We start from the raw sequence: 57,087 nt of genomic DNA, 5'->3' as shown, positions 1-57,087 counted from the left end.
GCGCTTCTGAGGGAGGTGAGGCAGCTCTTTTCCTCGGAGCTCTTTAGGGTTTATCTTTCGGAGGACATAGTGGGTGTGGAGCTTGGGGGAGCGTTAAAGAATGTGATTGCCATAGCATGCGGTATATCTGACGGGCTTGGCTTTGGAGACAACGCAAGGGCTGGTCTTATCACCCGGGGGCTTGTGGAGATGGTTAGGTTGGGCACCGCCTTGGGTGGAAAGGCACAAACCTTTTACGGACTTTCTGGCTTGGGAGACTTGGTTTTGACTTCCACCTCCTCCAAGTCAAGAAACAGAACCTTTGGCTTTTTGCTGGGACAAGGGCTAAGCCTTGAACAGGCACAGGAAAAAATAGGGCAGGTGGTGGAGGGCAAAGAAACGGTAAAGGCGGTAAAGGAGCTTTCAGAAAAGCTCGGCTTATACGCACCTATCTCTTGGGCGGTTTATCGTGTGGTGGTGGAGGGGGAAGAACCTCTGAAGGTAGCCCGGGAGCTTCTTTTGAGACCTCCTCAGAGGGACTTTGAGGGTCTATGAGTTCTCCCGGGTAGAAGTACTCATTACACTTGGGGCACAGGAAAATGCCACCACCACAGCACTCAATAACCTCTAAAAGCCTTCCGCATTTGGGGCAAGTTTCCATCTTTTAAAATTTATTCTGCCATGAAGAAAAGAATTGTTAGCGATATAAACCTCAGGGAAGACCGGCTACCGCCTGGGCAGAGGTGGATCTCCGCACCCATAGTCTACGACATAGTGGATGATATTCCCAACTGGGATATGGGCTCATACAGGTTCAAGGTTTGGGGTGAGGTGGAGGAGCCTTTGGAGTTAACCTACGAGGAGCTTCTTTCTTTGCCCTCGGTGGAGCTGGTGGCGGACTTTCACTGCGTTACACGGTGGAGTGTTAAGGAGATCCTATGGGAAGGCGTTCAGACCCTTGAAATTCTCAAAAGGGCAAAGCCAAAGGACAGTGCGCGCTTTGTCTTGGTGCACTGTTTGGAGGGCTACACCACCAACCTACCCTTGGAATATCTCTATGAAGAGGACACCATCTTAGCTTACAAGATGATGGGGCAAGTGATTCCCAAAAGGCATGGCTATCCTCTAAGGCTCGTGGTTCCCAAGCTCTACGCTTGGAAGAGTGCCAAGTATGTGTGGGGGCTTGAGATATTAAAGGAGGATGTCCCGGGCTTTTGGGAACAGAGGTGCTACCACATGAGAGGGGACCCGTGGAAGGAGGAAAGGTACTGGTAAGGCTGAACAAATACCTCTCTATGTGCGGTGTTGCTTCAAGGCGAAAGGCGGACCAACTGATCCTTGAAGGTAGGGTAAAGGTCAATGGACTGGTGGTAAAGGAACTCGGCTGGAAAATTGACCCAGAAAAGGACACGGTAGAGGTAGACGGAAAAGTAGTAAAACCGCCAAGGTTCATGTACATTGCCCTCTACAAGCCCTGCTGTTATCTTACCGCCCTCGGAAAGTCCAAAGATGGGAAGAGAACCATAGAGGAGCTACTAAAGGACGTGCCCGTGAGGGTCTATCCCGCCGGGAGGCTTGATTACAACGCAGAGGGACTTTTGATCCTAACAAACGACGGAGAGCTGGCAAACCGTATAATGCATCCCAGGTATAAACTGCCAAAGACCTATCAGGTTTTGGTAAAGGGAAAGGTTAGCCAAAAAACTTTGGAGGAGATGAAAAAGGGAGCGGTCTTGGAGGATGGGTTCGCTAAGCCTGTAAGCGTTAGGCTGATAAGGTATGAAGGAAAAAACAGTCTATTGGAAATTGTCTTTACGGAGGGAAGAAAGCACATAGTTAAGAGGTTTACCGCCCACTTTGGACACAAGGTTTTAAGGCTCAAGCGCACCGCCATAGGTCCCATAAAACTGGGAAAGCTAAGCCCGGGTAAGTGGAGGGAGCTCTCCAAAGAGGAAGTCCATATGCTAAAGAAGGCTGTTAAAATGGTTAAATAGTCATGGAAGAGTTTCTAAAAATCCTCTTCTTTGCGGTTGCCTTTATAGTATTGCTAAGGCTCGGACTAAAGCTCTATGTTTTGAACAAGGCTAAGGCTATGAAAGGTGCAGAGGTAGAGCTAATAAAGGACGGAGTTCTTTACTTTTACTCCCAAAGATGTGGTGCCTGCAAGGCTATGGAGCCTCAGGTGGAAAAGCTAAGCCAAGCGTTGGAGGTAAAAAAGATTGATGTTTTCTCGGAGGAAGGACAAAAGATCGCCAAAAGCTTGGGTGTGATGGCTACGCCCACCACTGTGGTGGTAAAGGACGGAAAGGTTCAAAAGACCTTTGTGGGTGTTGTTAGTGCAGACAGAATTTTGGAGGAGTTCAAGCCCTAACCACCCTGCTTACCTTTTCCACCCCTTCCAACTCCCTTAGGGCTTGGAGAACCCTCTTTAAGTGTTCTGCGTTGCTGAGCTCTAACGTAAATTCCATCACCGCCTCTCCGGTCTTTAGGCTTTTGGTGATGGCTTGGAGTATGTTGGCGTTGTGTTTTGCAAAGGTGCTGGCAACTTCACCTAAAATACCCACCCGGTCCTTTGCCCATACGCGCACAATGGCAGGATATTTACCCTGGGCATTCTCCCAATTCACATGGACAACCCTTTCGGGAAAGTGTTTTAGAAAATGCTCCAAGTTGGGACAGCCCTTCAGGTGAATGATCAATCCCTTACCCTTGGCAACCACGCCCAGAACCTCATCTCCCGGCAGTGGGTTGCAACACTTTGCCAGCTGATAGGCGACGTTTTCTATGTCCTCCATCCTTACCCGCACCTGAGGGCTCTGGTCCTTCTCTTTGACCTCCGGTTTTTTTACACCAAAAAGCTGATAAATCCTTTCCTTCGTTAGCTTTTTGCTTCCCACCAAAAGATAAACATCCTCATCCCTTTCAATACCCTCTTGCTTTTTTATCTTTTCCAAAAGCTCCTGCCTGTCTATGTTCAGCTTTTTTGCCAAGTTCTCTAAAAGCTCTCTACCCTCCTGAATTTGCCTTTCCCTTTCTAACTCCTTTAGATAAGCCTTTATCCTGCTCTTTGCCTTGGAGGTAACCACGAACTTTAGCCACTCTGGGTTTGGCTTTTTGTTAGGGTTTGTGATGATCTCCACCTGGTCTCCGTTTTGAAGCTTGTAATCCAGAGGGACGATCCTACCGTTTACCTTGGCACCCGCACAGTGGTTGCCTATGTCCGTGTGAATGTGATAGGCAAAATCCACCGGTGTGGCACCCTTTGGAAGGACCAAAAGGTCTCCCTTTGGAGTAAAGACAAAGACCTCCTCCGAGAACAGTTCAAGCTTTATGTTTTCAAGGATCTCTTGGGCGTTTTTGCTACCCTTTAGGCTCTCCACCAGTTCCTTTAGCCAACCGTAAATGCTGTTGTCCTTTATATTAACGGATTCCTTGTAAGCCCAATGCGCCGCAATGCCCTTTTCTGCCCTCTCGTGCATCTCCCAAGTTCTTATTTGAACCTCCACCACCCTTCCCTTGGGACCGATTACCGCAGTATGCAAAGACTGATAGAGGTTTGGCTTTGGTAGGGATATGTAATCATCAAACTTTCCCGGCACTGGCGTAAAAGTGTTGTGAATTATCCCAAGCACCAAATAGCACTCCTCCACCGTATTGACTATGACCCTAACTCCCAGAATATCGTGCACATCCTCCAAGCTTATGCCCTTTCTTATGGTTTTTTGCCATATGCCAAAAAGATGCTTGGGTCTGTAGGTGATCTCCGCCTGAATGTTAGCCCTTTTTAGGGCTTCCTTTAGCTTGGGTATGAAGTGCCTTTTGAGGTATTCCTCCAGCTTGGCACGCCTCTCTCTAACAAACTCCTTTACCCTCTCATACTCCTTTGGGTAAAGGTGCATAAAGCAAAGGTCCTCAAGCTCCGTCTTTATTTGCCAAACTCCCAGCCTGTTTGCCAACGGAACGTATATCTCTAAGGTCTCCTTGGCTATTCTTATTCTCTTCTCTTTTGGAAGATGCTCAAGGGTGCGCATATTATGAAGCCTATCCGCCAGCTTTACCAACAGAACCCTTATATCCTTGGCAGTAGCCAAAAATAGCTTTCTGTAGTTCTCCGCCTTTTCTGAACTAACATCCTTTATTTTGTATTTGCTTATCTTGGTAACACCCTCCACTATGTTTGCCACCGTCTCACCAAAGCGTTCTTTTAACTCCTCGTATGTGGTGTTTGTATCCTCCAAAACATCGTGGAGCAATGCGGAGATGATAGCTTCCTTTTTTAGTCCCATACTTGCGACTATTATGGCAGTTTCTATAGGATGCACCGCATAGGGCTCTCCCGACGCCCTCTTTTGCCCAGCATGTCTTTCTTCCAAAAACTCTATCGCCCTCAAAACATCCTCTCGGTCTCTCTCCTCCACTAAAGAGAGTAGCTTTTCTACCTTTTTTGATAAAACTGTCTGCATAGTTAAAAATTTAAGCCTTTTTCTTTTAACTTCTAAATTTTCAACTCCAAGCGGGACATTAGGAACCAACCACTTTTAGCAAGGTTTTGTATAAAAACCTGACACAGTCTAAAAAATGAATGTGGTATAATATGACTAATCAAACAAAATATTAAAAAGAGGTGAGGCCTTGAAAAAACACACACCTATGCAGAAGTCTATACCGCTTTTCTATGATATCAAGCCACCGTCAAGTACCGTAGCTAAGCGACTTTTAAGAGAAATTTTATCAGAAGATTTACAACCTTTGACAAGTGAGGAAATTAAGCAGCTTAAGGAACAATACAAAACACGAATACGGGTATATCTAACTCAAGAAGACCAAGACCTGATAGACTTTCTTAGTAGTGCTCCATTGAGTGTTCAATACGCTGTGTTTAAGAAATTTAATGAGAAACTACCTACAGGATGCCCTGCGGGAGACGAAGCCAAGAGACCATTTATCTACAGTATAGCCACTTACATCAAAAAGGAACATCTTGAGAGATTTGGAAGACATTTTCAAGAGATAGGAAGAAAGGTAGTTCAAGAAGTGCTTAAAATGAAAGAAGATGACATACTAAATGTGCCTACGGAGAAAATAGAAGAGGTGCTTGAGGATGCTGTGTTGAGACGCATATATTTGGATAGAGAAACGCACGAGCGGTGGATTGCTTTTTCCAAAAGGTTCAAAAAGTGGCTCCACTTCTGGATAAATGAAAAGCTGGCTACAATTAAAGTTCCAGCTACAGAAAGAGAGAAGCCAATTTCTGGATTCTGGATAAATAAAAAGCTAGCTACAATTGAAGTTTCAGCTACAAAAAGAGAAAAGCCAAGTTCTGGAAGAGAAAGTGTGCTTGCGTTTTATTTATATGGACCTATATATGAACTTTATAAACAAGGCTTTCTAAATTCAAAAGTTGTGCTTGATTGCTTGACTGAAGTATATCAAGACAAAGACAAAATAAAACCAATGCGTCAAGTAGAGTATAAAAAGATTAAGAAAAAGCTGGGAACTGCGGGCAAGGTGCTTGTAAATTTCAAACATCACCCAGAACTTCGGGACTGGTATGTAGATACACCACTTCCAAAACGCAGGGGCATATGGGTTGCGGTGCATCAAAAAATTCTTAACAAGTTAGCTAATTTGTTAGCTAATTTGTAATACTAGTAATATATTCCATCTTAAAATCTTAAAAAAGGTGTAGCTTTGGAGAGGCTATATTTTAACCGTTAGACTCCACACGATGCATTAAGAAATCCATCAAAAACAAAGCCCAAGCTTCCCTCAGAAACCTTTCAACTCCACACGGTGCATTAGGAACAGATGGGAGAACTTCAGAGTCGCAAAGATAAGAGTGCCAGTTGCTATCCCACACAGTGGGCTTGGAATGAAGATGAGGAAATGAGACCACAGAATGCTTTTATAAAACCGTCTCCATCCCACCCAGTGGGCTTAAAACATCTCCCAAAAAGCCTGAAAGTCAAAACTTTCTCCCTCTCAAAATTGAAACAGCCCACCGAGAGGGCACACTAATCCATATTCAGTTGCCAAGTTGAACAAGGGTCCCAGTGGGACCCTCAAACTACCTTGCTTATATTATACCAAACCTTACGGTAGTCTTTCCAAGTGAAAGCTTTCGTTGGTGTATATGCAGATCTTTGCTGCGATGGAGAGGGATTCTTTGACGATCTCCTCTGCAGATAGGTTGGTGTGTTTGTAAAGAGCCAAGGCGCAAGCCCTTGCGTAGTCTCCACCGGAGCCTATTGCCATGATGGGCTCGTCTGGTTCCATTACATCCCCCGTGCCAGAAATTACCAAGAGGTGTTCCAAGTTTGCACACAAAAGCATGGCGTCAAGTCTTCTTAAAGCCCTGTCTGTTCTCCACTCCTTTGCCAACTCCACCGAAGCCCTCAAGAGGTTTCCTCTGAACTCCTCCAGCTTTCCCTCCAGCCTTTCCATTAGGGCAAGACCATCTGCAGCGGAACCCGCAAAGCCCACCAACACACTGCCGTTGTAGATCTTTCTGACCTTTTTTGCTCCGTGCTTTAGCACAGAGGGGCCAAGGGTGACCTGTCCGTCTCCACCCATAACTACCACACCATCCCTTTTTACTGCAATTATGGTGGTCATTCTATGTCCTCTCCTCTTAGTATTCTTTGGGTGTAATTGACGCAGGCAAGGACCATGAACATGAGGGCGTGGTTGTTGGTGTCTGGTAGTTCTTCCTTTACCCAAATGGTGCCGTCCTCTTTTTCCACAAGCTTTATGTATTTAAAGGCAATCTCTGCCAAGCTTTTGTTGGAGACCTTCTCCAATACTTTTCTCTTTATTTCCTCTGGTACTTCTCTCTCTACGGGCATCTCAGGAAATCCTTCAAAATTTTTGTGTGGTCAAAGACTATTTTATCAAAGGGTAGGTCCTCTATGGGAAAAACTACAGCTTTCTTTGCGTCATCGCCACCCCTTGGCTCTCCGTAGGCATCCAAAACAAAGACCACAGACACCACATGAAAGCGTGGGTCCCTGTTGGGTTCCGAATACACACCCAAAAGTTTAACAATCTGTGCATCAAGTCCTGTCTCTTCTTTGACTTCCCGCAGTACTGCCTTTTCCACCGTCTCTCCCACCTCCACAAAGCCCCCCGGCAGGGCATAGCCCAAGGGTTCATACCTTCTCTCTACAAGCACAATGCCCTTAAACCTTTCTCCCTCCCAAAGTCTGACCACACCATCCACCGCCAAGTACGGAGTTTTTGGCTCAAACATCTTAAAGCCTCACATGAACACCTTTGTTTTTAAGATATGCCTTTAGCTCTGGGATGCTTACCTCTTTGAAGTGAAAGAGGGACGCTGCGAGGGCTGCGTCCACGTTTGTTTGTGTGAAGACTTCGTAAAAGTGTTCCATTGTGCCCGCACCCCCGGAGGCTATCACAGGGATGCTCACCGCCGATGCTACAGCCCTGCATAACTCTATATCGTAGCCCTTTTTTGTGCCATCTGCGTCCATTGAAGTGAGCAGGATTTCCCCCGCTCCCAAGCCCTCCACCCTCTTTGCCCACTCTACCGCGTCAAGCCCCGTTGGTGTCCTCCCACCGTGAATATAAACCTCCCATCCCCTTTCGGACCTTTTGGCGTCTATGGCTACCACTATGCACTGGGAACCAAACCTTTTGGCAGACTCGTAAATCAACTGTGGGTTTTTTACCGCTGCGGTGTTTATGGAAACCTTGTCCGCACCGGCAGACAAAAGCCTCCTTATGTCCTCCAAGGAGGATACACCACCACCCACCGTGAAAGGTATAAAGATCGTTTCCGCTACCCTTTGCACCACCTCTATCATGATCTTTCTTTCTTCTGCGGAGGCGGTTATGTCCAAAAAGACAAGCTCATCGGCGGATTGCTCTTCGTAGTTCTTTGCCACCTCCACCGGGTCCCCCGCATCCCTTAGGTTCTGGAACTTTACACCTTTTACTACCCTTCCTTTGTCCACATCCAAGCACGGAATTATTCTCTTGGCAAGCATCAGCGTACCCTTCCTATCTGTTGGTAGATTTCTTTAAGAGGCAGGCGGTAGTATATGGGTCTTCCGTGAGGGCAGGTGTGAGGGTTCTGTAGTTCCACCCACTCTTTAAGCATAGCCCTAACTTGGGCGGGCGATAGCTTGTCTCCTGCCTTTATGGCACCTCTGCATGCTTTATCGGAGGTCTGTCCCTTTTCGTAGTTTATGCGTTCCGCAAGCAGATGCTGGTCTATGAAGTAAAGGCTCTCCATCCAATTCACTATAAGTATTGTATCCTCCAAGATGCCCACAAGCTCCGGCTCAGCTTTGTATGGATGTCCCTCTTGGTTCAAGGATGGGATGTGTGTTTTATGTCCTTTAAACAGTTCTCTGAAAAGCTCTTTGATGTTGCCCTCCTTTTGAAGTTTCACCTCAAGCTTTTTGGGATGGATGTTGGCATCCACCACAAAGGGTGGAACTTCCAAAAGGCAAACCGCTATGCGCCTTCCTACAGTTCTTTTTATGTACTCCGTTAAGCTTTTGTTTTGGACAGGTCTTGAATTTACGAAAAGCTTTACCTCTCCTTTCTTTTGGGAGAGGGAAACAAAGACCCTCAGGTGTAAGCCATCCCTTTCAATCTCCCTCTCTTCAAACTTGGTTTTGTATATCTCTTCCAACCGATCCCTTGCGCTCTGGGTGGAAGGTAGGTTCAAAAGTTCCCTTCCTTCCGCTATGAGCTTGAAGGATACCTCCGGTCTTGCCATTGCGTAGTCTCTTACAAGCCTCAGAATCTTTGCCCTCTCTGTATCTTCCTTCTTCAGAAGGTTCCTTCTTACTGGCAGGTTGTAAAAAAGGTCAAAGACCTCCACCCTTGTGCCTACCGCCATACCCTTTTCCCTTATATGCACCACCTTTCCCTCTTCCAACCTCATTTCGTAGCCCCTGTCCTCTTGGTAAAAACGGGAGCTTATGACCATCCTGCTAACTTGGGCTATGGCGTGGAGGGCTTCTCCCCTAAAGCCGTAGGTGTTCAACGAAAGCAGGTCCTCAAACCTCTCTATCTTGCTGGTGTGAAAGGGCAGGATTACTTTAGGGAGGTCCTCCGGGTGTATGCCCACGCCGTCATCTTTGACGGAAATGTAGTGCTTTCCACCCTTGATTACTTCTATCTCTATCCTTTTTGCCTTTGCGTCAAGGGAGTTTTCTATTAGCTCCTTTACACAGTCCGCAGGGCTCTCTATAACTTCACCTGCGGATATTTTGAACCTTACCTCCTCCGGAAGTTCTTTGACAAACATTTACCATTGGGAGGTGATCTTTGCCTTCTTGTTGAGGTATTTGTCCACCGCCAACGCTGCTTTTACACCATCCGCCGCCGCAATAACCGCCTGCTTTATGTTGTTGCAGAGCACATCCCCCGCTGCAAAAACACCAGGCACAGAGGTCATCATCTCCTCATTTACCACTATACAGTTTCCGTCTGTCATCTCCACTTGGTTCATAAGGAAATCCACCGAAGGCTTGTTCCCTCCTAGGAATATAAACACACCATCCACAGGTAGGATCTTTTTCTCTTTGGTTTCTATGTTTTGGACCTCCAAGCCCTCCACAAAGGAGGAACCCAAAATCTGTATAACCCTGTGGTGGGTGAGGATTTCCACGTTGGGATGGGACTTTATCTCCTCTATCATCTCTGGTGGTGCCTTTATGCGAGAGGATGGAACCACCAAGTATATCTTGCTGGCAAACCTGCTTATAAACTCCGTCTCCTCTAAGGCGTAATCGTCCTCCCCTACCACCGCCACGGGCTTTCCTTTAAAGAATGCCGCATCGCAAACGCCACAGTAAGACACTCCCCTTCCTAAGAATTCCTCCTCTCCCTTGTATTTGTTGGTTCTTTCCATGGCACCGGAGGCTACTATAACCGCCCTGCCCTTGAACTCCCTTCCGTCTATGGTATAGACCTTCTTTATATCTCCCAACAGGTCTGTGGCAATAACTTTACCCCTTACAAATTTGGCACCAAAGGCTTTTGCATGTTCCCGCATAAGTTTTAAAAGCTCATAGCCAGAGATGGGACCCCTTATGCCAGGGTAGTTTTCTATCTGCTGGGTTACTCCCAAGGCACCGTCCGCCTCTGCCCTGTAGAGCACCAAGGTGGATAGTCCTGCCCTTGCGGTGTATATGGCAGCGGAAGAGCCGGCAGGACCGGCTCCGATGATGATCACATCGTATATTTCATCACTGCCAAAGTTTAAAGTCAGTTCCATTTCAGTCCTCCAATGCTATTAAATATAATCACTCCTGCAGGGCGGAATAGAGTTCCCCTTTGCATAGACAGATATTTTACTGTCTATGCACACCTAACTTAATGTTAGGCCCTGCCGAGGGTTTAGGATATTCTCAAGGAACTCCCTGTAATAGGGATTACCTTTGAGAATATCCAGGGGAGCACTCTTGCACCCCTTTAATCTCTCAAGGTGCCTTTGTATCAGCACCTTAAGGACTTGCTTTTTCGGCAGGTGTGGATGAAACTCCCTGAGAGAACTTCTCTCAAGGAGATTTTTAGCACTATTTACTTGTGCGTTCATTTTATTACCACAGCACTTACACTCAAACTCTTGCGTGCTTTTCCTGTTTTCTCTATCCACATACCCACAGCTACTACACTCCTGACTTGAATAGGCAGGATTGACTTCTACTATCTCTATGCCATAAAGCTGATGCAGCCGTTCCAACTTCTCCTTCACATAACGCTTGCCAAAGTTTTGAATAAGCCTGTTCATCCTCTTGGATAGTTCAGGACTTCTAAAGTCAAGTCTTTCTACAACGAGTTTCATTGGCTTGTAAAGGTTTATAAGCCTGTTTAACACTCTGTTTATTTCGTTTTTGAGAAACTCCCTTAACCTTCTCACATACTCCCTATACCTGTTATCTCTGCTTGGCAGTCCTCCGTTTCTTTGAACCTGTGCCATGCGTTTAGTAATCTTTTCGTCCATCTTCTTTAGAAAGTCAAAAAACTGCCTGCCCAGTAAATCACCGTTGTTTGTAGCTATCAATGGATTTAGCCCTAAATCTATAGCTATAGTGTCTGTGGCAGGAACATAGTTTCTCTTTTTGAGTTCTTTCACCACTCTAACCCAAATCCGCAATAAGTCTCCATCTTCTATAAGGTGGAGAGAAATTGCAGAAAGATTGACAGGTATTTGGCTTCGGGATAGAATAACAACTAAATATGCAATAGCAAAAAATAATCAAAAAAGCCTATAAATACCGCATTTATCCCACAAAAGAACAGCAGGAATACTTCACCAAGACCTTTGGGTGTTGTAGGTTTGTTTGAAACAAGATGTTGGCAGAAAAGCTGTCTGCCTACGAAAAGGGAGAACCTATACCAAGAATTACGCCCGCCAAGTATAAAGAAGAGTTTCCCTTTCTTAGAGAAGTAGATAGCCTTGCCCTCGCTAATGTGCAGTTGCAACTTGAAAAAGCCTTCAGAGACTACTTCAAAAAACAAAAGCACTTTAGATTGCCTAAGTTCAAAAGAAAAAAGGATAAGCAGTCTTACACTACAAACAATGTGAATGGTTCCATAAAAGTGGATTTTGAAAAAGGGTTGTTGTATTTGCCAAAGATAAAGGATGGGATAAAGATTGAACTACACAGAACCTTTGAGGGTCAGATAAAATCTGCCACCGTGAGAAAGACAAAAGACGGTAAGTATTATGTTTCCATCTTGGTGGAGACAGAAGAACCAAGAAACAAGGTTATAGAACCTAAAAGCAAAGCTTGTGGAATAGATTTAGGTCTGGAACACTTTGCCACTATTACCAATGATTTTGGGACTTATAAGATAGAACATCCCAAACACCTGAGGCGGGCGGAGAAAAGACTAAAGAAACTTCAAAAAGATTTATCAAGGAAGCAGAAAGGGTCAAAGAACTATGAAAAGGTAAGGCAAAGACTTGCTAAATTACACGCTTACATATCCAACGCAAGGAATTACTTTTTGCATAAACTGTCCAAAGCCATCATAGACGAAAACCAAGTCGTGGTGGTGGAGGACATAAATGTGAAAGGACTAATGCAGTCAAACCTTGCCAAGTCCATCTCAGACAGGAGCTGGTCAAAGTTTTTGACCTATCTCAGGTATAAGGCAGAGTGGTATGGAAGAACTTTTATTCAAGTAGATAAGTTCTTTCCATCTTCCAAGCTATGCCATTGCTGTGGCTATAAAAAAGAGGACTGGCTTTGCATGAAAGAATTTGGACTTGTCCTGTATGTGGGGCAGTCCACGACAGGGATGTAAATGCATCTATAAACCTTTACTTCGTAGGGCTGGAGCGGCCCGAAGTTAAGCCTGTGGAGAGGGAATTTCCCTCGTTGAAGCAGGAAGCCTCAATGTGGGGCAGCTCACGGTTGAAAGCTTTAGCCAATAATCAAAAGCTTTAGCTTTGCCTTCTTTCCTTGGTTCAAGTTCAGCCACCTTCCCATCTAAGTGAAGGGCAATGCCTTCAAACCTTGGTCTTCTGTTTTTGCCAAGCAAGTGCTTAAAAATCTTCTTAGCCAAGTGCTTAGAGGCTGTTCTAAAAATCCCTCATCGGGACGTCCCCCCAGCCTCTAAGGGAACTAACCCGTTAGAACGCCTCACCCTATCCCACACCCCTTCCACCAACACGGGCTTCAGAGGAGAAAGGTCCCTTGGTAAGACCTTTCCAAGGATAGGGAAGAGGAGGGCTACCTTCAGAACTACCCAAGCACTTTGAAGGGTAGTTTTTGCTACCCTTCCCTGCTCGGGATTCCTTCCATTGGCTCCCTCACAGGAACTTGGCTCACTCTGAAGGCTTTGTATGAGATTGATTAATAGCTTTCTTGCATTCTCTACACTCCTTAGTTCGCTTTTTAGTGCGTTTTTCTTGTATTCGTTGCTTTCCTTCTCTGTAAGTTCTCTAAGTTCCTCTTCCCTTTTTTCATACCTCTTTAGGGCAAACTCTAAATATGCTTTGTCTTTTAGCAGCCTTTCGTAATTCTCAGGCATGTCCTCTTTAAAGCCCAGTGCCCTTCTTCCTATCACATAAGCACCCGCTACGTCTTTGTCTATGTGCAACTGTGGTGCATACTTTAGCATGCCTATGATTGATGTATAGGCTGGATGGACTTCTATTACTTCTACTCCCTTTAACATTGCTACCCTTTTTAGCTTTTGCAAAAACTTTTTGGCGTTCCACTGATGAAGTCTTTTTCTTAACTCAGCTTTCCCATCTCCACGCATTCCTTTTTTGAGTTTCTTTAGGTTTTCTATTGCTATTGCTTTACCTTTCTGAATGGCTAAATCTACTATCCGATGGGCTAATATCCACTCCTGATGGTCTTTGCTGTTTTGAGAAAGTCCTAAAAGGTGGTGTAAGCTGATTGTTTGATAGCTTAGTAGTTCTCCAGTTTTTGACACTTCCGCTATGGCTAAGTGTATGGGTGATGCGTTTATGTCTATGGCTATTACTCCGTTCTCTTTTGTGTGTTTCACTTTAGGCATTGGGATTTCAAAGGATACACTCCCATAAATCTCTCCATCTCTTAGCTTTAACTCCACTGTATAGGCAAAGTAGTTTTTTGTTTGCCAACTTTCTAAAAGCATAGCCATAAAGGTGAGCCACTTGTCTTTGCTATTGCTTGGTTCCCTTAACACTTTGGCATAGATGAACTCCCTGTTTCCTATGGTAATCCTGAGGTGCAGCTGTCCTTCTTTGTCCTCAAATCTCAGTAGCCTGTTCCCTTTATCTTCTTTTGATTTTGACCCAATGCTTATAAGTGTTCCTTGTCTTAGTTCTCTCCACCGCTTTTTAAGTCTTTCTCTCAATTTCCCTGTAAGGTGATTTTTGCAAAGTTTTTCAAAAAGTCTTTTGCTTCCAAAGACTACTGGTTTGTCTGTGGGATATTGTTTAGCTTTGTATATGGCTGAATCAATATATTTTGTTGGCAACTCAGGAAATAGCTGTCTTAGTCTGTGGTATATTTGGGCGTGTGGGTTTTTTGTTTTCTCTTTTTCCAACTCTTTTAGCATGTTGTATGCCACTCTAATGGCTGAAGATTGCTTACGCATTAGCTTTATGAGCTTTTCTTTGTCTTCTCTTTTCAGTTCAAGCTTGAATTGTAAGCTAACAAACATCAGAGTTAGATTTTAGCCTTAAAACTCTTGTGTGTCAATGGGTTTGGATTTTTAGAACAGCCTCAGGTGCCCCTGCCGAGGGTCTAAGGTGTGAGGGGCGGGGGAACCTCAGACCCTCAAACTTCCTTACGAGTTTTACCTGCATATATTTTCTACCTTAAAGTCTACAAGCTTGTTATCTCTTGTTATGATAATCTCACCATTGCAAGGAAGTTGTGGATTGGGAATTCTACAATCAATTCTGTATCCACTGTAAAGGCTTGTCATTCTTCCGTAGGATCTGCAGTTGGTATATAGCTGCATGGCGGTTCTTGGGTCTATCCTATCCACAGTTATGACCTTGTAATCATTTGAACGACCTATAGACTGAACATCGTTTTGGCAAACTTTGAAGTTATCTACCGTAGTGTATCCTGGACCTCTTGTGATTAGGGCTACGAGATCACAACCACCATCTGGATACATATAGATGGTCTCATACTGCATCTGTCCCATTACCTGCATAGAGGGCATTTTAGAACTTGCAGTCATCTTTATCATAGAGATAAGTGCATCATTTTGGGCTGGTGTGGGTTGGCTTACTCTTGTTTGTGCCTGAGCCATTAGCCCCTCGTTTAAACCCAGCTTAACATAATGAACATAGGGAATTATGAATGATTGAATATCGGATGCACTTCTTTCTGCGGTGGTGCGAACCATAAACTTCTCAGGACCATCGCAATAATATGTGGTTTTGGTTATCTCCCTAAGCCAGTAGTCTACCACGAATACATTAGGTGGCGGGTCTGTGGTTAGCACCTTTGCCATAAAGTCCTTAAAGTCCTGCCCATCTGCAGTTCTAAAAGTTCCTCCCTTTTGATAGCAATAGCTTGCAAGCATTCTTAAAACATCAGAGTTTAGAGGATGGCAGTTGTTGTTCACAGTGTCCTTTATCTTGTAAGAACCATCAGGCAGAGTTTGGAGTTTTACACGATTTGATTGTAAAAACTCTATAAGGTTGGTGCTTGCCTTAATCTTATCCGCCCATTCCAATTCAAAAGAAGTTATTCTCGGCTCAGGCTTATGCCTTGCAACCTGAATAAAACAAGACTCCAACCATTGATTTTGGGATGGATATCGGTAGCCTATAAACCTGCCTCTCTGAATAAAGAAAACTTCTTTCCCATCCTTTTCACAAAGGGTAGCGGGTGCATTGCTACTGGCAACATCTCCCAAAATTGCTGCTGTGAATGCTCCCTTTAGAAGACCCCCAAGTCCAGTCCCAGCTTCTGCAGGCTTTTTTTCCTCTATTACATATCCGCCTCCAAAACCTTCTACTTGCTTGTATTTCACAAGGTATGCCTTTCCACCAAAAGCAGAACAGTATTCAATGGCTTTTTCCGCATCAACACCAAAAATCCCACCGATAATTATCGTCTCTGTCTCTGAAGGGCTTAAGAATAAAAACTGTTTTTTACCAGAAAACAGCAGTTCCCTAAACGATGTTTGCTTTTGAATGTTTTCTTGTCCAGAACTTGAAAGGGCTAAGGCTAAGCTAAGCACGGCTAATAGGGACTTCTTCATCTCCGACCTCCTTTGTTTTTGGTTTTAAAAAGGTCCCCCATGGGGACCTCACTTTATACCTCCCATTCACCGGAAGGCACTAAAGACGCACCCTCCACCTCTCTGTTATACAGATAGGTGTGGGCACGCAAAAGAGTGTGGTCCTCAAGGACCACCTCAATAAGCTCCCTCCTGAAGAGGAAAGGAGCTCCTTCCACCCAGTCAAGCTCCCTAAGGAGCCCTTCTGGGATTTCATAGACCTCTCCACGCACTACCCCATCTCCGGGAACCATCCCGGGGTAGGCGCCGAGGTCATAAAGGGCAAAGCCTTTTGCCAAGGCATGCCCTAAGAAAGGACAGCCCTTTAAGAGACTGTGCCTTGATCCACCCCTTTTGAGGGTGCCATAGACGAAGAGGTAAGCCATTAAGCTACCTCCTCGCAATAAGGGGCCCAAAGACCCCTCAGAGAAAGCCTTCCCTTGTTAGGAAGGCTCACTCTCCTGTTTTCCTCCCTAACTGCTACCATACCCTTATATACTATAACTTACCTTTTTGGTATATTCTGACAACCTACAAACTGACTTTCCTTGAAAGCATCAGCCCCTCGTATTCTACCCATCCCTTCGGAGGGTTTGGGCTAAAGAAAGGTTCCTTGTCTTCTTCAAAAAGTGTTAGAAGTCTTGCCCTTTCTCCTCTGTATCGGAATAAGCCCTCAAGTAGTCCTTCTTCTGCTAAAAGCTTCTCATACTGCCATCTTTTGAGTTTTAGCTGGTTTATATCCTCTACAAACCGCTTTATCTTGGGTGCCCCCACAATGCCTTTATAACTCTCACTGAACCGCCCATTAACAAATAGCAAGGCTTTTGTGTCCTGAAGCTGGATTTCAAAGGGATGTGTGAATTCTGGGAGGATGTTTCTCTTTCCCTCTGCATCCTCTGTGGCAAATCTGAAGTGTAGAACAACTCTTGTGTTTTCCGAGTGAATGAATTCCTTGACTGCTTCATAAAACTCTTCCTTCTCCATAAAGTCCTTCTCATATACCCATCTCCCATTTTCCCAAACTGCATATCCGCCGCCATGCCTAAACAGCTTCCAACAATGGTCAAATAGCTTGTCGCTAACAATAGCCCCCTCTGGCTTATAGATGATTACACACATTTCAGCACCTCCTTCAGGTTTCATTTTAGTATGCACAAAGACTTCTTATCCTACATCCAGCTGTGTAGGATAAGAAACCCTTCTCATCTTTAGAAGTTGGGACAATCCCGATGAGTAATTTTTCAAAGCTGGTTCAAGATCGGCTGAGTTCTATTTCCTCAAGTTCATAAAGGATGTCTTGGATTTCCATAGGGCTTATTTCAAGCAAATCGGATGCGTAGCTGGTGGTTATGAATTCATGCTTTACCGCAGTCAGGACGAGTTCCCACAAGACCTTAGAAACTTTCCAAGGCACAGGAGGACTTGGTTCTCCAAAAAGCTTTATTTCCAAGTTCCACAGGTTCGCCCTTAGCAATCTGTTTAGGTCCTTTTCGTCAATTTCACCAAGTTCGTGAAGGCGGGATATAAGGGTCTCATAGCTAACGCCAAAGGTGCGTCTTAAACTTATCAAAGCCCACACGTCGGTTAGGTTGTGGTGTTGCCTTACAAGCCTTTTAACAAGACTTTCTGGCATTAAAAAATGAACCACGAAACGTTCGCTAAAATCATCCCTTTGTCCATCTTTATTTAGATGGACCTTGTCTTTTCTTTGAAGGATATGGGCATACTCATAGGCAATAAGCTGGTTTTGGTGAGGTTCATCGGAATTAACCAATATGAACGCAGAGAAGTTTTCATCATAAACCATTGCAGAGGAGAGTTCCCTGCCTAAAGGCAGCCTAATAACTGGAATGCGGAGGTCTTCTAAGAGTTCTCCTAAGTTTGGCACCACGCTATCTCCCAAGCCCAAACGAGCCCTTTCTGCCTCTGCTACCTCTCTGGCTTGTTCATCTATTGACTCTTGGTTTAGAGTGTAGTAAGGAATTTCAGGCTTTGGAAATCCCAGCTTTTGTCTAAGCTTTACTATCTCTTTACACAGAAAAACAAAGCGGTGAACCTGACTTATGGTTTCAGGAGGTAGGGAGAGTTCTTTGGCTTTATCAAGAAGAAGGGTAAAAGCGGTTCCCTCAGGCTTGTCTATCCCATAGAAGTAGCTAACGAAAACTCCATAAAGTTTGGCAAGCTTTATTAGAAGGCTAATCGGCGGGCCTTTTCTACCACTTTCAAAAAGAGAAAGTTCATCCTTGGTAATTCCAAGCTTTTGGGAGACTTCTTCTGGGGTGTAGCCTGCCGTCTCCCGTGCTTGTTTGAGTCTCTGTCCTATAATTTCCAGAGTATTCATGTAGGCACTTACCTCAAAGCTATAAATCTGTTATAACAAATCTAAACTTAACCCAAGCCTTTTCAAGTCAGAATCCTTTAGTCTAAAGCGTGCCCTATGTTCCATATCTCTAGCAATCTGGTTTAGTTCCTCTTCGCTACGGATTAATCCTCTGTTAATTGCTTCCTCTAATATTTCCACAGTTCCATCAACCTTTACACCCTCTTGCTCCGCAACCTTCTTCAAATATTTATCATCAGTTATTAACACCAAACTCCTTTCCTTAGCCACAGCCAAAAGGGAAGCATCCGCTCCATCTTCAAATTCCTCGTGAGTAATTCTTAAGTTTCTTATCAAGCTTTGCTCTTCTTCTGTTAGTTCATCCACAACCTTTAGCCATAAGTTTAGCTCATTTAGAACCATCCGCAACTCTGGGTCTTTTTCAGAACCTCGTTCAATCTCTTCTATCACATCGGAGGTAGTTAATAAACCTGCATGAAATATGGTCTTTAGCAAGTTCAAATACCCAGCACGGGCAAAGTTTGATAATGTAGAACTATCTACTATGAAGCGTATTTCACTCATAATGCATGTAGTTTGTTAGTATAACCGCAAGAATCAAGCAAAGATTGCACAAAGACCTCAGCTTGGTAGTCTCAATTTGAAGTAAGCTACTGAGGCCGTTCTACAAATCCCCCGTCGGGATATATTCCAGACCTATAACAATTGTGCATCAAAATGTATGGAAGCTGAATTAAGGTAGAAAAAACGGCAGGGGAATACTGAGGGAGATAAAAGCCCTAAGGTAGGTTCTCTGACCGGACAAAAAGGATTAAACCTTCAGACGGGTTAACTAACTCCCAATCAAGTTAGGATAAGTTAGTTAACCATGGGTGGGCAGTTTAGTTAACCGTGCCTACAGTTAACTAAGTATTTCCCTTTGGCTTCAGAGTTAGTTAACCCGCTGGAAGTTAACTACGGTGCATGCTTGACTGATCCAGCCTATGAGGGCTCAAAGTTAACATCTTCTTAGTTAACCCAAAAAAGCTTCACAAAGCGTGCTATTGTTCCAAATGGTTTGCCGAGTGTGTAAACCTTTTGATTACCGTGTTTAATCCCTTTTGTTCGGTCAGAGGGCACTCTGGAAATCGGCCGAACCGTTGTCCCGTAATATAGTCTTCAGAGAATAAAGTTTTCTTACCCTACATTCGGCGGTGTAGGATAAGAATTTTCATCTTTTAAAGTCCTTGATTTTCAGGGACCTCCCTGCTATCCTCTATTCATCTTGTTTATTTTCAAAGCTTCAACTTCTGATGACAAGAAGTTGAGGGATTTAATGTTGGAGTGGTTCAGTCTCCTAATCTGCGAGAATAACTACTTATCCCTTTTCTGGTCATTTGCGAGAACACGTTATGCCGCATGCTGTAATGCGGTATTGCGTTATGCCGCGTGCTGCAATGCGGTATATGGTGGGGCTAAAGGGTAAGGAGATAAGGGAGAGGGAAGGGGAAACACTCCCAGAGCAGTTCTACCCATAGCAAGGAAAACATAGTTAACCACGGTTAACTAACTCTTACACAAAAAACACAAACTTAGTTAACCCTGTAGAGAGAGTTAACCAGCCTCTGCGGAACGCTTAGTTAACCAAGTATAGAGGGTTAACTAACTCTTTTGTTTTTGCCAGAGACTTGGTTAACCCTGTAGGGACTTTTACACCCTAAAGTATACTTAAAGTTTACTAAAATAAATATTGTGCGAGGTGATAGTCATGGACGACAGGGAACTGATAAAGAGGATTATGGAGGAGGTCAAGGATGAGAAGTTGAGGGAGGAGTTGCTTGCTTTGGTGGTGGAGAAGAACAAGAAGAGGGAAGAGGAAAGACCCATAGACTACTTAGCAAGACAGGAAATACTTGGCGGAGCAACCGAGGGAGTATCTAAGGTGGGCTGGTGGATAATGTATATCATCTCTATAGTTTTTATTTTGGTGGGAAGTTTAGGGCCTCTGGGGCTTCTTGGCTATTTTCTTACCCCTGCTGAGGAAAGGGACAGAAACGCTTGGGTCTTCATTTTCTTTTTTTCTATTCTATTTATGATAGGGATTGCTTGGTTTTTCACTCTTCGTAGTGGAAAAAAGGAGTATGAAAGATTTAAACACAAAAGCGTAAATTAAGGCACTCCCTGAAGGGGTGGCGTATTTAATCTGTCTCCTACTTTTGGGTTAGGAGCGTTTATGAGGTTCTTGGCAAGGTTTTTACCCAAGTCTATCTCCCAATTCACAGCAGCCTTGCCATCATTGAAAATCCTCACGGGAATACTCGGCTGTTCCTTAAACCATTTTTGGGCATCTTTTTCATATGCTCGGAGTTTTGGATCGTTAAGATTAAATCTTAAATCAATGTCTGGTGCCTGCAAGTTGAAAAGCTTTGCTTTCGGAGGCTTATAGCTTTCTAACTCCTTCTTTCTCTGAGACATCTCTTCTTGAGTTTTGTTTATTTGTTGGTTAACTTCTCCCTGTAATTGTTTTCCTTTTTCCTGAACGTTCTTTGGGTCAGGAACTTCACTTTGAATTCCTTCCAATCTCTTCTCATCTACCTTTGGGTCTCTTATACCCTGTCCCTTTGCAAACTCCTCTAACCACTTTTCCAAAGCCTCTGGATTGCTTCTTAGTTTAGCAACCTCTTCCATAGCGTATCTTACCGCCTCTCCCTTTGATTTGCCTGCGGCTAAAGCCTCTTTGTATTTCTGCTGGGCATAGTAGTTTAGTGGGTCTTGTTTTAAGCTTGCCTGCAACCTTTCTGCATAAGCAAGCATCTCTTCAGCCTGCTTCCCAAAAGCTTCAGCTACTTCATAAACTTTGCTATTGCTTGCTTTCTCTGAAACATCTTTGCCTTGGGTATATGACTGTTCACTCTTCTTGGTCTGACTATCACTGCTCCTTTGTCCACTCTTATTCTGCAAAGACTCTATAAACTTATTTACCAGTTCATTTTTCTCGTCTCTTGATAGATAAGTGGACATAGCCTTTACCTGTTCATCTGTGTAATTCCAATTAAGTCCTCCTGACGCACCTCCACCAAATTGAAGAGGCCAGAACGAACCACCTTGTTTGTTTCCACCACCAGTTCCTACACCAACACCACCTGATAAATTAAATTCAAACCCAAAGCTATCCCTTGTTTTAAACTCACTACCATACTTCTGCCCCAAAGTCTTAAGAATTGCCTGAACTATATCCTTATCCACCCCCCACGCTTTTGCAGCTTCCAAAAATGAAGCAAAATCTGATTGCACAATTTTAGACAGATTATCTCTAAGGGATTTAAGATCCACAGCCTCTATGCCCTTAGAGGCAATAGTTTTAAACGCCTCTCCTACCTGACTATAAGCTCGTGCAGTCTCAGTAATTTCTTTCGCCTTAGTCTTCACATAGTCTAAACTTAGCCCACCAACCTGAACGCTGGTCTCAAACCCTTTTATTTCTCCTTTTTCGTCTAATTCTATACTTCCGTGTTCAACGCCTCCCTTCATTACAACAAGCCTACCACGCCCATCATAAACCACTTTAAACCCACCATCTCCACTAACCATTTCTGCATGTTCAAGCCTCCCTTGTGGGTTTATTACCATACTTGCAGAAGCACCCTGACCAGCTATAGCTGACATTGATGCTATAACTTTTTGGGTAAAATCATCTCCACGAATAGCCGCTAACTTCAATGCATTATCAACTGACAGCCCCTTCCCTTCTACCCTTCCTCCCTGCATTGTAATATTCCCCACAGTATGTTGAAGCCCAGAGGTTGTGAAGAAATCTGTCCTCCACCCAACAAAACTCCCCAAGCTTGTAGTTCCCGCCGATACATTCCTGTAATTTACCTGCCCTGCATTGAAGCTTCCTCTTGCTACATCACCAGCTGAGCTTTGGGCTGTGCCCTGAACAACACCTCCAAGCCCCGTGGCAAAGCTGTGAAACGCATACCCTCCCAAGCTTGCTATCATAAAACTCACCGTAGGCACAAGCCAATACAGAGAACCTTCAAGAAAATTAAACCCAAGGCTCGTATTCCATCACCTGTTCAAAGGTATAAGGGCATTCCTGTGGAAAATCTTTTTCCGTGGGAAATTTGCCAAAGTATTTTTTAGCAAGGTCGTGGTTTTCATCTTCTTTAAACCATCTTACAAGCCTTTTTACAGCAATACGCCAAGCGGTGGGCAACTCCTCTGCTGCTTTTTTCCTTATGCCTGGGTATGTTTCAAGGATTGTATCAAGTTCATTCCTTGCATTGTTTATGCTTTTTATCCAGCTGTGTCCCACATCCTCTCTGTCCCTAAAGTTTTCCCACTTGTAAAGGTGTTCCAAGATTACCGCCATGAAGCTTATTAGACTTCTCAGTTCCCTCCTTGCCATATCCTCTATTTCCTCCAGAAGGTTCTCCCAATCCACAAGGTCATACTCTTTGTTTCTGAGAAGCCTTAGGTTCTCCTGAACCCAAAGGTAGAAGTCCTTTTCATACAGTTCCTTTATACTTTGGGTTGTTTTTTCCATAGGCTTAAATATAAGCCCACCAAAAATCGGAATACGGTTAACTAAGTTTGGGCTTTTGTATAAAAGTTTAGTTAACCATGTTAGGCGGTTAACTAAGTTTTCCTGTTTTGGTTAAGAGTTAGTTAACCTCGCATTGATGTTTCCGTGGCTTCATGGAGGCTTCTTATGGAAATGGGTTAAAAAGAGTTAACTAAGTGGCTTACTCCTACTTATTGTAAAGTATTGCAGGGTTAACTAACTCCAAGGTGAAAGAAACCCACTTAGTTAATCGCAGATAGTGTTAATAGGTGTAGATTTTTAGAACAGCCTAAGCAAAGCGTATAATAGTTTGGTAGGAACATGGCCAAAGATGATTGGAGGATAAAAGGAGGAAGACGCAAGGGCAAAAAAGCCCTAAAGTATGCAGGCCTTTTATGGGGCGATGAAAAGGAAAGGAGAATTACACTGGAAGACCTCTGCCGATGTTGGAACTTAGGCAGGCTACTTAAAGAAGGAGAACTCCAACTTGGAATGCTTGTCTTCAGCCAAAAACAGAGATACAAACTTTCACACTCCCAACAGATGACACTCTACTATGCTTACCTTGTCTTTAAGGACTGGGCTAACAAAACCCAAAAGCACATAAACGGAAAAGCCCTCTCTAAACTCATCCAATACCTCATGGCTACAACCCTCGTCCAAAACGCCAAATTCTGCACTTGCAAAGAGATATTCTCCTTCTTCACATATGACCTGCCCAAACTCAAAGACAGAGAGGGAAAGAAACCAAGACCCTTAGAACTATACCAAAGGCAATCAGACCCTCAAGCCCTCGCTAAAATCCATAAAACCTTAAGCTTCCTCCAAAACCCTGAAAAGGTCCTAAAACTCGGCAAACTCTTTGGAATACCCCTACGCTAACCCTCCTCCCTAAATACGTTCCATGAACCTATTCAACTCTAATCCCTAAATGCGTTCTACTTCTTTCTGAATAGGCGGGCGGGCAGAACCTAAACAAGCTTGTACGGGTAGGAGGGTAAATCAGTTTATCTTATACATATATGCTTGAGCTTATAAAGTCTGCACCCACCCAGTGTGGAGTTTATCTCTTCAAGAAGGGCAACAAGGTCCTTTATGTGGGAAAAGCCAAGAACATAAGGGAGAGGCTGTTGCAACACTACAAGCAAGCCCAAGAGAACAAAAAGGAGTATGCCATAGTTAACAGTTCGGACCGTATAGATTGGATACTAACCCGCAACGAATACGAAGCCCTGGTGTTAGAGGTGGACCTAATACAACTTCATAAACCCAAATACAACGTCCTGCACAAGCACGGTGGGGGCTATCCTGTCCTCCTGCTAACGGAGGATGAATTTCCAACCATAAAGGTGGTTAGAGGCTCCGAGCATGAGGGGAAGCTCTTTGGTCCCTTCTTCACCGCCAAGAGGGCCTACAGGGTAAAAAGGCTCATCCATAAGCTTTTTAAACTTCGCACCTGCGACCCAATGCCTACTAGAGCCAGCCCATGCATGGATTATCACCTGGGGCTATGCAGTGGTCCCTGTGCAGGTCTGATTAGCAAAGAGGATTATTCCTTGGCGGTGAAATCTGCCCAATCTATGCTCTCGGGGGAGGTCTCTGAGGTTCTACCAGAGCTATACCAGAGGATGGAAGAACATATGGAAAGGCTTGAGTTTGAAAAATGCGCCCTTATCAGAGACCAAATAAGGGCTTTGGAAAAACTCTCCTTGGGTCAGAGTGTAAGCGGACTCCCCTACCAGAGAGCAGACCTCTTTTACAGAATAGGCAGGCTCTTGGGAGTCTTTTTGATAAGGTCTTTCAAGCTGGTGGATAAGGAGGTTTTCCTTTTGGAGACGGAGGAAGAGTTGGAAGAGACCATTATAGGCTTTTACTACTCCAATCCATTGCCGGAGGTTTTGCTCTTGAACTTTGAGCTCTCGGAAGAGGTCAAAAGGTGGCTCTCGGAAAGAGGGAAGGTTGAGATCGTTCAAAAGATAGACCAGAGCTTGGAAGAGCTTGTCAAAGAAAATCTCCACCACTACATGCCACCAGAACTTTGGCAGGAGGAGTTCTTGAAAGTGCTAAAAATTCCTCCACCAAGGATCATAGAGGGCTTTGATGTTTCCCACTTTTATGGAGGCTATACGGTGGCATCCTGCGTGGTTTGGGAAGAGGGAACTATGAATAAAAAGAGATACAGAAGGTATCGGATAAAAACGGTAAATCAGATTGACGATTACGCCTCCCTGGAGGAGGTGCTGAGCAGAAGGGCAAGAAGGCTTAAGGAAGGGGAGGAGACCATGCCAGACCTGTGGCTCATTGACGGAGGACTCGGACAATTGAGCGTAGCCATTAGGGTAAGGGACAGGTTTGGCTTGCCCATCAAGGTAGTTTCCCTCGCCAAGGAGGAGGAAATTCTGCTAACCGAATGGGGACAGAGGGTAAGACTAAAGGAACATCCTATACTCTATAGAATTTTCGGACAGATTAGGGATGAAGCCCACCGCTTTGCCCTTTCTTACAACAGAAAGCTCAGACTAAAGGAGGGGCTAAAGGACATCCTTGACCGAATAAAGGGCATAGGAGAGGTCAAAAAGAAGATCATTTACAACAACTTTGAGAACTTATATGAGCTTTTAAAGGCGGAGGACAGACACCTCAAGAAGCTGGGCATAGACCCATCCATAAAGCAGGAGATAGAGAAGTATTTGACTTAAGGAATATTAGAATGCCCCGCAGGGCTGGAAGCCCTTTGGGGTTGTTTGATCAGGGTGCAATCCAGTTTTCCTGCTGGAGCAATTCCTCCATCTTATCGGAAACATGCTGGGATATCTTGTAGGCGCAAAACTCAGGACCGCACATAGAACAGAATTTGGCAGTTTTGTAGCCCTCTTGGGGTAGGGTTTCGTCGTGGTAGGCCCTTGCGGTCTCTGGGTCTATGGCAAGCTCAAACTGCCTGTTCCAGTCAAAGGCAAAGCGAGCCTTGGACATTTCTAAGTCCCAATCCCTGGCACCGGGGAAGCGTTTGGCTACATCTGCCGCATGAGCTGCTATCTTGTATGCAATAACTCCTTGCTTTACGTCCTCCACATTGGGAAGTCCCAAGTGCTCCTTGGGCGTCACATAGCAAAGCATTGCAGCACCATAATAACCCGCCAACGCAGCACCTATGGCGGATGCAATATGGTCATACCCAGGGGCCACGTCTATTACAAGGGGACCAAGCACGTAGAAAGGCGCTTCGTGGCATATCTTTTGTTGGATCTTCATGTTGAACTCTATCTGGTCCAATGGCACGTGTCCCGGTCCTTCCACCATCACTTGAACATCGTGTTTCCATGCCCTTTCCGTTAGCTCACCGAGGACCCTTAGCTCTGCAAGCTGGGCGTCGTCGCTGGCGTCCGCAATAGCTCCGGGCCTGAGGGCATCTCCCAAGGAGAAGGAAACATCATACTTTTTGAATATCTCGCATATCTTATCAAAGTGCTCATAGAGTGGATTTTGCTTTCCGTGTTCTATCATCCACTGAGCCATTATGGCACCACCACGGGACACTATACCCATAACCCTGTGCTGGACCATGGGCAAAAACTCCCTGAGAATACCCGCGTGGATGGTCATGTAAGATACGCCCTGCTGGGCTTGTTCCTCTATAACATCAAGAATAAGGTCCACGGTCATGTTTTTGACTTGTCCCTTTGCCCTCTTGAAGGCTTCGTATATGGGAACAGTTCCCACGGGCACCGTGCTCTCTTTTATGATGGCTTCTCGGGTTTCCTTTATGGCGTCTCCGGTGGATAGGTCCATAACCGTATCTGCACCGTACTTGATGGCTACCCTTAGCTTTTCCAACTCGGTAGGTATGTCAGAAGCCAAGCCCGAGTTTCCTATGTTGGCATTGACCTTTACCCTTGAGTTTATACCTATACACATGGGCTCAAGGTGAAGATGGTTTATGTTGGCAGGAATGATCATCCTACCCCTTGCTACCTCCTGCCTGACAAACTCTGGGTGCAATCCTTCCCTCTTTGCCACATACCGCATTTCTTCTGTTATTATGCCCTGACGGGCAAGGTGCATCTGGGTCTTGTTTTTAAACTTCTTCCTGCTTTCTACCCACTCCGCGCTCAGCATAGGCCACCTCCTAAAAAGTTTGCTATAAGAATTTAAAACCTTAAGCCTGCTAATCTATGATAAAAATTAGCCCGTATATACACCTTGGGTGCTAATCTACAAGGGGAATTAGTCTGAATAAGTGAGTTAAGTTCTCTCCTTGCTAAGGCTTTTTTCCTAAGAGATTTCTAGCCTTTCTGAATTTCCGATGTATAAAGATACAAACCTAAAAAAAGTTAAAATTTTCTCCACTATGCGCGTAGTTTTGAGCACCCAAGACATACCAAAGAAATGGTTTAACATTGTGCCCTATCTACCAAAGCCTCTGGAGCCTCCCTTGGACCCAAGGACTATGGAGCCTGTGGATCCTTCAGCCCTCCTTGCCATATTTCCAGAGCCTATAGTGGAGCAGGAGGTCTCACAGCAGGAGTGGATAGACATCCCCCAAGAGGTGCTTGATGTATATTCCCTATGGAGACCAACGCCACTGCACAGGGCTAAAAGGCTTGAGGAGTACTTGGGCACGCCAGCAAAGATATACTACAAAAACGAGAGCGTATCACCACCGGGTAGCCATAAGCCAAACACTGCGGTAGCCCAAGCTTATTACAACAAGATCTCCGGTGTGAAGAGGTTGACTACAGAAACGGGGGCGGGTCAGTGGGGAAGTTCTTTAGCCTTTGCCTGCCAGTTCTTTGGTTTGGAGTGTGAGGTCTTTATGGTTAGGGTTAGCTACAATCAAAAACCCTTCAGAAGAATACTTATGGAGACTTGGGGAGCAAAGGTGGTGCCTTCTCCCAGCAATCTAACCCAGTCTGGCAGAAAGTTTTATGAAGAAGACCCAGAGCATCCGGGAAGTTTGGGAATAGCCATAAGCGAAGCCATTGAGCGTGCGGTTTCCTCTCCGGACACTAAATACTCCCTGGGTAGTGTGTTAAACCATGTTTTGCTCCATCAAACAATCATAGGGTTGGAAGCCAAAAAGCAGATGGAAATGGTCGGTGATTATCCCGATGTAATTGTGGGTGCGGTGGGTGGTGGTAGCAACTTTGCGGGTTTATCCTTTCCCTTTTTGAGGGACAAGCTGGCGGGCGAAAAGCCAAACCTTGAGGTTATCGCAGTGGAACCATCCGCATGCCCTACCCTTACGAAGGGTGAATACAGATACGATTACGGAGACACCGCAGGGCTAACGCCCCTTATAAAGATGCATACCTTGGGACATGATTTTGTGCCTCCTCCCATTCATGCGGGAGGTTTGAGATACCACGGAGATGCACCTTTGGTTTGCTTGCTATACAATGAGGGTTTTATAAGCGCCAGTGCATATAAACAGAGGGATGTTTTTGAAGCGGCTGTTCTCTTTGCAAGGACGGAGGGCATAGTGCCAGCCCCAGAGTCCGCCCACGCCATAAGAAAGGTAATAGACATAGCCTTGGAGTGTAAAAGGACTGGAGAGAAAAAGACTATCCTCTTTAACCTATCAGGGCATGGCTACTTTGACCTGAGCGCTTACAATAAATTCCTAAAGGGTGAATTGCCGGATACTTAGTCTTTATTTGTTATGTAAGTGTTCTTATAATACTGTAAGCTTGCATGGACATCCAAGGAATCATAGATAGCGTAAGCACAGTCCTAAAAGGAAAGGAAGAGGTAGTTTTACGATCTTTGGTTTGCTTTCTCTCTGGAGGGCATCTGCTTTTGGAAGATGTGCCGGGGGTAGGAAAGACTACTTTGGCTTTGTCCCTCTCAAGGGTTTTGGGGCTTTCCTTTGCCCGCATCCAATTTACCAGCGACCTTTTACCCTCGGACATATTGGGCGTGAGCATTTATGACCAGTCCAAAAAAGCCTTTGTTTTCAAGCAGGGACCTATCTTCCATCAGATAATTTTGGCTGACGAGATCAACCGGGCTACTCCAAAGACCCAAAGTGCCCTCTTAGAAGCTATGGCAGAGGGTAAGGTTAGCGTGGATGGGGTCACCTACGAACTGCCAAAGCCCTTTTTTGTGATAGCCACACAAAACCCGGTGGAACAGTACGGCACCTTTCCACTGCCCGAGTCTCAACTGGACCGCTTTAGCATGCGCCTTTCCCTTGGCTACCCAGATAAAGAAACAGAGATAAGCATTCTCCGAGGAGAAAATCCCCTGGAAAGTGTGGCAAAGCTGAGCCCTATGGTAAAGCCTCACGAAATACTGGCAACCATGCAACAGATAAGCAGGTTTTATGTGTCGCCCGAAGTGGCAAGGTTTGTGGTGGAAATTGTGTCAAGGACCCGCAACCACCCAGATGTGCTTTTGGGTGTTTCCACAAGGGGTGCCATCCATTTGGTTAGCTGTGCAAAAGCGTTGGCTTACTGCAGGGGAAGGGACTTTGTGGTTCCCGAGGACATAATAGACCTGGCACCTTATTGCTTGGCACACCGTATAATTGTGAGGGAAGGCACAGACGCAGAAGCCTTAATAAAATCCATCTTGGAGGAGGTTCCAGCTCCTTGATAAAGCTTGCGGTTTTGCAGTGGCAAATAGCCTTCGGCAACATCCAAGAGAACAGAAAAAGGGTCCTTGAACTACTGAGCCCTTTGGAGGATAGCTTGGTAGTCCTGCCGGAGATGTTTCCCTGCGGTTTTGACTACGATAACTTAAAAAACCACGCCAAAGAGAGTCAAAAACTTTTGGAAGAGCTCAGGGAACTTTCTAAGGAAAAAAGGCTGACGCTGATAGGAACATACCCAGAGGAGAGGGAGGGAAAGCTGTTTAACACCGCCTTTGTGCTCTCCGATGGGTTATTGGTAGGCAAAAGGGACAAGATAAAGCTTTTTCCACTGTACAGAGAGGGGGAACACTTTAGCCCGGGGCAAGAAAACCCAGTTTTTGAAACAAGGCATGGAAAAGTGGGAGTGCTTGTATGCTTTGAGCTAAGGTTCCCAAACCTGGGCTGGGAGCTGAGAAAGAAGGGAGCCCAGATTATTGCGGTGCCATCCCTTTGGGGTGCCAAAAGGAAAGAGCATTTAAAGGTTTTGTCGCAAGCGAGGGCGGTGGAGTTGCAAAGCTACCTTTTGCTTTCCAACGGGTGGGGAAGGACGGGAGAAGAGGAGTATGCAGGCAACTCTGCCATATACGACCCATGGGGCAACACCCTTGCCTTTTCGGAAGTGGGAGATAGCGTCCTTTTGGTTTATGCGGACCTAAAGAAGGTGGAAGCAGTGCGAAGGCTCATACCACTGGACACTGATTGAAATCATAAGCGTGGGCTTTTAGGATGCCCTATATTTCCTCGTAACAGGTAAGCAAGTTTTTACAGAGGACAGCCAAACCATCTTCTTGGGCAAGGTCAAGGATTTTGTTTATGGTCTGCGTGTCTGTAGCGAGAAAGTCATAGACTGGGTGGTGTTCACCGTCCTGCTCAGTAAAAGAAAGGGCACACCCTAAAACTCTTTGAGGGTAAAAGGGTAACAATCAAAGATGTAAGTTCTTACACAATAGAATAAGGATTATAAGAACCCAGCACATAGCGGAGGAACCTCAATAACAGCTACTTCCTTCACCCTCCCACCCTTTCCACCTATCCGACCAACCGATAACCCACCTTCTCCACCTAATAATAGGTTAATAAACAAGCTTGTTAATAAATTAATTAAATCGTTCACGCACTTTACAACACATATACTCATCCAAAACGTCAGACTGTATTAACAAATCAGCAAGTTAAGATATTAGTAAGTCAACTTGCCAACAATCTCTACATCGCAGAGGTAAAGGTTAGTTTCACAAGGCTATGGTAAATTTGTTGGTTTATTAACAAATTAATTAGCTAATAAGCCAATTCGTTAATCACTCCTTTTTATGCTTGAAATAGAATTCTTCCAAAGCCCTATTAACCAACTCAGACTCGCTTACCCGTATGCCCTTTTTCAAATACATCATCTGGAGTTCCTTAAGCCTCACTTCGTTTTCCACGGTTAGGTAAAAGCCCTTTAGTTTCCTATTCTTGGTAGCTTCCTTTTTTTCTTCCAAAGTGTCCTTCTTCATTGCTTCCTCGGACTTTGGCTCCTCTGACACTGTGGCTGACATATCGCTGAGAATCTTTGAAACTATGCCTAAGTTCCTCTTAGCCATTTTATAACCTCCTCTGCATAGGTAGATAGTATTTTTAATGCCTCCTGATCCAGCTGTTTTAAATCTCCCCTATTTATACTGGCATACTGAAAGCCCACCCTTTTGGGAATGGGTGGTAGAACCTTATAAGGAAGCTTTTGAAGCTCTTCAAGGACCTTGTTATGAAGGGCTACGTGTTTTTCGTAAAAGGTAGGTGCCAATGCTACTACTTGGGTTTTTATTCCTGTGTATTCCTCTAACTCCTGCAGGACCATAAAAATATGCTTTAAACCAGAGAGGCTGAAAAACTGAGTTTCTACAGGAATTAGCACACCGTCGGAGGCTATGAGAGCGTTTATGGTTAAGATGCCGAGGTTCGGCGGGGTATCTACGAGGATTAGGTCGTAGCTGTTAAAGGTAGACAGTGCCCTCTTTAGCCTAAGCTCCCTCGCATGCATACTGACAAGTTCAAACTCCGCTTGGGATAGGAGCAAGGAGGAAGGAATGAGGTCAATATTTCCTAAACTTATGGGTTGGGAAGAGCCTTTGATGAGTAAGTGGTAAGATTGAGGGATATCCTCAGAGATGTTTTGAGTAAGACACAGGGTCAAGTTTGCTTGAGGGTCAAGGTCTACAGCGAGGACTTTCAAGCCTCGTTCTGCAAGTAGATGAAGCAGGACTACAGTAAGCGTTGTTTTTCCCACACCTCCTTTGTGATTGACTACTGACAAGGTTTTCATGTTAATAAGTTTATCATATAACTTGTTAATAAGCAAGGAGAGTAATTTGTTAATATGCTAATAAACAAATTTGCCAATATATTAACAAATTAGCGAGACTCTGCATGATTGTAGAAGTCTAACTGTTAGAATTGAGGCAGTTCTAAAAAAATCTACAAGTTCTAAGGATGTTTCAATCCCCTATAGGCACTTAATAAACAAGTTCATAGTCTGCATCGGAGCATCTGAACAGAGGGCGTTTCAATCCCCTATAGGCATTTAATAAACTTGCATAAGCTGGAGGCTAAGCAATGAGAAAGCAAGTGTTTCAATCCCCTATAGGCACCTAATAAACCAGATATTCGCATTATCTATCATATTCAGTTGCCAACTTAGAGACAAGGGACTTTTAAGAGTCCCTCTACATCAATGCCCTCATGACTATTATAAAACATTTCCCGTCCATGCCCAATAGAAGGAAGGCTATTATAAATTTTAGTGATGACGGAAAGAACCTATAAAAGCTATAAGCTAAAATTCAAGTTTAGCTTTGACCAACCTTTAAGTTTGCCCAAGTATTACAACAGCGTGCTCCAGGGGTTCTTTTATAAGAACATGGACCCAATCCTTGCCAGTATATTGCATGAAGTGGGCTTTGTGTATAACCACAGAAAGTTTAAACTCTTCACATTCTCAAAAATATTTGGCAAGATTAAGGAAAAGAACGAAAACAACATTTTGTTCCACCCTCCAAACGTTCATGTGTATTTTTCCACTCCGATAACCACACATATGAAGTCCATAGCCATGTCTTTACTGAAAAAAGAAAGATTGCTTATGCATAAGCAATATGTTTTCCTTTCAGAGGTTGAGGTGTTAGAGGAGGAAATAGAAAGCGAGGAGATAACTGTGGTTTGTCTTTCTCCCATTGTGGTCTATAGGACGCCAGAGGGTTCAAGAAGGCATATCTATCTCTCACCGTTTGAGGAGCAGTTCTACGCTATGCTTAAAAGCAACTTGATGAAAAAATATGAACTTGTTTATGGTAAAAGGTATACGGAAGATATTGAAATAGCCCCAGTTAACACAAATCGTATTTATAAAAAGAAGATTGTATTTAAGGGAACACTTATTACAGCGTGGGAGGGTTTGTTTAAGATAAAAGCTAAGAGGGATATGCTGAAGGTTGGGCTGGAATGTGGATTGGGGGTAAAAAACAGTGCGGGCTTTGGTTGTATTGCTAAAATAAGAAAGAAGGAACATGCTTAGGGCTTTAAAAGAGTGGGGAGAACTATTTGAAAGACCAATATACGACAAAGTTAAAGCGGACAAGGTTATTGTGCTTGAGTTTGAACTGGACAATGTTGGCAACGCAACTTTAAAAGATATTAGCCTTGAGGAGTTTTCAGAGGATAAGCTAAACAAGTATCTTTATAGAAGGGCTAAGAGCAGCAACCCGCCTACCTACTCGCCCACTTTACGCCTTAATACTGAAGACATTAGCAAATCTTTGAATAACCTTATTAAAGTCAACAGAAAACTAAGAGGCGTTCCACAGATAAGCATTGATGTAGAAACCGTTGCAGAGCGGATACGGGGTATGATAGAAGGAACTGAGAAATCAACCTCCTACCTGATTACCATTAGGTTCAATGGAAAATACATAGGAGAGATGCCCGAATATATCAAAGCAGTTGGCGATCTTATAAAAGGTTCATATGAGAAAAATGGCATATGTTCCATATGTGGAGAGGAGAAAAAGGTGGCTGAAGACTTACCCTTTAATTTTTTGACCTACGACAAGCCTGGATATATAGTAGGTGGGTTTAGAGAAGATGTAGCATACAAAAACAGTCCAATTTGTTTTGATTGTTATGAAAAAATCAGAATAGCAAGGCAAAACTTGGAGTCCGCTACTTTTAAATTAGCAGGCACCGAGTATATGCTTATCCCGGAGACATTAAAAAAGGAAAATCTTCAGAAGCTTAAGGAATTGTTTGAATATCTCAGGGAAAATAACTTAAACCTTGACAATTTAGACAAGGTTCATCTATACGACCTGCTTGAAGGACTTGTAAGGGAAGAGGATAAAAACCTGATATTTAGCATACTTGATAACCTTCAGGAAATCTCAGGGGAAAGAGGGCTTGACATTCTATCAATATTTAGTAGGTTTAAAGATATTATCATTGCCCATTTTCTGTTTATAAAGAGGGAACAAAGTAGAGAAGCAATAGAACTGTATATTTCAGATGTTTTCCCTTCACGAATTGACTATCTTTTTAAGGTAAAAGGGTTTATTGAAGAGCTTGGGATTGTCGGAAATTTTGATTATAGGCTTATCAACGAGTTTTTCAAAGAGAAAGGGTTCTATCAAATGGTTGAAGCTACATTCTGGGGGAAGAGGGTTGAGAATGCATTTCTTTGTGATGGGTTGATGAATGTTATAAGGGAGAGCTTTAAGGAGTGGGATAAGCGTACGGATTACAAATTGATTGGTGAAGCTTTAGCGGTATATCTCTTTGTTAGAATAACTACGGAGGGGTTAAGCATGCAACAAAGCCAAAATCTACAAAGCCTTGAAGAGTTTTTTGTTTGGGTGAAAAACCTACCAAGCATTGGCTCGGAAGACTGGAAATACGGACTGGTTCTAATGGGATTTTTAACGGAATATTTATTAGAAGAACAAAGGAAAGAAAGAAAATCTAAGCCCTTTTTGAAAAAACTCAAAAGCCTTAAAATGGATTGGGGGGACATCATCAAGCTACTTCCCGAGTTGAGACAAAAGTTGGAAGAGTATGAGGCTTTTGACTATCAGTCTGTTAAGATGCTTTTTGGAGAGATTTCCCAGACACTTTTACAATCCACCAAACCCAAAGCAAGCGTGGGAGAATTGAACTTTTACTTTGCAAGTGGGATGGGACTTTATGGTATATACGGAGGGTTGATGTTTAATAGAAAACAAACCAACGAGGAGGTAGAGGAATGAGTATCCTTAGTAGAAGGCACGAAATACTCTTTTTGTATGATGTGAGTATGGCAAATCCTAATGGGGATCCTTTGGACGAAAACAGGCCACGCTACGATGAGGAGACGGGCAGGGTATTTGTAAGGGATGCGAGGATAAAACGGACTATAAGGGATACGCTTGCGGAAATGGGGTACAATGTCTTTATCATAGAAGAAAGGAAGGACAACGGAGAGTTAAAGACAAAAGAGGAGAAGGTTGGTAATTTGGACAGGGACAGGATATTAGATACCTACATAGATATCAGGCTTTTTGGCGGGACTTTTGCAGTTAAGAAAAACCCTTGGAATTGGACGGGCCCTGTTCAGTTTGCATACGGAGTATCCCTGCATAGGGTAAAGATGCTGAACATAAAAGGAACAACCGTTATGCCTTCAAAAGAAGGAAAAAAACAGGGCACCATGCTTGACGATTATAGAATAGCCTACGGTCTTATTGCGGTTTATGGTGTGGCTAACCAAAATGCTGCGGAGCATACAAGAATGACGGATGAGGACTTTGAGATTATGTTAAAAGCCCTGTGGATAGGGCATAGGGGCGGTAGTGTTCTGCTTACTGGGTCAAAGATTGGACACACGTCAAGGCTTTTGATTGATGTAGTCCATAAAGAAGGGTCCCTTGACTTGATAGGAGGACTTCATAGGGCTGTGGATGTTGTGTCTGATAAGAACGATGAGGAGATAAGAGGTCCCGAAGATTACAAGCTTTCTCTTGAAAGATTAGCACAGAAGATACTAAGGTTTAAGGACAAAGTAGAGAAAATCAGGTATATTGCTGACGAGGAGTTGCGTGTAGAACCTTCTATTGAGGAGGCATTTCAAGGTATTACGGTTGAGAAGCTGGAATTCTGATGGAAGCTTTGGTCTTTGAAGTTTTTGGTAGCTTAGGACATTTTAGGAAATTCTACACCACCTCTTCTGCCCTAACCTATCCCTTTCCTCCACCTACTGTCCTGCGTGGTCTGGTAGGTGCCATAATTGGGCTAGAAAGGGAAGAATACCTAACGCACACCAAAGATTTGAAATTTGCAGTCCAAATCTTAAGCCCAGTAAAAACTCTTACAATTTCTGTGAATTTCATAAACACAAAAAGAAAAGGTGGAGGGTTTGAACCATCTTTAAAAGCTCAGTCAAAGGCTGAGGAATCCGCACGAACTCAAGTTATTCAACAGTTGGTAAAAGACCCACGCTACAGGGTCTTTGTGTTGGGAGATGGTAATGTTTTTGAAACACTGAGAGAACATTTAGAACTGAGAAAGTTTTTCTATACGCCTGTTTTGGGCACTTCAGAACATATAGCTGAGATAGAGTATGTTGGGACGTTTGAAGTTAAAGAGTTGGAAGATGTAGAGGGTAGGTGTTATAGTGTATGCCCTCTGGAGTTGTTGGAGGATTTGAGGATTACTTCTATAAAGATTGGCAAAGAACTTATACCCTATCGTATGGAAGAGGACAGGACCGCAAGCTATACGGAGGTGCTGTATCCGAAAGAGCCAAACACTACTATAGAGGGTAAGTTTAAAAAGTTGTGGTTTGTTGCAATGCCAAGCGGTGAGGTAGGTGTCTGTTTTATGCCCCATGTGTAGCGGACTTTATTCCCATCCCAACGTTTTTATGGAAGACCATATAAATGGAGTTATTAAGATTGCCAAACAGCTTTATGGAGAGAATATCCCTGAATGGTTCTATGTTCCCTTGGCTTTCCACGACTTTGGTAAATCCACTAAATATTTTCAGGATTACATATTGAGTGGTAAGAAGACCAAATTTTCAGACCATTCCTATCTTTCTGCGGTGTATTGCTTGAACCTCGCACACTCTTTAGGATTTGATGACAGGCTAACAGAATGCTTTCTATATCCTCTGAAACATCACACAGATTTAAAGGGACTAAAAAACACGTTTGATGACCTCCTATCAAAGGAAAGAAGGGACATTCTCCTAAAGCAAATAGAAGCAATTGAGGTGGAAAAGTTCAACCGAGTTGTGGAGTTGCTTGATATCCCTGAAAGAATAAAAAGCAAAGCCTTTTTGGGAGAAGAAGTCCTAAATCGGCTAAAATTGATAGTAGGCAATCTTGGAAGGATTGTGGGTGGACTGAAACTTGAAAAAGGGTTGTTTGACTTTAATCTTTTCTTTTCTGTTTTGCTTGATGCGGACAAAACGCAGGCTGGAAGTAAAGAGGATAGCGTCCCTGAAACACGGGTTTTAAGCTTGGAAAGAATAGAGATATACAGAGAACAGCTTAGAAAAAACGATTCAGAAATAAATCAAAAGAGGGAAGAGGCTTTTAAAGAGGTGATGGCAAAACTGCCTATCGCCAAGGACTACAAGCTATACGCACTCACGCTCCCTACAGGGATGGGTAAGACTCTCACGGGGCTATCTTTTGCGGCAGGGCTTGCTAAGAACCTTGGATTAAAAAGGATTGTGTATAGTCTTCCTTTCCTCAGCATAATAGACCAAACGGAATTGGTTTTACGAGGTATTGGTCTAAAAGACAGCACAGAACTTATAGTTCATCATCATCTTTCCGAAATTGGCTATTTTCAGGGAGATAGAGAAAGAGAATACGATTTTGACACCGCAAGGGTATTCTTTGAGGGTTGGAACTCGGGTGTTATTTTGACCACTTTCCATCAATTCTTATACGCACTTCTTGGGGCGGAGAACTCCTATCTTAGACGCTTCAACAAGCTTAAGGACAGTGTGGTAATAGTAGATGAACTGCAAGCCTTACCGCATAGATATTGGCGTTTTGTAAAGGAATGCTTTAAAAAGCTTACAGAAGAGTTAAACAGTAGGGTGATTTTGATGACCGCTACAAATCCTTTTGTGTTTGAAGAGGGAGACCATGTTTTGCATTTAGTTGATAAAGCCAAATACAGGGAAGGTTTGCAGCGGTTCAGAGTAATTCCCGATCTTGAGAAAAGGACCGTTGAAGATTTAGCACGGGAGGTGGCAGAGAGGGTAAGAAAGGAAGACAAAACTTTCCTGATAATCTTAAACACCATAAAAAGTTCTCAGGAATTCTATAGGAAGCTTAAAGACTTGGTGAATGTGGATATTGCTTACCTTTCCACTGCGGTGATCCCAAAACAAAGAAGGGAAAGAATAGAACAGATAAAACAAGGGAAGTATAAGGTGGTGGTATCTACGCAAGTGGTAGAGGCGGGCGTGGATATAGACTTTGATGTAGTGTGTAGAGATTTTGCTCCTTTAGATAGCATAAATCAATCTGCGGGAAGGTGTAATAGGCATGGATTTAGAGGATTGGGAGAGGTAAGAGTGGTAAAGCTTGTGGATGATAACGGAAGGGAATACTCAAGGCGAATATATGATATTGTTTTGCTTTCCGCTACTGAAAAATTTTTAACCGAAGAACTAACGGAAAGGGAGCTTTTGGATGTGATAGATGAGTATTTTGAGACACTATGGACAAAAATATCTCACGACAAGTCTGATGAACTGCTTGAAGCATTGGATAGGATTAAACACGACTTTCTTTATAAAAACTTTAAGCTGATAGAAGACCAACCCTATAAAGAGGATGTTTTTGTGGCTGTTGATTATAAAGCGGAGAGTGTGCTTAATGCAGTCAAGGAAATTTGGGAACAACGGCAAAGAAAAGAAATCTCTTTGTGGGAGGCAAAGAGAGAGTTTGAAAAGTTAAAGGCTGAATTCTACAGTTATGTAATAAGCGTGGCACTAAGCAAAGATAGTGAGATTGAATTAGATGACAGACTAAAAATTCGGGTAGTTAGAAGGGAGAATGTAGGCTTGTATTATGATGGTGAAATAGGGTTCCGCATTAAGGGAGGGGAAAATGCTTTATAATAGTCATGAGGGCAATGAAGTAGAGGGACTCTTAAAAGTCCCTTGTCTCTAAGTTGGCAACTGAATATGATAGATAATGCGAATGTCTGGTTTATTAAGTGCCTATAGGGGATTGAAACTACACCTCCGCACCCACGCTTTCTTTCGCAAACAAAGTTTATTAAGTGCCTATAGGGGATTGAAACTACACCTCCGCACCCACGCTTTCTTTCGCAAACAAAGTTTATTAAGTGCCCATAGGGGATTGAAACTATCTGAACAAGACATTCTGCCTGATGGTGCGGTGGGTTTATTAAGTACCTATAGGGGATTGAAACCAAACAGCACAAAAAAAAATATTTGGAGGCAATGACCGTTTATAAAGTGCCTATAGGGGATTGAAACGAACTTGTAGAGTCCGATCCAGCATCTTTACCTGAAGGTTTATTAAGTACCTAGTAGGGATTGAAACACATTCTGGAAAATTTGACTAAAATAATTTCCCGAAGTTTATCAAGTACCTAATGGGGGATTGAAACAACTTGATTCTCGCTTCAAGCTTATCAAGCCCGCTTGTTTATTAAGTGCCTACAGGGGATTGAAACTATGCAGGGAGCACAGTAGGTAGAGGGTCAAATTCGGTTTATTAAGTGCCTATAGGAGATTGAAACGTCAGGAGGTTAGCGTGATGAAAGTCTATGCCTTCATGTTTATTAAGTGCCTATAGGGGATTGAAACTAGCTTTTTTGCAGAGTTCTGCACCACTGCCTTGTATGTTTATCAAGTGCCTATTGGGGATTAAAACATCTTCAGAACTTGTAAATTTATAGAACGGCCTCAGCTGATTATTTGGCTAATATGTTAATAAACAAGCTTATCAACATATTAACAAATTAACAGGATTGCTATAAGGTAGATCACGCTGGATAAAGGCAACGATTAGGTATGCAGAGGTTTGCAAAAGCGAAGAACAAGAGGGTATAAGGCAGGTAGATGTAAGGGATTATTTTACTTGCTTACCTTTATGGCTACGCTATAGACCACAGATTTTTTAGGAAGTCTCAAATATGGAGGTAATTTCTCACCTGTTGTATCCGTATTTATTGGAGTGCTATAGGAAGAAAAGATTTCCATCTGTATCCTCTGGACCAATGCCGTGCAAGTTATACCATGCTATCCTATCCGCAAAAGCTACAGTGGCGGGCAACTTGTTCAGTGTAAAGGAAGAGAAGTTTAGAAGTGTAAGCCTCAGCACATCCTCTATAGCTTCATTTAAAGGATAATCACCATACAGGACTTTTATCCTCAAGGGAATATGGGTTCCAAACGATTCCTTAACCTCGTAAGTAGAAATAACCGCCTCTCGTTCAGAAAGCAAAATAGCACACCCTTTAGGAGGATTGCCCACTATATTGCTGTTTATCTGCAAAATCCTTGGAGTTCCAGACTTTATTATGCTTACTAAAGCAAAATTTTCTCTTCCAAATTGTTTACTAAAGACTTCCACATAAGCATTAAGCTCATCCACACCCATTCTTCCATCTCTATGAATGACAATGAATTTATCCTTGTATTTGTAAAGCATGTTAGCTAAACTCTTCACATAAGCCTTTTCTACCGCTTCTCCTCCAGCAGGAACATTAATATTCTTGTAAGTTATAGTTCCTCCATCAGAAGTATCCACGATGATAGCAGTGCCCACAGCATGTACGATACCCTTATTTGAACTCCTTGCCTTTCTTGAAAGGTCTATACCAACAAATACTTTGTTTGAAGAGTCCTTTAGAAAATATGGATAGTTTCCTGTTTTACCAAGTAAGCCGAGCATCAAATTACAGGCTACATACCTATCTCCTACATTTGTTCTGTAGTAGATAACCTGACTTTGAATATCAAACTCCAACAAATCACGTTTTATATCTAAGTAAAGTTCGTCATCAAGTTTTGAAGCATCGGTTAATACGAATAAGAAGGTATTTGAACCCTCTAAATCTCCTACGTGAGGTAATAAAGAAAACTCCTTCACATCTGTTGGAATAGGTATAGGAATAGGTTTTAAGCGATCTATGTAAAGACCAAGAGAAGAAACTCTTTTAAGCACAGTGTTTTCTATAATTCGTGCCCTATTTTCCAAATCTCTCAATGAGTTTCTGTTTGTGTATAAATACAGAAAACCCACAGAGATACGAGGATTTCTAATTATGGGCTTCCAGTCCTGAGTTTCTAAAACTTTCCTAACAGACCCGTTGATTTGATAGATTTTCCCAGGTCACCCAAAGTGTATAAAACTGCACTTATTTTGTGCAGTCGTCCCCTGACCTGGAAGGGAGGGACTACCCTTGCCAGCCACCCTTGCCCAATCCCCTGAAATCAAAACACGCTTCAAGGGAGAGTGGTCCCTACACCACTCAAGGCAAGTAGTGGCAAGCAAAACCGCAAGGGCTACGGAAAGAACTCGCCAGCTTTTTTGTAGGGACTTTGCCCTACCCCTCATCGGTTTCATCTCACGATTAACCGCTTGTTGGGTAGCTGGCTCACTCTTCCCGCTGTCCCGTGTATAGGAAAGCAATAACTCAAGATACTTCCTTAACCGCTTAACCCTCTCCTTGAGGGCGTTCCTCTTGTATTCGTTGGTCTCTCTCTTTAACTCACTCTTCAGCTTATTAATCCTCTCATCCACCTTAGCAATAGCATACGCCAAAAACTCCTTGTCCTTGAGTAGTTCCCTGTAATTCTTGGGAAGCCTTTCCTCAAACCCAAGCCCACGCCTGCCAATTACATAAGCACCCGCTACATCCTTGTCTATGCCTAACATGGGAGAATATTTAAGCTTGCCAATGATTGATGTATAGGCAGGATTGACCTTTATCAACTGAACTCCCATACTCCTTGCATAGACTTCAATTTTCTCTAAGACTGACCTATACGCCCATTTATGGAGTTTTCTCCTTAATTTAGCCAAACCGTCTCCTCTTCTGCCCTTAGGGACTTTTTGCAAATCTTCCACAACAATAGCCTTTCCATTTTCTAAAGCCCTCTCTACCACTTGCCTTGCTATATGCCATGCTATGTGTTCCCGCTGATTTTTGGTTTTGCCCTCCATCTCCCTTAAATCTATGCGTTCAAACTTTTCTAAATTCCCGTCCGTTGATACATAAGCTAAAGCTAAATGAAAGGGATAAGCGTTGATGTCTATACCTATAACTCCGTAAGCTTTAGTTATAACAGGTTCTACAGTCTTTTCTTCCCAACTGACTTGTGCGTAAAACTTGCCATTTCTCACCTTCAACCTCACGTTATACGCAAACCACTCACCTGATTTTTCCGCTTCCAAAAGTCTCCATGTAAAGTCAATCCATTTGTCTTTGTGTCTCTTTGCATTCCTTACAACCTTAGCCCATACATACTCACCGTTTCCTAAGTTAATCCTCAGATGCCATTGGTTATTCAAATTTACAAACCTAAGGTTTAGGTTTCCTTTGTGGAACTTTTCTCCTCTTGAGTAGAGGTAGCAATATCTCCTTTCTTCCCACCTTTGGCGTAGCTTTTCTCTACGTTTGCCTGTTAGATGTTTCTTCTTTAGCTTTTCAAACAACTCCCTTGAACCAAACACAAGCTTTTTGGGATTTTGACCTCTTTGCATGCAGGACTTTAGCACTTGCTTTGCTATTAAGACAGCGTCTTTCACATACCTTGCGTTTAGTTTATGCTTTTCTTGAGTTGCTTTTTCTATTTCTTTTTCTGCTACTCCCTCTAACAGTCTTTTGTATGCATATCTTGTTGCGGAAGAAAACCTGCGCATTAAAGCTAATACTTTTTCTTTCTCTTCTTCCTTTTCAAACTCCAGCATACATTCCAGAGTTATGTAGAGTTTATGGGCTTTTTCTTCGCTAAAGTTTTTGCTACCTGCTATACTTAGCACCATGCTATGCTAAGATTTTACACTTTTGAACGGAAAATGGCAACTGTTAGCCACCACCACCATCTACGACTTCAAAACTTGGTGCAATATACTCTATTTTTGTGTAAGGCTCCTCATCAAGGCCTATTGAATGCTCTCTCAACAGAGACGCCACCCTATCCCTAAACCTCTCAATAAGTTCCCATCGTTCCTTGGATTTAGGTCTTATTCGTTGCAACTCTTCTCTGTCTAAGTCTTCTATATACCGCACCTTTACTAAAGCGTTGGCGGGATACGTATATTCCCTTCCATCATCTTCATCAACTTCATCAAACACAACTATGGCTATATATCCATATCCACGCTGTTTAGCCTTCTCCAGTCCCTTTTCCCATCTATCCTTTGTTATTTCACTAGATCTTGGTAGCATTTCCTTCATCAGTTTTTCATATTCCTCCACACTTACCTTTCTGTACTCCTTTAATGTTGCTACGCTTCTACTAGGTGTGTAGTATTTCCCACCGATTTCTGGTTGTTCACCTCGTTCCAACTGCCTGTATAAGGTTTCTGGAAAGAATAGCATATACTTGAAGTCTATCCTTAGGTAAGCACGCTGGTCTATGAACTCTGTACCCAAAATATACTTTCTTGCTATTCCCTTGGATATACGCACCGTATCCTTCTTATAAATCATTAACAGGTTTGCAAAACTGTTTATGAATGTACTCCACGCCTGTGGACTACTAAAAAAGTACTCAGGATTAGAGGATTCCTTTTCTAAAACGTAGTAATCATCCTCAAAACTATCACCTATATCCACTAAAGATATTATTGTTTCCCTGTCGTAGAAAAAGGGTTTTTCATACTCTTTATACGTATAAAGCAAACGCCAGCACGCACTATTTAAGAGAAACCTTATATGCTTATTAGATGCAGTTTCTTTCTCCTTAAGTCTATAGGTCCACACCTGCAAAGGCTCGTTCTGGGTTAAACCAAACAAATTTGAAATTAATTCCCCCTTTGTCATAACTGTTTATTTTAGCGGGATAAGGTCCTTTGTTAGTGGTGCATCCCTTTGCCTTTGTTTTGTAAAGAACCAATTTAGCGGTCTAAGAGTCCCTTCTTCTTGAAAGATGCACAGACACAGGCAAACCTCTCTCGTCTACCGCAAGCCACAGGTAGTAAGTCCTATCCCTTGCTTTTATCTTTGTCTTATCCACATAGACCCAAACAGCGGTTGTGTATATTTGCCTGAAGAGCTTTTCCTACCGCATGGAACCATTCTCTGAGGGCTTCTCTATGCTTACTTTATAATCCCCGTGAAGTAGGAACTCCCTTATTGTTCTTAGAGAAAGTCCCTTAAAGTAGAAGAGCACAGCTTCTGATTTTAGGCTTACAGGAAACCTGTGCCACTTAAAAACTTTGCTTAGTATTTCTTCTATTACTTATATCGCCTCCATATTTCTAAGCGTATCAGAACTGCTTCAGGTCCTAACCATCAACCACCCCAGTCTATGGATGCCAAAAGTTGACATCTTCTCTGAGATAGAAACATTCTCTTCGTGCTTGAAATTTTTTCCACAAAAGGTAGAGAGCATACAGATAGAAAGGTTAGGAAAGGAAAAAGGCTACATATCTCCCTTGTGGGACCTTGCTTGGCATGACCTCTACTTACTTCAGCTGTTTTTTGAAAGTATTAGGATAGAAAAGCTTACTGTCAACAAAGTATGGGAACCTCACGGCAGAGCGGATGATGTACCTTTTTATATAAGGACTGCATGGCAGTATCCACAACCTACACGAAGATGGATCATGAATAGTGGTCAAGTAATACTTGATTTTGCAAGAGAAGAAGTGTGGGGAGAGAATAAGCTCATTCATATGGAAGAAAAAAGGGACAAGCTAAGACTCATGTCAGAAAGCTTTATAAAAGGAGGCTTTGACCAAAAAAGTAAAGAACGAGCTAAAAAGAACCTTATACTCTTGGAACACATCGAGCGCCTTCCTGCAACATCTTTTTGAGGGTTAGCCTATTGATACCAAGCGTCCTTGCTGTCTTTGAGTAGTTTCCCTTTAAAAGAGAAAAGGCTTCCCGCACAATGGCTTTGGAAAGCCTATCCATAAGAGTGTAATATATGTTTCTTTCTCCGCCTTCTATTAACCTTCTAACTTCTCTTCTTAGCGCATCCTCAAGGCTTTCAAGACTGTAATCTTCGTAATCTTGGGTTACAATATCAAGGTCTTCTTCTTGGAGAACAACCCCAGAGCAAGAGCTTACAGCCCTTGTAAGCGCATTTTCAAGCTCCCTCACATTGCCCGGCCAGTTGTAAGATAAAACTTTCTTTAAGAATCCCTCCGTGTAGCCTACTATTCTTTTACCTGTCTCCCGCGAGATATTCTGCAATATACAATCAACCAGCAAGGGTATATCATCCTTTCTCTCTCTAAGGGGTGGTATGTAGATCTCTACAGTGCTTATCCTATAGTAAAGGTCTTCTCTGAATTTACCCTCTTTTACTAGCCTTTTAAGATCCTTGTTGGTGGCACTTATCAATCTAAAATCACAGTGTATTTCTTTAGTGCTCCCAAGCCTCCTTACTTTTTTTTCTTGCAACACCCTTAAAAGTTTAGGCTGTAAGTGTAAAGGTAAGTCCCCTATCTCGTCTAAAAAGAGAACGCCCCCCTTGGCAGACTCTATAAGCCCTTCCTTGCTTGATATTGCTCCCGTAAAGGCACCCTTTTCGTATCCAAAAAGTTCCGCCTCAAGCAGTTCCGAGGGCACTGCAGAACAGTTTATCGCAACAAAAGGTCCGTTCCATCTTCTGGATGTCTTCCATAACGCCTTCGCAAAAACCTCCTTCCCGACGCCTGTTTCTCCGACAAAAAGAACGGGAACATCAAGGGAAGCGGCTTTACCTACCCTTAAAAGCACTTCCCTCATTTTACCTTCAGGATTTCCCACTATGGAACAGAGTTCTTTGCACAGCTCCCCGGAGATTTCCTCTTCTTGTCTGTGGATGTATATGATCCTTTGGACTTTCTGGGAACCGTCCAACCTTTGAAGTATCCTCCTTAACCTTTCCTCATCTATGGGTTTTCGCAGAACATCATAAAACCCGAGGCTTACAAGCTTTATTGTGTAGCCCGGAATACTTTTAGAGGTAATCGCCACCGGTATGTTTCCCCCCTCCTTCAGGTCTGGGAGACTTGAAACGCCCACCGTGTCTATATCCACAAGCACAACAGCCTTTTCCAATTCCTCTGGAAGCTCTTCAACCTTCTGAAAACCTTCAACTCTCAAGCTTGGGTCCTTAGTGTAGAGGAGTTTTTCCATGTTTATAAAATATACAACCTGCTTATACAATATACATGATATTGCTCATATGTTATACACCACCTCTTACGCATTCTGCGGTCTTCCCAACCTCAGCTTTTTGGCACGAAATTTGCAACATATTCATTCAAGGAGGTTGAAGCATGGAGAAAGAAATTTTGGAGATAAACCCCAGAGAGAGGCTAAAGGCAGAGAAACATCCTTTGGACATTCTCTCTGAACTTTCTGAGATCATAAAGAAGGGATACGAAGAGACGCCCGAGGAGGACCTTGTAAGGCTACAGTGGTATGGACTTTACCATGACAAGCCAAGAGTAGGATACTTTCTCCTTAGGGTTAAGGTGCCGGGCGGTATTCTATCCGCGAGGCATGTAGAGGTTCTTGGAGATTTAGCCTATAGGTTCAACGACTACGCAGAGCTAACCTTAAGGCAAGATATACAGCTTCACTATGTAAGGTTAGATGACCTTCCGGAGGTTTTTGATAGACTGAAAAGTGTGGAACTCTTTCCAGTAGGAGCTTGCGGTGATACCGTTAGGAATATTACCACATGCCCACTCTGTGGCGTGGAAAAGTATGAACTTTTTGATGTGATGGATAACATCCGCGAGCTTGAAGGATTTTTCCATAACCCAGAAAATAGAGAGTATTTCAACTTACCAAGAAAGTTTAAAATCACGATCTCCGCATGTCCTTACCATTGCAACATGCCAGAAATGCACGACCTTGCCTTTGTAGGAACAACTTTGGAGGGCACCGAAGGCTTTGCGGTATGGGTAGGAGGTGGTCTATCCTCTACACCAAGAATAGCGCGAAAGCTTGGTATCTTTGTGGAAAGGGATAAAGTGCTTGAAGTAGCTAAGGCGATAGTAGATATATGGAAGAATGACCCAGAAAACAGAAAATCCTTTGTGAAGGCAAGGTTCAAATACATGGTGGATAGGTTGGGCGTTGAAAGGATAAAGGAGATGCTTTTAGAGAGGCTCAGCTTTGTGCCAGCAGCCCTTGAACAAGAGCCAATACCTATAAAAAGATACTTCCACACAGGTTTAGGAGAACAAAAACAGAAAGGTTATTACTACTTGGGAATACCTATCCCCGCTGGAAGGATAAAGGGAAGCCAGCTCTTAAAGATCTCTGAGCTCATGGAAAAGTTTAACCTTTCCCTCAGGATCACCCAAAGACAGAACTTGGTGCTAACAGACATTCCAGAGGATAAGATTGAGACGGTAAAGGAGGAAATAAAAAGACTCGGCTTTAATCTTGATGTGAGCGAAGCCAGAGCCATATCGGTTGCTTGCACCAGTGATCCTTTCTGCAACTACTCGGTAGGTCCTTCTAAGGAGACACTTTTAGAACTTCTTGAATATCTTGAGAAGGAGCTGGGAAAGATAGAAGGCATAGCCATAGGCGTTGATGGGTGTCCCCATGCCTGTGCCCACCATTGGCTAAACGATATAGGTTTGCAAGCAACATACCTTAGACACCCAGACGGTTCTGTAGAGACCACTTACAACCTAGTCCTTAGAGGAGGGTACGGAAAGCATGCAAAGGTAGGAAAAATCATTGTCAAAAAAGTTCCCCTTGAAAAGTTAAAAGGCTACTTGAAAAACCTTATCCTTGCCTTTAGAAACTCGGGGTTTGAAGATTTTCACTCTTTTGTAAACTCCAAAAGTGATGAAGAGCTCATCAGTATAATGTCTGCCAAAGCTGTTGAGGATAGGAAGCTTGTTAAGATAACCATATTTGGTCCATTAACCCGCTTCTCTGGAGGGCTTGCTGAAATTGAAGTGAGCGCTCAAACTGTCCGTTCCGCCCTTGAATTTCTTGAGAAGGAGTTTGAAGGCTTTAGAGGGAAGCTCTTTGATGATCAAGGGCATCTAAAACCCTTTGTGAAGGTATTCCTTAACGAGGAAGATATCTCTTATCTGAAGGGACTTGATACAGAGCTAAAGGAGGGTGATCATATCATGCTATATCCCGCTCTCGCTGGAGGCTCACCCACTTTTGATGAACTTGAATTGCACGAGCTTGCTATAGAGTTTGAGGATAAGCCCCCACAGGAACTAATCTCATGGGCTATAGAAAACTTCCATCCCAAGCTTTACATAGCCTTCAGTGGTCAGGCGGAGGACATGGTGCTTTTGGACATGGCTTGGAGGATAAATCCAGAGGTTAGGGTTTTTACGGTGGATACAGGAAGATTACACGAAGAGACATACAGACTTATTCAGGAGATAGAAGAGAGGTATAACATAAAAGTGGAAATTTACTTTCCTTCAGCACAGGAAGTGGAAGAGCTGGTCAAAAGACACGGTATCAACTGCTTCTACAAATCCGTTGAACTTAGACACTTGTGCTGTCATATAAGAAAGGTAAGACCCTTATTGAGGGCTCTTTCTCAGGTAGACGCTTGGTTCACAGGGCTTAGGAGGGAACAATGGGCTAGCAGGCAGAATATTATGAAAATAGAGGTAGACCATGACCACGGACAGATAGTAAAGATTAATCCCCTTGCGGACTGGAGCGAAAGGCAGGTATGGGAGTATATAAAGAAAAACAACCTACCTTATAACAAGCTTTACGAGATGGGATACAGAAGCATAGGGTGCGAACCTTGCACAAGGCCAGTGGCACCTTATGAGGACCCAAGGGCTGGTAGGTGGTGGTGGGAAAAGGACGCTCCAAAAGAATGCGGTATGCACTGCAGTATAGAGACGGGAGGCTTTGAAAAGATAGCTGACAAACTGATAAAGGAGGACAAGGATGGCCATAAGAGTCTTTGAAAGAGTGGATGAAAAAAGCTTAATAAAAGAATTGACATTAAGGGGTTGGAAAGAGGGAAAATTCAATGGAAAACAAGCTATGTTTAAGGAATTTGAAGCATACCTTTGGGTCGCGGTAATGGAGGAGTGTCCATACTTTCTGTCTCTCCCAAAGGAGGAAAATTCCAGAGTGCATTCGGAGGGTATGAAAGAACTGATGAAAGAGGTAAAGGAACTTTCCCACAGGCTGGGCTTTTCGTTGCCTGTGAAGCCGGGAGGAGGGTATCATGTTTGAATATGTCGCGCTTGGCTTTTTCATAGCCTTTGCCATAGGATTAACTGGTGTCGGTGCTGGAACGCTTACCGCACCTCTTCTTATATTGCTTGGCTTAGACCCTGCAAAGGCTGTTGGTTCTGCCCTTGCCTTTTCTACGGCGGTGAAGTTTCCCGCAATGCTTACCCATGCGCTTTATAAAAATATTGACTATAAAACCCTTCTTCTCATGCTTTCGGGAGGAGTTCCTGGCACACTTTTGGGTTCTCTTTTTCTTAAACTGTTCCACGAACTCTTAGGATTAGACACCTCAGGATTAAAAAAGATCCTTCTCTTGATTATTGGGATCACCGTACTATTCTCTGTTCTTTTAAACCTCCTTATGGTTTGGAAAGGTCGGAGGTTTGACTTAACCAAGTATAAGTATCTTTTGCCCGTTGCTTGTTTCTTGATAGGCGTTGAAGTGGGTCTTACCTCCGCCGGCGCTGGAGCTTTGGGTATGGTATTGCTCTTATACTTTACAAAACTGAGCCCCGCAAAAGCGGTTGGTGTGGATATAGCGTTCGGTCTGGCCTGCTCCCTTGTAGGTGGTACTTCACACTTCCTACAGGGTCATACGGACACAGGGATCTTTATTCCCATGTCCTTGGGTGGTCTTGCCGGAGTGTTGCTTGGAACCCACTTAGCAAGAACATTAAACCCCAAACCCCTAAAAGTAGCTATATCAATACTGCTTGTTGTAATTGCCATAAACCTTATACAAAAGGGGTTGAGCTGATGGGTAAAGTGTACATAGTAGGTGCAGGACCTGGAGATGTGGAACTTTTAACCCTAAAGGCTTACAAACTCATAAAATCTGCGGATGTTATCCTTTATGATAGGCTCATAAACCAAGAGATATTGTCCCTTGCAAAGCCCGATTGTGAGCTCGTGTATGTAGGCAAAGAGGATGGGAAGCATACCGTAGAGCAGGAAAAGATAAACGAGCTCTTGCTCAGGTATGCCCACACTAAGGATATAGTGGTAAGGTTAAAAGGAGGAGACCCCTTTGTCTTTGGTAGAGGTGGAGAGGAAGCCCTCTTTTTGGCACAGCATTCTGTGGAGTTTGAAGTAGTGCCAGGTGTTAGCTCTGCCATAGCTGTGCCAGCCTGTGCAGGCATACCGTTGACCTTCAGAGGGCTCTCCTCCTCCTTCGCAGTCATTACAGGGCATGAGGACCCAAGAAAAGAACGCTCGGACATAGATTGGGAAAGTCTGAAAGGTATAAACACCCTTGTCTTCCTGATGGCAGTAAAAAACAGGCGGGAGATAGCCAAAAAGCTCATAGAGGTAGGAAGGAACCCAAAAGAGCCTGTAGCCTTTATAGAGAGGGGAACTACCCACGAAGAAAGGACTGTAATAAGCAATCTTTTGGAAGTTTCCCAGAGTCCTCCAGAAGTTAGCCCGCCCGCGGTTATGGTGGTGGGCAAGGTGGTAAAGCTTAGAGAGATACTTAAAAAAACTATTGAGGAGGTTCTGGTATGATACTACCACACGGTGGAGAGTTAATTAACAGAGTAGTTCCCGAAAGGGAAAAGCTAAAGATCATTGAAGATGTAAAAAAGCTTCCGAGCCTTCAGGTAGATACAGACAGTCTCCTTGACATTGAGAACATAGCAGTGGGGACTTTTTCACCCTTAAAGGGTTTTATGACTAAGGAAGAGCTCCTTAGCGTAGCACACAACATGACTCTACCGAACGGAATTGTATGGACCATCCCTATACTCCTTCAGCTTAGAGAGGAGCCAAAGATAGGTGGAAGGATAGCTATAAAGGATGGTAAAGGCCAGGTTAAAGCGGTGATGGATGTAAAAGAGGTGTATAAGATAGACCTGAAGAAAATAGCCAAGTTAGTTTGGGGAACAGAGAGCGATGAGCATCCGGGAGTAAGACTCTTTTACTCCAAGGGTGAATGGGCTGTAGGCGGTGAAGTGTGGCTTTTGGAAAAAACTAATTTTCCTTTTAGAGAATGGCTTTTGGAGCCGGAGGAGACAAGAAAGGTGTTTGAATACAGAGGATGGAAGACTGTGGTTGGTTTTCAGACAAGAAACGCACCACACAGGGCACATGAGTATTTACAAAGAATAGGTCTTGAAGTTGCGGACGGGCTATTTATAAACCCAGTATTAGGATGGAGGAAGTCTGATGATTTTGACCCACAAACGGTCCTTGTAGCTTACGAACATCTTATAAACAACTACTATCCCAGACACAGGGTATTGCTTTCAGGACTTGCCACAGCAATGAGATACGCCGGACCCAGAGAAGCGGTATTTCACGCCATAATAAGGAAGAACTTTGGTTGCACACACTTTATAGTGGGAAGGGATCACGCAGGTGTAGGAGACTTTTACGACCCTTATGATGCACATAGGATATTTGATAGATTGCCTTCATCCATAGATATAGAGATAATAAAAGTCTCTGCTGTTTTTTATTGCAAGGAGTGTGGATGCATGGCCTCTGAGAAAAGTTGTGGGCATGACGAAAGCAAAAGGATATATGTTAGCATGACCAAGATAAGAAACATGCTTAGAGAAGGTAAAACTCCACCTGAGGAGATGATAAGGAAAGACATAGCAGAGCTTCTTATGGAAAGGGTGGAGGTACAAAACTTGACGAATATTCATTCATAATTTAAAATTAACCCATGGAGTATTTTGATGTAGTAATCATAGGTAGTGGTCCGGGTGGTTATATGAGCGCTAAGCTTCTCCTTGAGAAAGGTAAAAGGGTAGCTCTTATAGAGAGGTCTGTTTTTGGTGGAGTGTGTCTCAACGCTGGCTGTATCCCAAAGGAGGGGCTTTATGAACTTGCCATTAGAGAGAGCAAACCTCGGTGGAGGGTTGCGGTTCAAAGGATTCAGGGAAAAGTCGCAGAGATAAGGAATATGGCACTAAAGTCTTTGCTTTCTAAGGGACTAACATACATAGAAGGTGATGCTGAACTTATTGACGAAAAGGTAGTAAAAGTTGGAAATAGAAGACTAACCGCTCAATATGTGATCCTTGCCTGTGGCTCAAGACCGAGGGAGGTTGGGATATCTCCAGAAGACCTACTTAGGGGCTGGGTCATTCCTAAGCATAGTGTATGTGTTGTAGGTGGAGGTGCTACTGGCTGTGAGCTTGCCTTTATACTGCGTTCCTTTGGTTTTAAGGTGTTCCTAGTAAGAAAAGACACTGTTTTAAAGGGTTACGAAAACATCCCAGAAGAATTTGCTCAGAAGTTGGAAGATGAGTTAGAGAGGTGTGGTGTAAAGTTAGTGGAAGAGATGGAAGACACAAATGCAGACCTGACTATAAGAGCAACAGGAAGGATACCTAACTTTTGTCAGGAAAGGTTTCCCTTTATAGCTGTAAATGAATGCGGGTATGTAAGGGTTGATGAGTTTTTAGAAACAAGTCTTGAAGGAGTGTTTGCGGCAGGAGACATAGTACCCCCAATGGGTGCTGGCTATGCCTTTGAAAAAGCGAGGGTAGTAGTCCATAACATACTTTACGGTAAGGAAAAAGTCTTTGATCCAAAGAGGGTGCCAGTAATTTTTTCTTCTGCTCATCAGATAGGCTTTGTAGGAAGCATAAGAGATGCTAAGGTATTTGCAACAAAACCTCTGAGTATAAACCCTAAGGCATATGTTACAGAAAAGAACGGAGTTATAAGGTTAGGATTTGATGATGGCGGAAGGCTTGTTTATTGTTGTGTGATAGGCAAAGATGTAAGTGAAATACTTAACCTATGTGCTACCTTTTTAGGCAAAGAATTAGAAGAACAACCCTTTGCCCACCCTTCTTATGGGGAAATAATGAACGAAATACTGTCAATAAAGCAGGAGGTGTGTAAATGAGGGATCCAGAGGTTCTTTCCAAGGTGCGTGTATTTCTCAGAGAAGAAGGGGTAATAATTCCCAAAGGTCCTATAAAGGAGTTTTACTCCCAGCTTATGAAACTTTCAGGCTTTGGCATAGGTGGTTTGCTTACTTTCTCTGGTAAAAAGGCGGGAAAAATGGCAGGTACATACATAAGAAGCATAGTGGGAGAGAAACACCCTTTGTGTATGCCACTAAGCGGTGCTTTGGCAGGAGTGTTTGAGGAGATCACAGGCAGAGAGTGGGAATGCAAGGAGCTTGAGTGCAAAGCTCAAGGTAAAAAACTATGCGTTTTTGAGGTAAAGCTCAAGCGTTAAAACTGTAAAGGACCACTCTGTTGTTTCCAGTATCTGCTATAAGCAGAAGATTCTCTGTAGAAAAAACCGCATAAGGCCAGCACAGAGTGTCTTTATAAACTCCTTCCCAACGGTTTTCTCCACACTCGGAAAAATCTTTTTGCCCTAGTACAGCTATAGGTTTTCGTTCTTCAAAGATAAGGACCCTGTTGTTTGAGGTGTCTGCAACAAAAAGTAAGCGATGGTTTGCACTTACGCCATAAGGTAGGTTCAAATTGAACCGTCCACATCCCTCTCCATGACCCAAGTAAAAGTCAGCCTGCTGTGCACACCTGAGTGAGTTCCTAAAGGCATAAACCTTGCTTACTCCTGTACCCGCATCTGCCACAAAGAAGTATTCATCCTTTTTGCAGATAGCATGTGGCCAGCTGAAGCCTTCGTATATATCATCTGGGTCTTGCATGCTATCTGGTATGCCTTTCCATTTAAGGATACGCCTGTTGCCTGTGTCACAAACATAAAGATAACCTTCACTGTAGTATACACCAAAGCACCAAAAGAACAGATTTCTATCTACCTGTTTAAGATTAGGTTGGCCTATTACATGGTCAGGTTTTGAAAAACTCTCTTCAGGTACCCTATCCCATAGGAGTATCCTATGATTCCATGCATCCGCTACAAAAAGTTTACCTTCATCTGATACAAACACACCAGTAGGCATAAAAAGACCTCTTTCCGTATCACCCCCTGCATTAGGATGATCAGAGTAAAAGTCCCTCTGACCGAGCACCACATCCGCTGGCTGGTTCTGTTTTGGCAAACCCTTCCATATTAATACCCTATGGTTACCTGTATCCGCTACTATTAAAGTATTATCCTTCAGAAACACACCTCTAGGACCGTAAAGGGTACAAGGTGAAGCCTTTGCGTCTGGTACTTGCAGACTAAACTCAGAACTTGCTCCTATAACGCTTAAAAACTCTACCTTCATTCTACCTTTAGCCACACATATCCATTTTCTATCCTCGTATACACAGGAACTAACTGTACATGGTTAGCGGTAAGACACTCACCAGAAGTTATACTGTACTCAAAGTTATGCCAAGGACATATTAAGATACCTTCTTTTGTAAGCTCTCCATCGTGAAGGGGAAGGCCTTGATGTGCACAAGAGTTTCTGTATGCGTAAATCTTTCCTTTCCAAAGTACTAGTATTACATCAATCTTTTCGTGCAAAAACCTGTATACATGCCCCTCTTTTAGCTCACTAACATTAAAAGCCTTTATATAATCTTCTTTTTTTTGAGAAAACTCAATAAAGGCTTCGACAGGTGTATCCTTTGCAAGCTCTACCCTCTCAATGTATGGAACAAAGGATTGGACTGCTTCAAGTATGGTCTGTTGTAGAGTGAAAGAAACTTGTGAACAACCAGTGCATGCCCCCTTTAACCTTACATAAAGTACCTTGTCCTTCAGATCTACAAACTCTACATCTCCTCCGTGAGACCTTATATAGGGTTTTATGAGCTCAAGCGCTTTAATTGCCTTAATCCTGTCATCTTCTCTAATTAAACCATGCTTTAGGAAAAGACTATAGACCTCCGGCTCTTTCACAGCTTTTAAGAGTAGCTCCTTACCTGTAGGATCTTCTTTCATGAACCTGACAAGTTTAACTAAGGCTATTTTTGTGAACTCCTCAATACTCTTTACAAGTTCGCCCACTATCTCTCTTTTTTCATCTTCAAAATCCCTCACCTTTTTAAAAAGTTCGTCTATCCTCTCTGCCAACTTTTCAAAGCTAAGCTCCTCCGTCATGGCGAGCCCCCATAAGCGTGTGTATCTCTTCTAATATTTCCCTTATGCCAACCATCTCCTCTTCCATCCCGTACTTATTGAAAATATCAAAGGCCTCCATAAGATGTTTTTTCGCTTCTGATAGCTTACCTAAGTGTGCCAAAGCGTTGCCCATGTTAGCTAAAGCGCGCGCGTAGCCTATTTCATCTTTAACCTCCTTGCGATAGTTTAGCACCTCCCGGTATAGCTCAATGGCTTTCAGAAGATTTTTTGAAGGATTAGCTGTGGGTAAATACTGTAGTGCATTAGCATAGTTCATGGTGGTGCTTGCCCATTCCTTAGGATACTTTTCTTTGGTAAACACTTTAAGTGCATTTTTAAGGCACTGCACTCCGTAGGCTAACCTAACTTGATCCTCAATATCGCTTACATTAGTGGATAGGTAAGCTAGCCCCATATTGTTGTTTATTAAAGCGTACATGTAAGGATCCCTGTCCAAGGTAAAGAAGTTAAGAGCTTCCCAATAATGTTTTATGGCCTCTTGTAGGTTTCCCATAGAAGAGTAAGCGTTTCCCAAATTAAAGTGAACATCCCCCTTCAGAAAGTCTGCACCACTTCCGGATAATCTTTCGCTTAGTTCTTCAAGAAGTGCTATTGTAGCGTAATTTACACCCCTGTGTTCCATAAGGAGTTTTACCTTTTTGAGAAGAATATTTGTAGAAAAAACAGGAGAAACATCCTTAACAAGTTTCAGCGCACTTTCAAGCATAAGGAGAGCATCCTCTATTTTACCTTTTTTTTCAAGCGTTTGGGCTTTTTTATACAATATTAGGGCATTTATGTCTTCTCTACCCACATCTCTTACATCAAAATCTTCAGAAAACACCACATCAAGGAGGTAAGCCAGAGTATAGTCCTTTACCACTTGTTTCTGTCCAGTAAGCAGAGACAAGTTATAGTTTTTTACATCTTCTTCCTGAATGTTTGAAAGGCTTTGGAAAGCTAATTCCCAGTTTCCATCCTTTACTGCTGAAAGGATCTCCCATTCAGGTGGTAGTTTTTCAAACTTCAGTATGAGAATAGAGTCCACATACTCCTTCCACCTATCCCAGTAAGGAAGTATAAGGAAATCAAAGGGAAAGGGAAAGATACCTACGGGTTGAGGGAAAACCTCTTTCCAGTTCATTAACAACATCCTCCCAAGCCATCATTAGGGTAGGGAAGATCTCTATTCGCACACCTTTTTATGTAGTTTGCTGCTATCTGAGCCTTTTCCTTAGTGAAGTACCTTCCCACTTCGTACCTTACGGAAGAATCTTTAAAAAGGACTTCTATAAAAACACTCCATTGCCCATCTTTTTCCTCTACAAAGGTTTCTGCAAGAAGTGCTTTTTCCTTAAACATGATAACCACCTCCTTCAGAGAAGAGATACTACTAGTCCCTTCTCTTCACTATTCCACACTGCCTTTTTCTTGCCAAAAGGTATGCCGGGAGGGAGTAGCTCCCACACAAGGACAGCTCTATCACCACTTTTATTTATCCTCTTGAACAGCAAGCCACCTTGCACATCTGTAGGCAGAGGAAATATGGTGAATTGCATACCTTTTGGAACTACTATAACACTCATGCAATTGCTAAAATAAGTTTCTGCTACTGCTGCTGGGACTAAAAGGTATCCATCTTCCCTGAGTTCTACCTCAAAAACACCACCTCCCTCTATGTTGTGTTCTTTCATTATGTACTCTGCAAGCTCTTTCATGGCGTTTTCTACCTCCTCAGACAAAGTCTCGCCTATTTCAAAATTCTTACCCTCAATGAGGTACACACTTATACTCTTTGGATAGTTTCCATTCAAAAGGTATTTGGCTAAAGCTATTGCGTGGTACCACTTTATTGAATGTAGGTTAGCTTCTTCTTGAGAAGGTAATTCCTCAACATCTTCAGCAGGAACTCTAAAAACTGTGCCTGGTTTTTCTCCTGTGTAGCAAGCGTCTACTATCACCACCTCATCAGCACCTTCCATATGAAAGATTACATCTATACCAGATGTTCCACCATCTACAAGTTTTACATGCGGGGGAAGCCCGCGCTCCCACAGGTATCTTATGAGGCGCGGACCTACCCCATCATCACCGCGTATAGGATTTCCACAGCCCACTATAACTATTTTTCTCATTTGAAAGTACCGAGTTTGTATCTTGCTATCTCTTTACCACGCTTTCTGTCATAAACATGAACAGTGCAGACAAGACATGAGTCAAAGCTTCTAGCCACATGAGCCACCTCTATGGGGTCTTCGGGGTTCTTTATTGGAGCACCTACAATAGCCTTCTCTATTGGACCCATCTGTCCCTTGGAGTCCCTAGGTCCTATGTTCCACGCGGTGGGGGTAACTATTTGATAGTTCTTTATTTTACCGTTCTCTATCACTATCCAGTCCTGCAAAGCTCCTCTTGCTGCTTCTGTAC

58 protein-coding genes (2 of these 58 running past the window's edge) are annotated in these 57,087 nt (G+C 43.3%); 27 read left to right on the top strand and 31 right to left on the bottom strand.

Going from position 1 to position 57,087, the window contains the following annotated elements; translation table 11 throughout:
• The 4 genes from THERU_RS05100 to THERU_RS05085 form a co-directional block, all read left to right on the top strand.
• Positions 1-534: the 3' portion of an NAD(P)H-dependent glycerol-3-phosphate dehydrogenase gene (locus tag THERU_RS05100; RefSeq protein WP_025306202.1), read on the top strand. Its footprint begins 450 nt before the window's first position; the window shows 534 of its 984 coding nt (coding positions 451-984); its start codon lies beyond the left edge, outside the window; its stop codon occupies positions 532-534.
• 126 nt (positions 535-660) lie between these two features.
• Positions 661-1,254, top strand: a complete 594-nt coding sequence (locus THERU_RS05095; protein ID WP_025306201.1) for a sulfite oxidase-like oxidoreductase — start codon at positions 661-663, stop codon at positions 1,252-1,254.
• A complete protein-coding gene (locus tag THERU_RS05090; RefSeq protein ID WP_025306200.1) occupies positions 1,230-1,973 on the top strand; it encodes a pseudouridine synthase in 744 nt (247 codons plus the stop codon). The genes THERU_RS05095 and THERU_RS05090 overlap by 25 nt, the downstream gene beginning before the upstream one ends.
• Positions 1,974-1,975: 2 nt before the next feature.
• Positions 1,976-2,350 (top strand): thioredoxin family protein, encoded by a 375-nt coding sequence (locus tag THERU_RS05085; RefSeq protein WP_025306199.1) that lies wholly within the window; start codon positions 1,976-1,978, stop codon positions 2,348-2,350.
• On the opposite strand, the gene THERU_RS05080 is transcribed toward THERU_RS05085, so the two are convergent.
• A complete protein-coding gene (locus THERU_RS05080; protein WP_025306198.1) occupies positions 2,340-4,442 on the bottom strand; it encodes a RelA/SpoT family protein in 2,103 nt (700 codons plus the stop codon). The two genes, THERU_RS05085 and THERU_RS05080, sit on opposite strands and share 11 nt — an antisense overlap.
• A 169-nt stretch (positions 4,443-4,611) precedes the next feature.
• Between THERU_RS05080 and THERU_RS05075 the strand changes: the two genes are divergently transcribed.
• Positions 4,612-5,625 carry a hypothetical protein gene (locus THERU_RS05075; RefSeq protein ID WP_156916203.1) on the top strand — a complete coding sequence of 338 codons (1,014 nt, stop codon included), beginning with the start codon at positions 4,612-4,614 and terminating at the stop codon, positions 5,623-5,625.
• A gap of 447 nt (positions 5,626-6,072) precedes the next feature.
• On the opposite strand, the gene hslV is transcribed toward THERU_RS05075, so the two are convergent.
• The 7 genes from hslV to THERU_RS05035 form a co-directional block, all read right to left on the bottom strand.
• The gene (gene hslV, locus THERU_RS05065; RefSeq protein ID WP_025306195.1) at positions 6,073-6,594 is read right to left on the bottom strand and encodes an ATP-dependent protease subunit HslV; all 522 of its coding nucleotides are present in this window, start codon (positions 6,592-6,594) and stop codon (positions 6,073-6,075) included.
• Positions 6,591-6,824, bottom strand: coding sequence for a hypothetical protein (locus tag THERU_RS05060; protein WP_025306194.1), 234 nt, complete (start codon positions 6,822-6,824; stop codon positions 6,591-6,593). Before THERU_RS05060 ends, hslV begins: the two co-directional genes overlap by 4 nt.
• On the bottom strand, positions 6,815-7,228 hold the full coding sequence (locus THERU_RS05055; protein ID WP_025306193.1) for an NUDIX domain-containing protein: 414 nt from the start codon (positions 7,226-7,228) through the stop codon (positions 6,815-6,817). Before THERU_RS05055 ends, THERU_RS05060 begins: the two co-directional genes overlap by 10 nt.
• Before the next feature lies 1 nt (position 7,229).
• Positions 7,230-7,985, bottom strand: a complete 756-nt coding sequence (gene hisF / locus THERU_RS05050) for an imidazole glycerol phosphate synthase subunit HisF (RefSeq protein WP_025306192.1) — start codon at positions 7,983-7,985, stop codon at positions 7,230-7,232.
• Entirely contained in the window at positions 7,985-9,259 is a 1,275-nt protein-coding gene (mutL, locus tag THERU_RS05045) for a DNA mismatch repair endonuclease MutL (RefSeq protein WP_025306191.1), read from the bottom strand. Before mutL ends, hisF begins: the two co-directional genes overlap by 1 nt.
• Entirely contained in the window at positions 9,260-10,231 is a 972-nt protein-coding gene (gene trxB / locus THERU_RS05040; protein ID WP_025306190.1) for a thioredoxin-disulfide reductase, read from the bottom strand.
• A gap of 93 nt (positions 10,232-10,324) precedes the next feature.
• Positions 10,325-11,113, bottom strand: a complete 789-nt coding sequence (locus THERU_RS05035) for an RNA-guided endonuclease TnpB family protein (RefSeq protein WP_025306189.1) — start codon at positions 11,111-11,113, stop codon at positions 10,325-10,327.
• A gap of 98 nt (positions 11,114-11,211) precedes the next feature.
• On the opposite strand from THERU_RS05035, the gene THERU_RS08830 reads away from it, so the two are divergent.
• From THERU_RS08830 to THERU_RS08825, 3 genes are read left to right on the top strand one after another with little or no spacing between them, the layout of a single operon-like run.
• The gene (locus THERU_RS08830) at positions 11,212-11,304 is read left to right on the top strand and encodes a helix-turn-helix domain-containing protein (RefSeq protein ID WP_483855295.1); all 93 of its coding nucleotides are present in this window, start codon (positions 11,212-11,214) and stop codon (positions 11,302-11,304) included.
• A gap of 6 nt (positions 11,305-11,310) precedes the next feature.
• Positions 11,311-12,270: an RNA-guided endonuclease TnpB family protein gene (locus THERU_RS05030; protein WP_281168715.1), complete on the top strand. Its 960-nt coding sequence runs from the start codon at positions 11,311-11,313 to the stop codon at positions 12,268-12,270.
• On the top strand, positions 12,213-12,413 hold the full coding sequence (locus tag THERU_RS08825; protein WP_483855294.1) for a zinc ribbon domain-containing protein: 201 nt from the start codon (positions 12,213-12,215) through the stop codon (positions 12,411-12,413). The genes THERU_RS05030 and THERU_RS08825 overlap by 58 nt, the downstream gene beginning before the upstream one ends.
• Here THERU_RS08825 and THERU_RS08605 read toward each other — a convergent pair.
• The 7 genes from THERU_RS08605 to THERU_RS05005 form a co-directional block, all read right to left on the bottom strand.
• Positions 12,316-12,531 carry a hypothetical protein gene (locus tag THERU_RS08605; RefSeq protein ID WP_169727082.1) on the bottom strand — a complete coding sequence of 72 codons (216 nt, stop codon included), beginning with the start codon at positions 12,529-12,531 and terminating at the stop codon, positions 12,316-12,318. The genes THERU_RS08825 and THERU_RS08605 overlap by 98 nt on opposite strands.
• A 27-nt stretch (positions 12,532-12,558) precedes the next feature.
• Positions 12,559-14,127, bottom strand: coding sequence for an IS200/IS605 family accessory protein TnpB-related protein (locus THERU_RS05025; RefSeq protein ID WP_025306188.1), 1,569 nt, complete (start codon positions 14,125-14,127; stop codon positions 12,559-12,561).
• 135 nt (positions 14,128-14,262) lie between these two features.
• Positions 14,263-15,690 carry a hypothetical protein gene (locus THERU_RS05020; RefSeq protein WP_025306187.1) on the bottom strand — a complete coding sequence of 476 codons (1,428 nt, stop codon included), beginning with the start codon at positions 15,688-15,690 and terminating at the stop codon, positions 14,263-14,265.
• 53 nt (positions 15,691-15,743) lie between these two features.
• Positions 15,744-16,094, bottom strand: a complete 351-nt coding sequence (locus tag THERU_RS05015; RefSeq protein ID WP_025306186.1) for a gamma-glutamylcyclotransferase family protein — start codon at positions 16,092-16,094, stop codon at positions 15,744-15,746.
• Between the two features lie 145 nt (positions 16,095-16,239).
• On the bottom strand, positions 16,240-16,827 hold the full coding sequence (locus THERU_RS08330; protein WP_025306185.1) for a hypothetical protein: 588 nt from the start codon (positions 16,825-16,827) through the stop codon (positions 16,240-16,242).
• Between the two features lie 133 nt (positions 16,828-16,960).
• Complete coding sequence (locus THERU_RS05010; RefSeq protein ID WP_025306184.1) at positions 16,961-18,049, bottom strand: helix-turn-helix domain-containing protein; 1,089 nt, start codon at positions 18,047-18,049, stop codon at positions 16,961-16,963.
• Positions 18,050-18,079: 30 nt separating this feature from the next.
• The gene (locus THERU_RS05005) at positions 18,080-18,613 is read right to left on the bottom strand and encodes a PIN domain-containing protein (protein WP_156916202.1); all 534 of its coding nucleotides are present in this window, start codon (positions 18,611-18,613) and stop codon (positions 18,080-18,082) included.
• A 1,174-nt stretch (positions 18,614-19,787) separates the two neighbouring features.
• On the opposite strand from THERU_RS05005, the gene THERU_RS05000 reads away from it, so the two are divergent.
• Positions 19,788-20,201: a hypothetical protein gene (locus THERU_RS05000; RefSeq protein WP_169727094.1), complete on the top strand. Its 414-nt coding sequence runs from the start codon at positions 19,788-19,790 to the stop codon at positions 20,199-20,201.
• On the opposite strand, the gene THERU_RS04995 is transcribed toward THERU_RS05000, so the two are convergent.
• On the bottom strand, positions 20,198-22,030 hold the full coding sequence (locus THERU_RS04995; protein WP_025306181.1) for a hypothetical protein: 1,833 nt from the start codon (positions 22,028-22,030) through the stop codon (positions 20,198-20,200). The genes THERU_RS05000 and THERU_RS04995 overlap by 4 nt on opposite strands.
• 46 nt (positions 22,031-22,076) lie before the next feature.
• Complete coding sequence (locus THERU_RS04990; RefSeq protein WP_025306180.1) at positions 22,077-22,577, bottom strand: DUF29 domain-containing protein; 501 nt, start codon at positions 22,575-22,577, stop codon at positions 22,077-22,079.
• A gap of 339 nt (positions 22,578-22,916) precedes the next feature.
• On the opposite strand from THERU_RS04990, the gene THERU_RS04985 reads away from it, so the two are divergent.
• Positions 22,917-23,477: a hypothetical protein gene (locus THERU_RS04985; RefSeq protein WP_025306179.1), complete on the top strand. Its 561-nt coding sequence runs from the start codon at positions 22,917-22,919 to the stop codon at positions 23,475-23,477.
• 140 nt (positions 23,478-23,617) lie between these two features.
• Positions 23,618-25,294 carry an excinuclease ABC subunit UvrC gene (gene uvrC / locus THERU_RS04980; protein ID WP_025306122.1) on the top strand — a complete coding sequence of 559 codons (1,677 nt, stop codon included), beginning with the start codon at positions 23,618-23,620 and terminating at the stop codon, positions 25,292-25,294.
• 49 nt (positions 25,295-25,343) lie between these two features.
• On the opposite strand, the gene thiC is transcribed toward uvrC, so the two are convergent.
• Positions 25,344-26,711, bottom strand: coding sequence for a phosphomethylpyrimidine synthase ThiC (gene thiC / locus THERU_RS04975; protein WP_025306178.1), 1,368 nt, complete (start codon positions 26,709-26,711; stop codon positions 25,344-25,346).
• A gap of 232 nt (positions 26,712-26,943) precedes the next feature.
• On the opposite strand from thiC, the gene THERU_RS04970 reads away from it, so the two are divergent.
• Genes THERU_RS04970 through THERU_RS04960 form a run of 3 tightly spaced genes read left to right on the top strand, consistent with a single transcriptional unit; the run spans position 26,944 to position 29,929 of the window.
• The gene (locus THERU_RS04970) at positions 26,944-28,242 is read left to right on the top strand and encodes a TrpB-like pyridoxal phosphate-dependent enzyme (RefSeq protein WP_025306177.1); all 1,299 of its coding nucleotides are present in this window, start codon (positions 26,944-26,946) and stop codon (positions 28,240-28,242) included.
• Between the two features lie 44 nt (positions 28,243-28,286).
• The gene (locus tag THERU_RS04965) at positions 28,287-29,189 is read left to right on the top strand and encodes an AAA family ATPase (protein ID WP_025306176.1); all 903 of its coding nucleotides are present in this window, start codon (positions 28,287-28,289) and stop codon (positions 29,187-29,189) included.
• The gene (locus tag THERU_RS04960; RefSeq protein ID WP_038532144.1) at positions 29,186-29,929 is read left to right on the top strand and encodes a nitrilase-related carbon-nitrogen hydrolase; all 744 of its coding nucleotides are present in this window, start codon (positions 29,186-29,188) and stop codon (positions 29,927-29,929) included. The genes THERU_RS04965 and THERU_RS04960 overlap by 4 nt, the downstream gene beginning before the upstream one ends.
• Positions 29,930-30,524: 595 nt before the next feature.
• Here THERU_RS04960 and THERU_RS04950 read toward each other — a convergent pair.
• Together THERU_RS04950 and THERU_RS04945 are read right to left on the bottom strand one after the other, a co-directional pair.
• Positions 30,525-30,809, bottom strand: coding sequence for a hypothetical protein (locus THERU_RS04950; protein WP_025306173.1), 285 nt, complete (start codon positions 30,807-30,809; stop codon positions 30,525-30,527).
• Positions 30,791-31,528 (bottom strand): ParA family protein, encoded by a 738-nt coding sequence (locus THERU_RS04945; RefSeq protein ID WP_025306172.1) that lies wholly within the window; start codon positions 31,526-31,528, stop codon positions 30,791-30,793. Before THERU_RS04945 ends, THERU_RS04950 begins: the two co-directional genes overlap by 19 nt.
• 480 nt (positions 31,529-32,008) lie before the next feature.
• On the opposite strand from THERU_RS04945, the gene cas6 reads away from it, so the two are divergent.
• From cas6 to THERU_RS04920, 5 genes are read left to right on the top strand one after another with little or no spacing between them, the layout of a single operon-like run.
• The gene (gene cas6, locus THERU_RS04940; protein WP_025306171.1) at positions 32,009-32,776 is read left to right on the top strand and encodes a CRISPR-associated endoribonuclease Cas6; all 768 of its coding nucleotides are present in this window, start codon (positions 32,009-32,011) and stop codon (positions 32,774-32,776) included.
• Positions 32,769-34,496 (top strand): TIGR02556 family CRISPR-associated protein, encoded by a 1,728-nt coding sequence (locus THERU_RS04935; protein WP_025306170.1) that lies wholly within the window; start codon positions 32,769-32,771, stop codon positions 34,494-34,496. The genes cas6 and THERU_RS04935 overlap by 8 nt, the downstream gene beginning before the upstream one ends.
• Positions 34,493-35,386 carry a type I-B CRISPR-associated protein Cas7/Csh2 gene (gene cas7b, locus THERU_RS04930; protein WP_025306169.1) on the top strand — a complete coding sequence of 298 codons (894 nt, stop codon included), beginning with the start codon at positions 34,493-34,495 and terminating at the stop codon, positions 35,384-35,386. The genes THERU_RS04935 and cas7b overlap by 4 nt, the downstream gene beginning before the upstream one ends.
• Positions 35,386-36,120: a type I-B CRISPR-associated protein Cas5b gene (gene cas5b, locus THERU_RS04925; RefSeq protein WP_025306168.1), complete on the top strand. Its 735-nt coding sequence runs from the start codon at positions 35,386-35,388 to the stop codon at positions 36,118-36,120. Before cas7b ends, cas5b begins: the two co-directional genes overlap by 1 nt.
• Positions 36,113-38,371, top strand: a complete 2,259-nt coding sequence (locus THERU_RS04920; protein WP_025306167.1) for a CRISPR-associated helicase/endonuclease Cas3 — start codon at positions 36,113-36,115, stop codon at positions 38,369-38,371. Before cas5b ends, THERU_RS04920 begins: the two co-directional genes overlap by 8 nt.
• Before the next feature lie 1,090 nt (positions 38,372-39,461).
• Here THERU_RS04920 and THERU_RS04915 read toward each other — a convergent pair.
• The 4 genes from THERU_RS04915 to THERU_RS08565 form a co-directional block, all read right to left on the bottom strand.
• A complete protein-coding gene (locus tag THERU_RS04915; protein WP_025306166.1) occupies positions 39,462-40,493 on the bottom strand; it encodes a Piwi domain-containing protein in 1,032 nt (343 codons plus the stop codon).
• Between the two features lie 126 nt (positions 40,494-40,619).
• Positions 40,620-42,275, bottom strand: coding sequence for an IS200/IS605 family accessory protein TnpB-related protein (locus THERU_RS04910; protein WP_051402152.1), 1,656 nt, complete (start codon positions 42,273-42,275; stop codon positions 40,620-40,622).
• Positions 42,276-42,318: 43 nt separating this feature from the next.
• Positions 42,319-43,137, bottom strand: a complete 819-nt coding sequence (locus tag THERU_RS04905) for a hypothetical protein (protein WP_156916201.1) — start codon at positions 43,135-43,137, stop codon at positions 42,319-42,321.
• 223 nt (positions 43,138-43,360) lie between these two features.
• The gene (locus tag THERU_RS08565; protein ID WP_169727092.1) at positions 43,361-43,471 is read right to left on the bottom strand and encodes a DDE-type integrase/transposase/recombinase; all 111 of its coding nucleotides are present in this window, start codon (positions 43,469-43,471) and stop codon (positions 43,361-43,363) included.
• A 298-nt stretch (positions 43,472-43,769) separates the two neighbouring features.
• On the opposite strand from THERU_RS08565, the gene THERU_RS04900 reads away from it, so the two are divergent.
• Positions 43,770-44,273, top strand: coding sequence for a hypothetical protein (locus THERU_RS04900; RefSeq protein WP_025306163.1), 504 nt, complete (start codon positions 43,770-43,772; stop codon positions 44,271-44,273).
• On the opposite strand, the gene THERU_RS04895 is transcribed toward THERU_RS04900, so the two are convergent.
• Complete coding sequence (locus THERU_RS04895; RefSeq protein WP_025306162.1) at positions 44,227-45,585, bottom strand: sigma-54-dependent transcriptional regulator; 1,359 nt, start codon at positions 45,583-45,585, stop codon at positions 44,227-44,229. The two genes, THERU_RS04900 and THERU_RS04895, sit on opposite strands and share 47 nt — an antisense overlap.
• 143 nt (positions 45,586-45,728) lie before the next feature.
• Here THERU_RS04895 and THERU_RS04890 point away from each other — a divergent pair, with 143 nt between their 5' ends.
• The 7 genes from THERU_RS04890 to THERU_RS04860 are packed head-to-tail and all read left to right on the top strand — an operon-like array spanning position 45,729 to position 52,845.
• Positions 45,729-48,371, top strand: a complete 2,643-nt coding sequence (locus tag THERU_RS04890) for a phosphoadenylyl-sulfate reductase (protein WP_038532140.1) — start codon at positions 45,729-45,731, stop codon at positions 48,369-48,371.
• Positions 48,352-48,645 carry a hypothetical protein gene (locus THERU_RS04885; RefSeq protein WP_025306161.1) on the top strand — a complete coding sequence of 98 codons (294 nt, stop codon included), beginning with the start codon at positions 48,352-48,354 and terminating at the stop codon, positions 48,643-48,645. Before THERU_RS04890 ends, THERU_RS04885 begins: the two co-directional genes overlap by 20 nt.
• Positions 48,638-49,402: a sulfite exporter TauE/SafE family protein gene (locus tag THERU_RS04880; RefSeq protein ID WP_025306160.1), complete on the top strand. Its 765-nt coding sequence runs from the start codon at positions 48,638-48,640 to the stop codon at positions 49,400-49,402. Before THERU_RS04885 ends, THERU_RS04880 begins: the two co-directional genes overlap by 8 nt.
• Entirely contained in the window at positions 49,402-50,148 is a 747-nt protein-coding gene (gene cobA / locus THERU_RS04875) for a uroporphyrinogen-III C-methyltransferase (RefSeq protein WP_025306159.1), read from the top strand. Before THERU_RS04880 ends, cobA begins: the two co-directional genes overlap by 1 nt.
• Positions 50,145-51,299 (top strand): sulfate adenylyltransferase, encoded by a 1,155-nt coding sequence (gene sat / locus THERU_RS04870; protein ID WP_025306158.1) that lies wholly within the window; start codon positions 50,145-50,147, stop codon positions 51,297-51,299. Before cobA ends, sat begins: the two co-directional genes overlap by 4 nt.
• A gap of 14 nt (positions 51,300-51,313) precedes the next feature.
• Positions 51,314-52,507, top strand: a complete 1,194-nt coding sequence (locus THERU_RS04865; RefSeq protein WP_025306157.1) for an FAD-dependent oxidoreductase — start codon at positions 51,314-51,316, stop codon at positions 52,505-52,507.
• The gene (locus THERU_RS04860; protein ID WP_025306156.1) at positions 52,504-52,845 is read left to right on the top strand and encodes a V4R domain-containing protein; all 342 of its coding nucleotides are present in this window, start codon (positions 52,504-52,506) and stop codon (positions 52,843-52,845) included. Before THERU_RS04865 ends, THERU_RS04860 begins: the two co-directional genes overlap by 4 nt.
• Here THERU_RS04860 and THERU_RS04855 read toward each other — a convergent pair.
• The 6 genes in view from THERU_RS04855 to THERU_RS08820 are tightly spaced (at most 14 nt apart) and all read right to left on the bottom strand, a layout consistent with a single transcriptional unit that may run on beyond the window.
• Positions 52,835-53,830, bottom strand: coding sequence for an NHL repeat-containing protein (locus tag THERU_RS04855; RefSeq protein ID WP_245565799.1), 996 nt, complete (start codon positions 53,828-53,830; stop codon positions 52,835-52,837). The two genes, THERU_RS04860 and THERU_RS04855, sit on opposite strands and share 11 nt — an antisense overlap.
• Complete coding sequence (locus tag THERU_RS04850; protein ID WP_245565798.1) at positions 53,812-54,612, bottom strand: NifU family protein; 801 nt, start codon at positions 54,610-54,612, stop codon at positions 53,812-53,814. The genes THERU_RS04855 and THERU_RS04850 overlap by 19 nt, the downstream gene beginning before the upstream one ends.
• A 10-nt stretch (positions 54,613-54,622) precedes the next feature.
• On the bottom strand, positions 54,623-55,804 hold the full coding sequence (locus THERU_RS04845) for a tetratricopeptide repeat protein (RefSeq protein WP_025306153.1): 1,182 nt from the start codon (positions 55,802-55,804) through the stop codon (positions 54,623-54,625).
• Positions 55,804-56,022, bottom strand: coding sequence for a hypothetical protein (locus THERU_RS04840; protein WP_025306152.1), 219 nt, complete (start codon positions 56,020-56,022; stop codon positions 55,804-55,806). The genes THERU_RS04845 and THERU_RS04840 overlap by 1 nt, the downstream gene beginning before the upstream one ends.
• 14 nt (positions 56,023-56,036) lie before the next feature.
• Positions 56,037-56,795 (bottom strand): hydrogenase maturation protease, encoded by a 759-nt coding sequence (locus tag THERU_RS04835; RefSeq protein ID WP_025306151.1) that lies wholly within the window; start codon positions 56,793-56,795, stop codon positions 56,037-56,039.
• On the bottom strand, positions 56,792-57,087 hold the end of the coding sequence (locus THERU_RS08820) for a nickel-dependent hydrogenase large subunit (RefSeq protein ID WP_245565797.1). The gene runs 442 nt beyond the window's last position; 296 of the gene's 738 nt are visible here — the last part of the coding sequence; the start codon falls outside the window, past its right edge; its stop codon occupies positions 56,792-56,794. The genes THERU_RS04835 and THERU_RS08820 overlap by 4 nt, the downstream gene beginning before the upstream one ends.

The sequence above is a fragment of the Thermocrinis ruber genome (assembly GCF_000512735.1).
Lineage (GTDB): Bacteria > Aquificota > Aquificia > Aquificales > Aquificaceae > Thermocrinis > Thermocrinis ruber.
This window is presented reverse-complemented; position numbering and strand designations above follow the sequence as displayed.

Bases quoted from the DNA above. Each gene is read 5' to 3' on its own strand.
- THERU_RS05095 (WP_025306201.1), top strand. From the start codon at position 661: ATGAAGAAAAGAATTGTTAGCGATATAAACCTCAGGGAAGACCGGCTA.
- THERU_RS05085 (WP_025306199.1), top strand. From the start codon at position 1,976: ATGGAAGAGTTTCTAAAAATCCTCTTCTTTGCGGTTGCCTTTATAGTA.
- THERU_RS05080 (WP_025306198.1), bottom strand. From the start codon at position 4,442: ATGCAGACAGTTTTATCAAAAAAGGTAGAAAAGCTACTCTCTTTAGTG.
- hslV (WP_025306195.1), bottom strand. From the start codon at position 6,594: ATGACCACCATAATTGCAGTAAAAAGGGATGGTGTGGTAGTTATGGGT.
- THERU_RS05060 (WP_025306194.1), bottom strand. From the start codon at position 6,824: ATGCCCGTAGAGAGAGAAGTACCAGAGGAAATAAAGAGAAAAGTATTG.
- THERU_RS05055 (WP_025306193.1), bottom strand. From the start codon at position 7,228: ATGTTTGAGCCAAAAACTCCGTACTTGGCGGTGGATGGTGTGGTCAGA.
- hisF (WP_025306192.1), bottom strand. From the start codon at position 7,985: ATGCTTGCCAAGAGAATAATTCCGTGCTTGGATGTGGACAAAGGAAGG.
- mutL (WP_025306191.1), bottom strand. From the start codon at position 9,259: ATGTTTGTCAAAGAACTTCCGGAGGAGGTAAGGTTCAAAATATCCGCA.
- trxB (WP_025306190.1), bottom strand. From the start codon at position 10,231: ATGGAACTGACTTTAAACTTTGGCAGTGATGAAATATACGATGTGATC.
- THERU_RS05030 (WP_281168715.1), top strand. From the start codon at position 11,311: ATGTTGGCAGAAAAGCTGTCTGCCTACGAAAAGGGAGAACCTATACCA.
- THERU_RS05025 (WP_025306188.1), bottom strand. From the start codon at position 14,127: ATGTTTGTTAGCTTACAATTCAAGCTTGAACTGAAAAGAGAAGACAAA.
- THERU_RS05020 (WP_025306187.1), bottom strand. From the start codon at position 15,690: ATGAAGAAGTCCCTATTAGCCGTGCTTAGCTTAGCCTTAGCCCTTTCA.
- THERU_RS05015 (WP_025306186.1), bottom strand. From the start codon at position 16,094: ATGGCTTACCTCTTCGTCTATGGCACCCTCAAAAGGGGTGGATCAAGG.
- THERU_RS08330 (WP_025306185.1), bottom strand. From the start codon at position 16,827: ATGTGTGTAATCATCTATAAGCCAGAGGGGGCTATTGTTAGCGACAAG.
- THERU_RS05010 (WP_025306184.1), bottom strand. From the start codon at position 18,049: ATGAATACTCTGGAAATTATAGGACAGAGACTCAAACAAGCACGGGAG.
- THERU_RS05005 (WP_156916202.1), bottom strand. From the start codon at position 18,613: ATGAGTGAAATACGCTTCATAGTAGATAGTTCTACATTATCAAACTTT.
- THERU_RS04995 (WP_025306181.1), bottom strand. From the start codon at position 22,030: ATGATAGCAAGCTTGGGAGGGTATGCGTTTCACAGCTTTGCCACGGGG.
- THERU_RS04990 (WP_025306180.1), bottom strand. From the start codon at position 22,577: ATGGAAAAAACAACCCAAAGTATAAAGGAACTGTATGAAAAGGACTTC.
- THERU_RS04985 (WP_025306179.1), top strand. From the start codon at position 22,917: ATGGCCAAAGATGATTGGAGGATAAAAGGAGGAAGACGCAAGGGCAAA.
- uvrC (WP_025306122.1), top strand. From the start codon at position 23,618: ATGCTTGAGCTTATAAAGTCTGCACCCACCCAGTGTGGAGTTTATCTC.
- thiC (WP_025306178.1), bottom strand. From the start codon at position 26,711: ATGCTGAGCGCGGAGTGGGTAGAAAGCAGGAAGAAGTTTAAAAACAAG.
- THERU_RS04970 (WP_025306177.1), top strand. From the start codon at position 26,944: ATGCGCGTAGTTTTGAGCACCCAAGACATACCAAAGAAATGGTTTAAC.
- THERU_RS04965 (WP_025306176.1), top strand. From the start codon at position 28,287: ATGGACATCCAAGGAATCATAGATAGCGTAAGCACAGTCCTAAAAGGA.
- THERU_RS04950 (WP_025306173.1), bottom strand. From the start codon at position 30,809: ATGGCTAAGAGGAACTTAGGCATAGTTTCAAAGATTCTCAGCGATATG.
- THERU_RS04945 (WP_025306172.1), bottom strand. From the start codon at position 31,528: ATGAAAACCTTGTCAGTAGTCAATCACAAAGGAGGTGTGGGAAAAACA.
- cas6 (WP_025306171.1), top strand. From the start codon at position 32,009: ATGACGGAAAGAACCTATAAAAGCTATAAGCTAAAATTCAAGTTTAGC.
- THERU_RS04935 (WP_025306170.1), top strand. From the start codon at position 32,769: ATGCTTAGGGCTTTAAAAGAGTGGGGAGAACTATTTGAAAGACCAATA.
- cas7b (WP_025306169.1), top strand. From the start codon at position 34,493: ATGAGTATCCTTAGTAGAAGGCACGAAATACTCTTTTTGTATGATGTG.
- cas5b (WP_025306168.1), top strand. From the start codon at position 35,386: ATGGAAGCTTTGGTCTTTGAAGTTTTTGGTAGCTTAGGACATTTTAGG.
- THERU_RS04920 (WP_025306167.1), top strand. From the start codon at position 36,113: ATGTGTAGCGGACTTTATTCCCATCCCAACGTTTTTATGGAAGACCAT.
- THERU_RS04910 (WP_051402152.1), bottom strand. From the start codon at position 42,275: ATGGTGCTAAGTATAGCAGGTAGCAAAAACTTTAGCGAAGAAAAAGCC.
- THERU_RS04900 (WP_025306163.1), top strand. From the start codon at position 43,770: ATGCCAAAAGTTGACATCTTCTCTGAGATAGAAACATTCTCTTCGTGC.
- THERU_RS04895 (WP_025306162.1), bottom strand. From the start codon at position 45,585: ATGGAAAAACTCCTCTACACTAAGGACCCAAGCTTGAGAGTTGAAGGT.
- THERU_RS04890 (WP_038532140.1), top strand. From the start codon at position 45,729: ATGGAGAAAGAAATTTTGGAGATAAACCCCAGAGAGAGGCTAAAGGCA.
- THERU_RS04885 (WP_025306161.1), top strand. From the start codon at position 48,352: ATGGCCATAAGAGTCTTTGAAAGAGTGGATGAAAAAAGCTTAATAAAA.
- THERU_RS04880 (WP_025306160.1), top strand. From the start codon at position 48,638: ATGTTTGAATATGTCGCGCTTGGCTTTTTCATAGCCTTTGCCATAGGA.
- cobA (WP_025306159.1), top strand. From the start codon at position 49,402: ATGGGTAAAGTGTACATAGTAGGTGCAGGACCTGGAGATGTGGAACTT.
- sat (WP_025306158.1), top strand. From the start codon at position 50,145: ATGATACTACCACACGGTGGAGAGTTAATTAACAGAGTAGTTCCCGAA.
- THERU_RS04865 (WP_025306157.1), top strand. From the start codon at position 51,314: ATGGAGTATTTTGATGTAGTAATCATAGGTAGTGGTCCGGGTGGTTAT.
- THERU_RS04860 (WP_025306156.1), top strand. From the start codon at position 52,504: ATGAGGGATCCAGAGGTTCTTTCCAAGGTGCGTGTATTTCTCAGAGAA.
- THERU_RS04845 (WP_025306153.1), bottom strand. From the start codon at position 55,804: ATGAACTGGAAAGAGGTTTTCCCTCAACCCGTAGGTATCTTTCCCTTT.
- THERU_RS04840 (WP_025306152.1), bottom strand. From the start codon at position 56,022: ATGTTTAAGGAAAAAGCACTTCTTGCAGAAACCTTTGTAGAGGAAAAA.
- THERU_RS04835 (WP_025306151.1), bottom strand. From the start codon at position 56,795: ATGAGAAAAATAGTTATAGTGGGCTGTGGAAATCCTATACGCGGTGAT.